Raw genomic sequence first — 55,390 nt, 5'->3', positions numbered from 1 at the left:
CTGGTTCCACCCGCGCCCCTCGGCCGGTGCTTTCGCCACCGTTTCCAGCAGTGCCAGCAACTTGAGTCCCAGCAACCCGGCACTGGCGACACGTATCTTCGACGATGCCAACAAACAATTGGTACCTGGCCAAGGCCCCGTGCCCTTGGCCTCGCTGACTACCTCTGGCAGCGGTCTTGATCCACACTTGCCTCCACAGGCGATTGCCTATCAACTGGCGCGAGTGGCTGCCGCACGGAATGTACCGGTGTCGACCTTGCAACGGTTGCTGGATGAACACACCGAAAGCCCGCTGATCGGGCCTCCGGTGGTGAACGTGCTGGCGCTGAACATGGCCCTGGAAAAGTTGTAAGCAGTGCTGGCGCCATCGCGGGCAAGCCCGGCTCCCACATTTGGAATGCATTCCCCTGTGGGAGCCGGGCTTGCCCGCGATGGCGGCCTGAAGTACACCCGATAAACACCTGAAGGAACCCCCGCGCATGAGCGACTCCGGCCGCGCCGATGCCCTGCTAGCCGAACTGCCACGGGACGGCCGTGGCCGGCTCAAAGTCTTCCTGGGCGCCGCGCCCGGTGTGGGCAAGACCTACGCCATGCTCCAGGCCGCCCACACTCAGTTGCGCCAAGGCGTGCGCCTGATCGCCGGCGTGGTCGAAACCCACGGTCGCGCCGAGACCGAAGCCTTGCTCAGCGGCCTGCCGCAACAACCGTTGCTACGCAGCGAATACCGCGGCGTGATGCTCGAAGAAATGGACCTCGACGGCCTGCTCGCCGCCAAGCCCAAGCTGGTGCTGGTTGACGAACTGGCCCACAGCAACGCCCCCGGCAGCCGCCATGAAAAGCGCTGGCAAGACATCCAGGAGCTGCTCGCCGCCGGCATCAACGTGTTCACCACGGTCAACGTCCAGCACTTGGAAAGCCTCAACGATCAAGTACGCGGCATCACCGGCGTGCAGGTGCGTGAGACCCTGCCGGACTGGGTGCTGCAAGAAGCCGATGAACTGCTGCTGATCGACCTGCCGTCCCGTGAGCTGCTGGAGCGCCTACGCGACGGCAAGGTCTACGTGCCCGAGCAGGCCCGCGCGGCCATCGATGCCTTCTTCACCCAGACCAACCTGATGGCCCTGCGTGAACTGGCCATGCAAACCGCCGCCGCCCATGTCGACGATGACTTGGCCCAGGGCTATCGCCAACTCGGACAGGCGGCGCCGGCTGTGCGCGGGCGGTTGCTGGTGGGCGTGGATGGCGATGCGCAAGCTGAGCGTCTGGTGCGTCACGCCAGCCGCGTGGCCCAGCGCCGGCATCTGCCCTGGAGCCTGGTGCATATCGACAACGGCCGGGCGCGGGATGAGCAATCGCGCCTGCGCCTGCAGAACGCCCAGCAGTTGGCCGAGCGGCTTGGCGGTGAAGTGGTGTTATTGCGGGCGGGGGAGGTGGCCAAGACGCTGATCCAGCACGCCGCCGAACGCCGCGCCAGCCTGTTGTTGGTCGGGCAGTCGCGGATGCGCTGGCGTCGACGCCTGTTTGGCGGCGGTTTGGCCGCTCGCTTGTTGCGTAACGCACGCGGCTTGGAAATCAACGTACTGGACAGCGACGACATCCCCGCGCCGCCACGCTTGCCGGATGTGCGCGGGCTGGTCTGGTTCGACTACGGCCTGGCAGTAGTGGCGACCATCATCGCCGCCGCATTGGCTTGGGCGGTGGCCAGTGTGTTGCCGTTGCCGAACATCTCGTTGGTGTTTTTGGCTGCCGTGTTGCTGGTGGCCGTGCGCAGCAGCCTGGGCCCGTCCCTGGTGTGCGCCGCGCTGTCCTTCCTGGCCTACGACTTTTTGTTTATCCCGCCGAATTTCTCGTTCGCCATCCAGCGCGAAGAGGACGTGCTGACCCTGTTGTTCTTCCTGTTGATGGCCGCCCTGACCGGCAACCTCGCCGCACGCCAGCGCCGGCAATTGCAGGCGCTGCGCGATACCCAGGAGGAAACCAGCGAACTGCTCGACCTGTCGCGCAAACTCACGGCGGCGACCGACCGCCAGGCCGTTATCAGTGCGGCGGCTCATCACCTTGAGGGGTGGAGCGATCTGGACCTGTGCCTGGTCAATCGTGACGGCCAGGGCGGCTGGAAGGTCGAGACCGGCGCCGCACTGAACCTCACCGAAGCCGAGCGCGCCGCTGCCGATTGGGCGTGGCAACACGATCAACCGGCCGGCATGGGCACCGGCACCTTGCCCTTCGGGCGTTGGTGGTGGTGGCCGTTGTCGGGCGAGGAGGGGCCGCTGGGCTTGCTTGGCGTGAGCCCCAAACCGGGGCTGGAACTGAGCGGCCAGCGTCGCCGTTTGCTGACTGCATTGAGCCAACCGCTGGCCCAGGCGCTGGCCCGGGCGCAGTTGGCGCAGGAGTTGGAGTCTGCGCGCCTGCACGGCGAAACCGAGCAACTGCGCAGCGCCTTGCTCGCCTCGGTGTCCCATGATTTGCGCACGCCCCTGACAGCCATGCGCGGCAGCATCGACAGCCTGCTGGCCCTTGGCGAAGCCATACCCCTGGAGGATCGTCGCGAACTGCTGGAAGGCACCCGCGATGAAGCCGAGCGTCTCGATCGCTATATCCAGAACCTGCTGGACATGACGCGCCTGGGCCACGGCGCGCTGAAGCTGGCGCGTGACTGGGTCTCGCCGGGTGACATTGTCGGCAGTGCCCTCGGCCGGTTGCGTGCGGTGCTGGCGCCGTTGCAGGTGAAGACCGATGTGCCCGTCGAGTTGCCGTTGTTGTATGTCCACGCGGCGTTGATCGAGCAGGCCTTGGTCAATGTGTTGGAGAACGCGGCACGCTTTTCACCCGCCCAGGGCCGCCTGGAGGTGAGCGCCGGGGTCGCCGATGATCAGCTGTTTTTCGCGGTAGCCGATGAGGGGCCGGGGATTCCTGAAGACGAGCGCGCGAAGATTTTCGACATGTTCTACACCGCCGCCCGGGGCGACCGTGGCGGGCAGGGCACGGGCCTCGGGTTGGCGATCTGCCAGGGCATGGTCGGTGCCCACGGCGGGCATATCAGCGTGGCCGATGGCATTGAAGGGCGTGGCACCTGCATCACCCTGTTCCTGCCATTGCCGACCCAGCCTGGCTTGGAACGCGAGGCTTGAGCTACCCTCTTTTCTCCACGGATTTTGATTGGACACCATGAGCCAGACCGCGACGATATTAGTCATTGATGACGAACCGCAGATCCGCAAATTCCTGCGCATCAGCCTGGCCTCCCAGGGCTACAAGGTGATCGAGGCCGGCACCGGCAACGAAGGCCTGGCGCAAGCGGCGTTGAGCAAACCGGATTTGCTGGTACTCGACCTGGGCCTGCCGGACATGGACGGGCAACAGGTGTTGCGCGAGTTTCGCGAGTGGTCGACGGTGCCGGTGTTGGTGCTGTCGGTGCGGGCCAGTGAAGTGCAGAAAGTCGAGGCGCTGGACAGCGGTGCCAATGACTACGTGACCAAGCCGTTCGGCATTCAGGAATTTCTCGCACGCGTACGCGCGTTATTGCGCCAGGCACCGGCCGGGGAGGCCCAGGAAGCGGCGTTGAATTTTGGCCCGCTGACGGTGGACCTGGCCTATCGCCGGGTGCTGCTGGACGGCGTCGAAGTCGCCCTGACTCGTAAGGAGTACGCGGTGCTGGCGCAACTGGCGCGGCACCCGGGGCGCGTGATCACCCAGCAGCAATTGCTCAAGGACATCTGGGGCCCGACCCATACCGAGGACAGCCACTACTTGCGGATCGTGGTGGGGCATTTGCGCCAGAAACTGGCGGATGATCCGACGCAGCCACGTTTTATCGTGACCGAGGCGGGGGTGGGGTATCGTCTGTTAAACGCATAGGTTTGTGGTGTCTGGCCCACCGCTATCGCAGGCAAGCCAGCTCCCACAGAGGTTCGCATTTCGCCACGCGGCACGCGATCAACTGTGGGAGCGGGCTTGCCCGCGAAGAGGCCGTCAGCCACACCAACACGCTCAACGCTGCTCACTCTCATACCGATCCAACGTATCACTGGCAATTTCCCGTCCCAACGCAATCAACTCCGGCGCCTTGTAGAACTCGAAAAACCGGCACACTCGTTTCGGCACGTTGATCAACACATCAGGCGGGTAGCCGGCAATCTTGTACTGCGCCAAGGACGTCTGCATCACCTCGAAACTCTGGTTGATCAGGTCCAGCAGTGACGCCGGCCCCACGTTGTCGATGATGAACGAACCGGTCGCCGACTTCGGAGCGCCGGCTTTTTCCGGCGCGGCGGCGGGCTGCTGGGATTCAGGCTCGGCCGATTCCAGCCACGGGTTGATCTCTGCCGCTTCAGCCTGCAAGGCTTCCTGTTCCAGCTTCATCAGCTGCTCGGCCTGCTTGCGTCGAAAGGGCAGGTGCGAGCCCAGTGATTTGGCCAGGCTGTTGAAGCGGCTTTTGAACCCTGGCGGGCGCTGGATCACCGGCAGGTGATAGTGCTTCTGGTTGGTGGCGTTGAGGTTGACCGCGATGATCAAGTCGCAATGGCTCGACACCACCGGCACGATCGGCAGCGGGTTGAGCAGGCCGCCGTCCACCAGCATTCGGTTGCCTTGCATCACCGGCGTAAACAGGCTGGGGATGGCGGCCGAGGCGCGCATGGCCTGGTGCAGGCAGCCTTCCTGGAACCAGATTTCCTGCTGGTTGGTGAGGTCGGTGGCGACGGCGGTGTAGGGGATGCGCAGCTCTTCGATATTGATTTCACCGACGATCTTGCGGATTTGCCCAAAGACCTTCTCGCCACGAATCGCCCCCAGGCGAAAACTCACGTCCACCAGGCGCAGTACATCCAGGTAATCGAGGCTTTCAATCCAGTTTCGATAGTCGTCCAGCTTGCCCGCCGCGTAGATCCCGCCGACTACGGCGCCCATGGAGCATCCGGCGATACAGGCGATGTCGTAGCCGCGTCGTTCAATCTCTTCGATCACCCCAATGTGGGCGTAGCCCCGGGCCCCTCCGGAGCCCAGTACCAAGGCAACACGTTTTTTCATGGTCCATGTCCTCCCCAAGGCAGGTGCCCACAATGCACCCATTGAGGGGGCGTCTTCAATCTTCGCCTGGAGCGGTAATATTTTTGCTGGCGGGGCGCGGTGCTCGGGTATGCTCTGGCGATAGGCGCTTTTGATTTGGGGCTGACAGACAAGGCACTTTTTCTTGTAGGCAACGTCTACAACGTACGACTGTTTTTCTTTATTTGAGGTGTCATCGATGAAAGCCTGGATGTGTGTGCCTGTGATCGTGTTGGCCCTGGCCGGTTGTGCCGGGAAAACCGCGTACCGCGACAGCTGCGGCACGCAACTGGATGCCGCGTGGCATGAGCTGGACCTGGCCAAGGCCGAAGGCTTCGCCGGCACCGTGAGCTACTCTAAGGCCTTGTCCTTGCTGACCGGTGCCAAGACCCAACAGCAATTCGAAGCGTTTGAAGGCTGCTCCAACAAGGCCGAGAAAGCGCGGTTCTATATTCGTGAGTCGCGCGCCGGGCGTTGACCTGTAGCCGTGATCAGGGATTTTCATCGTCAGGGGAGGAAGGGATGTCAGCGCTGGTTGATCAGTTAGTCGCTCAGGTCATTGGCCTGGAAGTAGGGTTACTGAGCTGCCAGGCTCGCCTCGCCGCCGTCACCGACGATGAAGCCTTGCATGACCTGCGCACCACCGTGCGGCGCCTGCGCAGTTTGTTGCGCCCGTTACGGGGGCTACCAGGTGTCGAGCAGCTAGAGTTGGCGGCCAGCACGGTCGGCCAGATCACCACGCCGCTGCGGGACCGAGAGGTCCTGGCGGCGTACCTGCATCAGCATGGTCATCATGCGGCGGCAGACCGGCGCTTGCGCTTGCAACCCGATGCGTATCGACACGTGGCGCAAAGCCCGGGGTTGGCGCACCTGCTGCTCATCCTGGATGCCTTCCCGCGTTTTATCCGCGCCTCTGAACACCAAAAGCTGCTCAAGGGCCTGCGCCCACGCATCGAAAAACGCCTGGCCAAACAATGGCAGAAGCTTGATGAAGCACTCAAGGATCCCGGCCATGATCGCCACCGCTTGCGGTTGCTGATCAAGCGCGTGCGCTACGCTGCCGAGGCTTATCCCGAGTTGGACAAACTCCCTGCCAACGCCATGTCCCGATTGAAAAAAGCCCAGGGTGCCCTCGGTGATTGGCATGACTGTTGGCAATGGTTGGCCCAGGCCGAGCATCAGCCAGACCTGCAGCCGTGTGTTGCGACGTGGCATCGCACCATGGCCAAGGCAGAAGGGCAGGCAGACAGGGTGCTGGAAAAACTCAGCGCCGATTGCTTCTGAAACGGTCCGGTTTTTGGCCGGAATAGGCGCTGTATCGCAAGGGCGCGATGGTTAACATCCCCCCATCTGTTTAGCTGATGTGAGGTCGCCATGCGCTTTAGTGATTTGCTCGACGCCGCCCGTCGCAACCCGCTGGATGTCACCATCCCCGCCGAATGGGCTCAGGGGCGCGCAACCTTTGGTGGCCTGGTCGCCGCACTGCAATACGAAGCCCTGCGTGCCCAGGTACCGGATGGCCGGCCTTTGCGCTCATTGGCCGTCACCTTTGTCGGCCCGGTGACGGCGGATGTTCCCGCCCGCTATCAGGTTGAAGTGCTGCGTGAAGGCAAGGCCGTCAGCCAACTGCTCGGTCGCGTGGTGCAGAACGGTGAAGTGGCGACCCTGGTGCAAGCCAGCTTTGGCGCATCCCGCGAATCAGAGATTGATGTGGCCAGTGAAGCGCCGCCGACGTTCAAGCATTGGGATGAATGCCAGGAACTGCCGTACATCAAGGGCGTGACGCCTGAATTCATGAAACACGTGGCGATGCGTTGGAGCGTCGGCGGGTTGCCGTTTACCGGCAATAAGTCTCGCGATATGGGCGGCTGGGTACGCTTGCGCGGCGACGTGAAGGAAGAACCGTTGACCGAGTCGCATATCCTGGCCCTGGTCGACGCCTGGCCCCCGGCCTTGCTTCCTCACCTGAAAAAGCCCGCGCCCGGCAGCACCCTGACCTGGACCATCGAGTTCATCCAGCCCCTGCAAGAGCTGACGACCCTCGACTGGTGCCAGTACTACGTCAACATCGAGCACGCCCGCGACGGCTACGGCCACGCCGCCGCCGCGCTGTGGAGCCCGACCGGCGAATTGATCGCCATCAGCCGCCAGACCGTGGTGGTCTTCGCCTGACTTTCAGTGCCGATGGCGCTGCCGCCAGGCGCGCCACCAGCCGCCGCTTAATACAAAGCGTGGGAAAGTCACAAACTGCTCGACCACCAGGCGCTGCACCGCATCTTTACGATCACTGAACGGCTCACTGGCCTCGGCTTCCAGGCTGTGACCATGACGCTGCAACGCCAGGCCGGCCAGGATGCCGACCACGCCAACAGCGAAACTCGCCAGGCTCAGGCTGAACACGCCCGACACAATTAACAAGAACCCGATGATGAACAGCGGCACGGCAATCAGGTGCAACGCCAGGTTGGTCGGGTGTTGATGGTTTTGTGGGTAGTTACGCCATTGCCAGGCGGGGAGATTGGGGTGACGTTTGCCCATGATGGTGAATCCTCTGTCCGTTGAAACATCTTGGACAGAGTTTAGGCGGGGTGGGACGGGTGGGCGAATTGGGGATGGCTATGGGGGTTATAGAGAGGCATTTTTCATGCCCAAGTGACGCAGTCATGCTCGTCCATATGGATTAGAAGCGTGAGGTGGGTATCGGTTAGCCAGAATGGGTAGCCGGTTGTTTCACCCAAGAGAGATGTAACATCGTGTGCACCACCGACTTGCCAACCTCTGTATTTTGAGTCGCATACCAACAGAATTAGATTGTTTTCGCTAAAGAGCGCTTTTTAAAAGTCCTCATCATTGCCTCTGATGTAAACATTTGGGTTGATCAATGAAATGTCCTTAGAGTTGAATTCGATTAAAGAGTGTTTGTTGGCGGCTTTAAAGTGAAGTTGGCCGTCTTTTTTTGTTATTTCTACTGCGAAAGTATCTCTGTTTGGTATGTTGAGTATTTTTAGATCGCTAATTTCATAGCAGTCAATGCCGAGCCTGCAGACGTTGTAGCCCTTGTCTTTCCATTTTTCCGGTAGGACATCCGGAAACTCAGGTATGTCAAATCCAATTCCCAGTCTCGGTCGGTCATTGTCTATTTGTAAAGAGAAGACAGAGATATCACCTATCTCGACAGGCCGGCTGAAGATTTTTTCAAAAAAAACATTCTTATTTATTTCGTTCCAGTATTTCATTGTTGTTTCCTAAAGTAATAGTGTGTTTTTGCACCGGTAACCTTTCCGTTTCGAGGATACTCAATAGGTCTTAAGTTAAAATGTGTTGTTTGGTCTCCTACTCCATCAGGTCTATTGAATTTATGCCCGGCAGAGTGATCTTGGATGAGAACTTGTGTGCCGTTTTCTCTTGTAAATTGATAAACCCTTGTCTCAATGGGTTGACCAGCAGCATCCAATATTTTTTTATCACTTTTATCGGTCATGTTTTCTATTTTGTACTGTGTCGTTTGCCCTGAAATTGGATGAGTCATTACATCTGGACTTTGATTCATCGGTATACCGGCGTCCCTTTTAGCTTGTCTGAAAGCTCCCTTACGCGATACGCCAGGGACGCTCGGTTCAGTAGACTTTGAGCAAGCAGGATTTTTCCCTATTGAGCCAGGGCAATTCGCATTAAGGCCTAATGGATCCACCCATCCCGTAGGATTGGGCACGTACTGGTACGTGTTGATCCCACCCGCCAGCTTCACCGGGTCCGGTGTCAGGTAGCGACCCAGATCCGGATTGTAGTAGCGATGCCGGTTGTAGTGCAGCCCGCTTTCCTGATCGAAGTACTGGCCCTGAAAACGCAGCGGGTTGTCGACTTTTCCGACGTCCAGGCGACTGATTTCGCCGTACGCGCGGTAGTGGGCAGACCAGACGATTTCGCCGTTGGGGGCGGTGAGTTCTTGTGGGGTGCCGAGGTGGTCGAGTTGGTAGTGGAAGGGCTTGGTTTGTTTGGGGCCAAAACCTTCCAGTAAAGCCAAGGGCCTGAAGCTACCGGGTTCGTAGAGGTAGCTGCGATGACGGTCTTTGTGGTGCTCGGCAATCAGCTTGTCGCCTTGCCAGAAAAACTCCGTGGTTATGTCATCAACGGTTTTGCTGATCCGCCGTCCAAATGGATCGTATCGGTAGCTGGCGGTCTGCCCATTGGGTTGAGTGATGCCAACCAGCCGATGCTGGCAGTCATAACGGTACTCGGTGACCAGTGCGTGCCCACGCCCACTCCGCTCACGGATCAAGTTTCCAAAAGCGTCATAGTCGTAATGCCGGTCCCCTTGGATCATCAGCCGATTGCCCGCCACGATGTCCGGGCCGGGGCGGTTTTGCATGAGCAGGTTGCCGGCCGGGTCGTGGGAGAAGCGTTCTTGCAGGTCTTGGGAGTGGTCGGCGCGGGTGAGGCGGTTCAGTGGGTCGTAGGTGTAGTCGTGCTGGCCCTTGCGGGTGTCGAGCAGGCGGGTGAGGTTGCCGGATTTGTCGTAGGTGTAGTGGCGTGCGTAGAGGTGGTGTTCCTGCTGGGTGACGGTGTGGGCGTGCAGGCGTTGTTGGTCGTCGTAATGGTAATGGCTGAGCAGTTGGCCTTGTTGGCGTTGGTGTTCCTGGCCGGCTTTGAACAGGTGGGAGGTGAGGACTTCGCCATTGAGTTCTACGGTGGCGAGGTGACCGCCTTTGGCGTGATTAAAAACAAGACGGTTGTTGTCGGGCAGGCGCAGGTGCTGGAGTTGGCCACAGGCGTCGTAGCCATAACGCAAGGTGCCCCACCCTTGGTGTTCGGCGGTGAGGCGGTTTTGGTTGTCGTACTCGTAGGCTAAAGCCCAGTGACCGTCCTCGACACCGAGGAGGTTGCCTTGGCGGTCGTAGGTGTAGTCGACGGTTTTGCCGTTGGGGAGGGTTTTTCGTACAAGGCGGCCGGCGTGGTCGCGCTCGTAGCGGGTAACCAGCTGACTGCCGTCGTCGCCGTGTTCGGTCTTTTCCTGCAGGTTGCCGTTGAGGTCGTAGACGTAGGCCGTGCGTTGGCCATCAAACCCTATCTCCTGCTGGATCAGGCCATTGGGGTGATACTGCAATCCGTAGGTTTCACCGACTTCATTTTCGATCTCAGTCAGCAACAACCGCGCATTGTCGTAGCGATACTTGACCTGGGTGCCGTCCGCGTTGATGCGCCGACTGATCAGATGCAACCCATCCGCATACTCGTAGCGGGTAACGCGGCCTAACTCATCCCGCTCAGCCGTGATTTTTCCATAAGGGTTGTAGCTGTATTCCCGCGCTGCTCCCCCCGGCAACACCAACCGAACCAAGCGCCCAACGCTGTCCCACTCATACTGGGTCAGCGCGCCATGCTCATCCTCCCGCGCCACCTGGCGGCCAAGGTCGTCATAGCGATATCGCCTGATCCCACCTTCCGGCAGATGCTCCTCAAGCAACTGCCCCCGCTCATTCCACACCAATCGCTGACAACTGTTATCCGGAAACCAAACCCCCGTCAGCTGCCCATATTTGTTGTAGCTGTAGTCGGTGCTGTGGCCCTCAGGATCAATCCTGCGGGTGATATCACCCCTGTCATTACGCTCATATTTCCAGACCGCCTGACCGCGCCTTACAACCCGTACGAACCCATTGTCATGCTCGTAGGAGGTCGGCTCGTCGTCCCCCGGAAACAACGCCACCAAACGCCCAGCTTCGTCGTACTGATAGGCCGTGATCGCGCCCAGCGGGTTCTGCTCAACCGTCAGCCGGCCTTTGTCATCGTAGGATTTGAAGTGCTCGGCGCCGTCCGGATCAATGCGCTGCACCAACCGCGCACGCCCGTCATGCACATAGACTTCCTGACTGCCATCGGCGTTAAACACCGTGACTTGCCCGTTGTCATCCCAGGCATACCGGGTGTCTATCTGCGAAAAGCTGGCCCAGTGCCGGACACAGCGCGCCGCCTTGCCGGACCTTTCCCACTCCCAGTAGAAACTCGCCCCACCGGCTAACTGGCGTTCAAGAATGACGTGCTGATCGTCGTAGCGATAAACCTCGCTTTCGCCGACAGCGTTGGTCGCACACACAAGCCGGCCAAGGTCGTCATAGGCGTAGGAAACGACGGTGTACTCGGTAACCCAGACAAACTCACCCGGCCCTTCAGCCCGGTGAATCTGGTAGTCCACGCCAACGATGCGGCCAGACGAGTAGCGCAAAAACAGCGACCGCCCGACGCCGTTATCCACCCGCTCAATACGCCCCCTGAAATCCCGGGAAATACGCAGCCGGTTGTCATACGCATCGCTGATCGCTGTCAGAAAACCATTAACGAAATGGTAGAAACGCGAGCCTTGCGCCAGCACTAATTCATCGGGCAAGGCCCCCAGATAAATCGCCGCTTCGGCCAAGCTGTTGGTGATCGCGGGGCGAGCGGCAGTGGGCAGCGGAAACTCAGTCGAGCGGTTCTCATGATCCGTCCACACCACCGAATCACCGGAAACAACCAGCCGATGCGCCAGCGCATGGCTCCAGCCAAACCCCAACCCGCAATCCACTTCCACGGCGCTGGTGCGATATAGCCGCGTCCACTCAAACGGCAATATCCCATCGAGCGTGCCATCGGTGAGGGTGAGCAATTCCTCGCCCGTAACCATCGACACCGGACAACCGTTAGTACACGTAGTCGCCGAGCAGGTCGCCGCATCGCCGTTCTGGTTTTTCCCCGACGCCGGCACGTCATCGACCTGTTCCTGCCTGACCAACACCGTGCGTTGTGCCTTTTCCCGCACCGCCGGGACGGGGTTTGAAACCAGATTGCCCCCGGCCTTCAACGGCACAGCCGGAATCATCTTGATCGGCGTCGCTGCACTCCCCAGCAGCAAAGGTTTAGCTACCTCGACATGCGTTTCCAAATGAGGTCCAACAAGCTGCTCGGCCAGCCTCTCAAGCCACTTGCGCACCCGTCCGGACTTGATCGCGCCCAGCACCTGAACACCCAGCCGCAGCTTTACGCCCATGCCTTTGGTCGCCCGGATCAGCAGCAGGTTGATCAACACTTCGCCAGTGATTTCGCCCACCACCTCATACATCTCCGGCGGCGGCAGCATGCGTATCCAGGCCGCGATTGCGCACAGATAGATGAACAGCAGCGGCTCATCACTGAGTATCAACAAGCCCAGGGCAATCGCGTCCTTGCCCAGCTTCAGCAGTTCGTTGAGTTCGCCCTGGCTGATGTAGTGCAGCAACTTCTGGCTGTTGGCCCGGATGTCCGACAGCAGGTCGTAAAGTTGCGTGACGTTGTCCCAGAGGTGGTGGAGCGCCCGGGCAATGCCGGTTGAGAACGCCAAGCCTTGCATCGCACTGCGTTCGAAAGGCGTGGCTTTGGCGAAGTCATCCCATTGGGGCTTGAAGGTCTTCTGCCATTCCGCTCGCAGACGGCTTTCCAGCCCCACAATCACCGTCTGATAAGACGCATACAGAGCCTGGATATGCGCCTTGGAAACGTTGGGGTAAAAAGTGATTTGGTAATGCTGATCGCGGGTGCAATCCTTGACCTCAAGAATGCCGCTGGGACCGATGGTTCGATGAAGGGGAGGGCCGATTGGGGTGCCATCCGGGGCGATGGCTTGGAGCGTCACGGGCGTGTTGCCGATCGGCACGAACTGCGTGCTTTCAAACATGTGCACCAGTGTCAGCGAGCCCTGGGCTTTGCACATACCGACAGTGGGACTTGGTGCTTTGGAGGAAACCGGGGCGACAAGTGCGACCTCGTCACCGACCTTGAATATCTGCTCCACTTCCAGCGCCGAGCCACTCCAGAAGCGTTCCGCCCAGCCGTCAAAGGTGTTCAGACATTCCCGGAAATCACGAAAGACGCTTTCTACGTCCGGCGACTTGGCATTCATGGGGTCCAAGACCAGCTTGGCAATCACCGGAATCAAGAGGTCGCCCCTTTAAGTGGGGCATTCATAGAGAAGTGCATTGGCGGTCCCTCGCGCTGATTGATCAGGCGAGAGACTTTGGAGAGGTTGGTGGGGGAAAGAAGTCGGCGTTATTCGCCAGGAATGCTAGGAAGATTCGCCAAAGCCTCGGGTAAACCGAGGCTTTGGCGTAGGGGATGGATTACAGGTTAAAAAGTCTTACAGCTTCAATTGCCCAATCGCTTTACTCAATTCCCCAGCCAACGTTGCCAGCTCATTACTGGTCGTCGCCGAGTCCACGGTCTGCTGCACCGTATTCTCGGTGACATCACGGATGCTCACTACTGCGCGGTTCATCTCTTCGGCGACGTGGCTCTGCTGTTCGGCGGCGACGGCGATCTGGGTGTTGCTTTCACGCATTTGCGCGACCGCACCGGTGATTTCGGCGAGCGCGGCGCCCGCTTCCTGGGCTTGTTGTACGCAATCGTCGGCCTTGAACGAGCTTTCCTGCATGAAGTCCACGGCATCGCGGGTGCCGGCTTGCAGGGCCGAGACCATGCGGGTGATTTCGTCGGTGGAGCTTTGCACGCGCTTGGCCAGGTTGCGCACTTCGTCGGCGACCACGGCAAAACCACGGCCCATTTCCCCGGCGCGGGCGGCTTCGATGGCGGCGTTGAGGGCGAGCAGGTTGGTCTGCTCGGCGATGCTGTGGATCACCCCGACCACGCCGTTGATCTTCTGACTGTCTTCGGCCAGTTTCTGGATCATTTCGGCGGTCTGCTGCACGCCGGTGGAGAGCCCGGCAATCGAGCGCTGTACGCGCGTGACCACTTCCTGGCCGCTGCCGGCGAGGGTGTCGGCAGTCTGGGACAGGTCACGCGTGGCGCCGGCGTGCTGGGCGATGTGATAGACGGTGGCCGTCATCTCATTGATCGCGGTGGCGGCCTGGTCGGTTTCGCTTTGCTGGCCGAGCATGCCGTGTTGCACCTCGTTCATGCTGCTGGCCAGGCGTGCGGCGCCGTCGTCCAGTTGTTGAGCCGTGCGTGCCACGGTGCTGACCACCCGCTGGTAGCCGGCCTGCATGGCGTTAAAGGCGGTGGCCATCTGGCCGACCTCATCCTTGCACGCCAAGGGTACACGGGCCGACAAGTCGCCGGTTTTCTCCACGTGCAGCATCACATCCTTGAGCGTATTGAGCTGGCTGAGCAGAAAACGGATCAGCAGTTGTGAGGCGCCGAGCATTGCCAACATGAGGATCGCAACGGCCACGGCGTAGTTGGCAAAGCGATCACTGAACACCTGACCCAGGCTGGGCGCGTAGGCCAGCACGGCGACATTCTGGCCGTCTGCGCGCTTGATCACTTCAGCGCCCAGCAGCGGGTTTTCACCCAGCAACGGCATGTGGTTGAGCTCGACCCAGCCGCTGGCGCTGCTCAAGGCTGACAGATCTTGATCGGCCAGGTGTGGGATTTGGCCGCGGTTATACGTCAGCCAATGCTCGCCCTTGGGGAGCGCTTTGTCGGTCGGCCAGGCAGCGAGCAATCGCCCTTGAGCCTGCGCCGAGGCCTGGGACGCATCGCTCCGAGCTTGTTGCTCGAGCTGCACGGCGTACAGCACCAACAGCAACGTGGTGATGAAGGCGACCGCGTTCACGGCCCAAAATTTGTATTTCAGCGAGATATTGCTAAGCCAGGCACCCATGGAAGGTTTTCTCTGATAGCGGAAACAGCATTGGCAAGGTGCCATTATTGTGCCGCTACTCAGAAAACCGGTTTTGACATGGGTCAATGCGCCGCATCAATCCACGTTGGGCAACCCAAAAAAGGCGCGGGCACTGGCGGTGCTGTGCTGGGCCAGGTCTTCCACGCTTTCGTTGCGATGCAACGCTACTTCGCGCAGCACTTCGGGCAAATAAGCCGGTTCATTGCGACCGTTTTTCGGCTTGGGACGCAGGGTGCGCGGCAGCAGGTAAGGGGCATCGCTTTCCAGCATCAGGCGGCCCCGGGGAATTTCCCTGACTAATGGGTGCAGATGCGTCCCACGGCGCTCGTCGCAGATCCAGCCCGTGATGCCGATGTGCAAGTCGAGGTCGAGGTAGCTGAACAGCGCCTGTTGTTCGCCCGTGAAGCAATGCACCACGGCGGCGGTGAGGTGGTCGCGATAGTCCTTGAGGATCTCAAGCAGGCGCTGATTGGCATCGCGCTCATGGAGAAACACCGGCAGCTTCAGCTCGACGGCCAGGGCCAGGTGTTCTTCGAGGACTTTTTCCTGTTGCGGGCGTGGGGAAAAATCACGGTTGAAATCCAGCCCGCATTCGCCCACTGCCCGCACGCGAGGCTCGTTGAGCAAACCGCGCAAACGTTGAGCGCTGTCACCGTTCCAATCGCTGGCGGAATGAGGGTGGATACCGGCGGTACTGAAGAGGCGCTGGCCGCTTTCGTCGAGTTTTACGCACAGTTCCAGGGCCTGTTCGCTGCCGTCGACGCTGGTGCCCGTGAGCACCAATTGTTGCACGCCTGCGGCGTAGGCTCGCTCGAGAACAGCCTGGTGCCTCTCGTCGAAACTGGGGTTGGTCAGGTTGACGCCGATATCAATGAGTTGCATGGTGCTACCTCCGCCTGCGGTCGGAAAGCATATCAGAGCTGTAGATTTATAAGAAAATCGAAGAACTACAACGAGTTATAGCTGTCTTTGAACGTCGCAAGTGACATTGCGTTTGGCCAAGTGCCTTACCCTGTGCCACCGTTGCGCGCCTTGCCAGCGCATAAAGCGCTCTGTTTCTGACACCCAGCGTCTCGTTTTTCGCGAGGGCGTTGGCCAGTATTCTTTCCGGAGAGCGGATGATCCGACCCTCGGCGTTGCTTATGTTGTGCCTGACGTTATCGCTGCCCATGGCGGCGGTCGCGCGTCTGGACGGGCCGCTGGAAGTGACCAAGCCCGGCAAGGTGCGGGACCTGGCGCAAATCCGCTCCAGCCGCACTCTACGCGTGCTGGTCAACCAGAGCCGCAATAGCTCCGGTGAAATCCAGGGCCAGGCCATTGGTATCGAATACCACCGACTGCGTGCATTCGAGCAATACCTGAACGGCCACGCCCGTGATGGCGAAGAAATTTCCCTCAAGATCATTCCCAAGGCCAAGGATCAACTGCTCGGTGCGTTGGCCCGTGGTGAAGGCGACTTGGTGGCCCCCGGTGAATTGCTGGATGTGAAGGCGGCCCACAAGATCAGCACCAGTGACCCGATCGCCAGCGATGTGCCCTTGTGGCTGGTGGGCGTCAAGGGTGAGCGCCGCTTCACCAAGCTCGAGCAACTTTCCGGGCGCACGCTGGCGCTGACCACTGGCAGTGCGGCTGCGGATGCCATCAGCCAGGTCAACCAGAAGCTCGCCCTGCACAAGCAGCCGCCGGTGAAGGTGGAATGGGTCGACCCAACGCTGGCCGTCGAAGATGTGCTGGAGATGGTGCAGGCCGGGATCTTCCACCTGACTATCGTTGAAAAACCGATTGCCGAGCGCTGGTCGAAGATCCTGCCCAAGTTGCGCTTTGACCGGCAGGTGGCGATCAGCGAGCCGGGCGATGAGTATTGGTTTGTCCGTCAGGACGCTTCGATGCTGCGGGCCAGCATCGACCGCTTCCTCAAGACGTATCGAACGCCGTCCGACCAGGATGTGGCCTTTCAACGCATCTACCGTCGTCTCTATCAGGTCCGCAACCCACTGGCCCGTGCCGACCGCCAGCGTCTGGAAAAACTGCGCCCGGTGCTGCAGAAGCATGCCCGCGAGCAGGGGATGGACTGGCTGAACCTGGCGGCGCTGGCCTTCAAGGAGTCGGCGTTTGACCCGGGGGCGCGCAACAGTGGCGGGCCGACCGGCCTGATGCAGATCACGCCGTCCGCAGCGCAGCGGGTGGGCGTCAATAATATCGAGAGTCTTGACAGCAATGTGCAGGCCGGTGCGCGCTACCTGGCGATGATCCGGCGCAAGTTCTTTGCCAGCCCCAAGTTGAACGAGCGTGAGCGCATGGCGTTTGTGCTCGCTGCCTACAACATGGGGCCGGAGCGCGTGCAGGGCATGCGCGCGGAGGCCCGGCGTCGGGGGCTGAACCCCAATCAGTGGTTCTTCCAGGTCGAGCGTATTGCCATGGAGCAAGTGGGAATGGGCGGCGTCAGCTATGTTAATAGCGTGAACAAGTACTACTTGGCGTTTGATCGGGAGCGGGAGTCCCTGGAGCCGCCAGCGCCGAAAATTGCCTCACGCAAGTGATCGTATTTGTCGATATGAATTAGGCATTTTTTCGGCTTTTATCATTGCTTAATCTGATTAATATAGCGGCCAACCCACCCCTACTTTGAAAAGGATTATCCCCATGAGCCCACTGATCAAAAGCATCCTGTCCACCCGCGCCGGTTACGGCCTGACGATTCTGCGCATTTTTGTCGGTATCATCTTCGCCGCCCACGGTTCGCAAAAGCTCTTCGGCTGGTTCGGTGGCTACGGCCTCGCAGGGACTGCGCAGTGGATGGAAAGCATCGGCCTGGCGCCAGGTACCCTGATGGCAGTGTTGTCCGGTGGTACGGAGTTCTTTGCTGGCCTGGCGTTGATCATTGGTCTGCTGGTTCGCCCTGCGGCGTTGGGTCTGACCATCCTGTCGCTGGTGGCGATCTTCTCTGTGCATATTCATAACGGTCTGTTCATGGCCAACAACGGTTACGAATTCGCCCTGGCCTTGCTCGGTGGCTCGCTGGCGGTATTGCTGGAAGGGGCAGGCAAGCTGTCTGCCGACCGGGCCATCGCCGGCTGACACCTGCCCAAAAACCTCAAAAGGCCCGCCATGAGCGGGCCTTTTCGTCTCTCGGGATTCTTGACACTGGCCTATTGGCTTCTCTAGGATGCTGCTCATGCGCCGATTTAAACAGCTAATTGCGGGGCGCCAGCGGGACTCGATGCAGTCCTGACAGAAGCATGCACTCACCCAGAGGCAGGCTTCGAAATACCGCTAAAGCGCTGGTTCGGTGTTGCCTCTCACCTGCCCGCAGACTTTTGAGGCAGAGACACGACACGATGAATGCACTACGCCCCCTGATACGCCTGGCCCCGATCACCGCGGACCTGACTCAACGCAATCCTAAAATTCTCCTGGGTGGCAAGCACCAGCCAACGCTATTGCGTTACCTGGACGGCTGGCCGCGTCGTACTGGGCGCCCCTCAGCCTTCCTGATCCAATTTGTCGAGGACGGCGACTCCCTTGCCCGCTTTGCCAATAACAGCTTTGACCTTGCTGTGATCCAGGCACCCAGTGCACGTGAGGCGGATGAGGTGATTGGCCAGCTGGTTCGCATCGCGCGTCAAGGCTTGATCGCCCGTCGCTGAGTGGTCAATCAAAGGCTTCACGCGGTAAGGTTCGACGACGGTTCTGGTACAAAAACAGTACCCAGGCAATCAGGCACAGCACCAGCGGCACGGCCGCGATCAATGTCAGTTTTATGATGAGCACCAGGCGCTGTACCTGGGCGTAGGCTTCGACTTTCAGGCTGTGCAACTCCATGGGCAGGCGCAGTCGCTCCTTGTTGAGTGCCTGCAGCTGGATACCGGTATCGACCGGCTGCGGGTCGAGCAGCATGGCTTGCGGATGCAACAACTGCCATTCTCGCTCCGTCCGCTCAAGACGCCGTTCCAGCTCGCCAGCCTTATCCTGATAGGCTTTTGCTGCGTCTGCGCGCATGGCTTCGAGCACGTGCAGTGAATGATCCGCCATCGTGCGGGGACGAATGTCGGCAAGTGCCGCAGGTGTGGCTAGGTTGTCCAGGATGTTGAGGACAAATTGCGTGTTGTCGTTAGTGCTTGGGTTATTCAGCGCGTCACTGAGCATGTCGACATCAGCAACGACCACCGCATGAATCTGCGAAGCTTTCTGTAGGCCGGCAGGCTGTCTCTCAACGCCGTCCAAAAACGCCGAGTAAGCGGGCCCCTCGATACGCGCTGCGATCACAGCGCGCTGCACTCGGGCAGGTGCTTCCTCAATAGGCGTATTGCCGCCGACTTTCATCACCGTTGAATACGCTGAACTGTGTAGCAGCGGGGTGAAGAGGGTTCGGCTTTTCTCTGCCCGTGATAAAGCGCCGTTGCTCGACACTGTGAGTGTGTTGATATTCTCACTGCTGATGTCGTTTACGTTTGTCATTTTGCGAGACAAGGTCAGGTGGGTTGGACTAGCCAAGGTTTTATCTGGGACTGTCCCTCCGATCTGCATGTGCACACCCCAGCCGGTCAGCATTGAACTGACTCTCGATGCCATGGCATTGGAAGGTGTGTTGCCCATGGGGTCGGTAAACATCAACAGCTTGCCGCCGCCCAATACAAACTGGTCGATTGCATACAGCGCTTTTTCTGGCAGGTTTTCCGGGTGGGCAACCATCAGTGTCTTGAGGGTTTGGGGCACGCGCTCAAGGCGTGGCGCCAACTCCTTCAGGTCGAAATGCCGCGTTAGTTGCGCGAGCAGGCGTCCGGAGGATCTATCGATGGGGGATCCGGACAATAGGCCGACGGACCTGCGCTCAGGGTTTGACAGCTTATGCAGCAAGTCCCCGATTTCGTATTCAAGCAGCGCTTCGTTATCGCTGTTGAAGGCTTCTATGCGTTGTGCGGCGTGGCCCGCACGGGTGCCGATAAGGCCGAAGAATCCGTGTCGCTCGTCTAAGCCAAATAACGCGGCCTTGTAGGCATCTTCGGAATAAGGGGCGGGGTGAATGATGTGCAGGTTGATCCTGCCTGACGACGCTTTCTCGTATTCCTTGAGCAGGTCTTCCACGCGCAGGCGATAGCGTTTCTCATCGTTGTTTGTTTTTTCATGGCGTTGAGCGTTGAAATAGTACAAATCCACCGGGTCTTCGAGCGCCGTCACCAAATGGCGTGCGGCAGGCGATAATGTGTGGACTTTTTGCTGTGTAAAGTCCCAACGGATGTTGGGAATCTTACCGACCCACACCAGGTTGAATGCCAGGAACAGTAACAGGATGACGATCAGTGTGGCGCCTGAGCGAAGAGTGGAATGCATAGCGTACTTGCCTTGTCAGCTGTTTTTAGCGTTGAGCGTGACAGTCGCCGCGGACAGAAAGGCCAGGATCATACTGATGAAATACAGGCCGTCATGCAGAGTAAGCTTGCCGTTGTCGACAGCACCGAAGCGTATTAACACATCAAGGGTGGTCAGGCTGTCTATCAACCAGATGGGGGTTTGATGCTCAAGTGCATCGAGGACACAAGAAAGTCCTGCGGCGGCAAGTAATAGGCTGATGGTTAATATAGGAGTAAGGGTTCGTCGATGTGTCAGTGTGCAAACGAAACACCCGATGGATAAGTAGCTTCCGGCAAGCAGCCAACTGCTTATATATTGTGAAAAGACAACGCTGCTGTCCACGGAGCCCAATAAGTTGGCAGCGACAATGACAGGGAATGTCAGGATTAAAGCAATACCGCTGAGGGTCCAGCCCGCCAGGAACTTCCCAACGATCTGTTCTGCTGCAGTCATCGGCAGCGTTTGTATGAGTTCGGAAAAGCCTCGGTTGTATTCATCAGCCCACAACTGCATCGACAGTGCCGGTATTAGCCATAAGTAGAGCCAGGGGTGGAATTCAAAGAACACTTGCAGGTTACTGCTTTCCTTGTCCAGCCAAAGGTTTGTCAGCAATCCCAGCGCAGCGGAGAGTGCCAGGAAAACCGAGATATGCAGGTAGATGCTTGGCGTGCAGGCGCAACGGGTGAGGTGGTGTTTGAAAATGAGGGTGGTCAGTTTCATAGTGGGCTCCCCTGGCTCAGATGATCAACCACATCACCCACGCGCCCGGGCTCCAGGTTCACGGCTGTTATGTTCCACCCTCTGTTTGCGATAAGGGCATTTATGGGGAGATAGATAGCGTGCCCTGGCAGCGCAAGAACAGTCACGGTGCCGGGAGCGTCATGATTCACTTCGATTCCGGCGACGCCTGGTAAGACGGCCAATGCCAGCAGGTCCAGAGGGATATCGCAGGCCAGCGTGATGGCTTGGGAGTGGCGAGAAGTGCGTTGCAACTGAGTAAACGGAGCATCGGCAACCAGGTGTCCACCTGCAAGGACTAGCGCGCGGGTGCACACGGTGGCCAACTCATCACCTTGGCGGGAGGTGACGATGACGGCCATCTCTTCGGCCAGGGATCGGATAAGCGCGATGAGCTTGTTTTGTTGATCGGGCGCGAGCCCTGCGGTTGGATCGTCAAGCAGTAGCACGTCGGGATCATGAAGGATGGCCTGGGCTATGGCCACCTTGCGTTTCAGTCCCATCGGAAGGGTATCGATGGGGTAATCCAGCACGGGCCAAAGTGCCAGGCGTGAAGCCGCAAGGTCAATGCGACGGCGTTTTTCAGCGCCCCTGAGCCCGTGCAGGGAGGCAATGAAGTTGAGAAAGCTGTTGACTGACATTGTGGGGTGGCAAAGTGCCGTTTCACGTTGATAGCCAATGCGCTTTTTTACTTGAAGTGGATGAAGCCTGGTATTGAATTCCTGAATCTTTATATCGCCCGCTGTCGGTTTCATCACACCAGCTATTAAATTGAGAAGTGTGGTTTTACCCGCACCACTGCCACCCAGCAGACCCACGCATTCCTGATGCTTAACACGAAGTGACAACTCACTGATGATGCGTTTTTTACCCAGGGTTTTTGTCAGGTTGCTTATTTCGATCATTATTTTACCGAACAAGTGTGGTAGAGCATTTGAGTGGTGCCATAAGCGTGCGTGCAGTAGTGCGCGATTTAAAAGAGGGTACGTTCGTTTATTTTGATTGGGAATGCGCGCCTGGATTTATAAGGCAAATCCTACGCTTGGCTTGATTGTTCGCTGAAACAATTGTTTTGTTCTGATGCTTATTACTGGTTGGCTGTTTATCGAATGTTTGTGTGATGTTGTTCTTTTTATAGTGAGGCCTGTCTATCATGATGCTTCTACGTACCCTTGTTCTTGAACGTGGCGGTCAGGATGCGCCCGTCAACGGTGCATTGCTCTGTGGGTTCGCTGTTGCTCAAGCCGCGTCCAATTTTCTTGTCTACAGCCTGGATGAGGAAATGGAGCCAGGGAGTTCCAGGGTCTACATTGCTGCATTGCGCAAAAAACACGATCGGTATTTCTTGAGTGGTGTGGACGCCAAGGAAGACCTGCAGGCGGCCATGCAGGTGTTTAAACAAATCCTGATGGTGGCGGCAGGATCAGGTGCTAAAGCGGGAGGTGTGGAGGCATCGGTCCCGTATCACTTCATTGATTTGAAGGGCTGCAAGTTGCCACCTGCCAGGCCTGAAGACCATCACTCGGTGATCATCAAGAAAGCCCTGGTGATGAAAGTGATTACCTTGGGCATGTCTGCCCCTGTGCTGCCGGCTATCGAAAGTGCTTCATTGATCGTGCCGTCCATTCGTTTCTCGTCGCAAATGACCTCGCCCCCCAAAGATGTCGATCCGCCGCAGCCTGTGGAGCAGCCACTTCCAGATCCGCCTGTTGAAGTCATCCCGCAGTGCGCCGTAGTGGCAACTGCACCGCCCGTGCAGCCGGTCGTTCACGCGCAGATGGACCATGCCTCGTTGGTCGAGGTGGACAGTACGCTGACCAATCTTGCCCGGGTTGCCCAGGAGCTGACACACCAGAAGCTTGCGATAACAGAGCGTGAGTCGATGCTCGAGCAGTGGCACGCGAGGTTGCGACAGGAGCAAGGCACGATGGATGAGCGCAATCGTGAGCTGGAACAACGTGCGGCGACATTGGATACGCGAGCGTTGGAGGTCAGCCAGAAAACCCAGGAACTGGCGCGGATGACGGCCCGCCTGTCGCAGCTGCAATCGAGCCTGCGAGGTGTACTCGCCGAGTTGGATCAGTCCCTGGAAGCTTGAGGGGGGCGGCGAATTGCGCACTGAACTGGCTACTTTGCGTGGTTCATTTATCATCGACTTAACCAGCCGACGCCAGGGCATGAAGCCTTGGCGGATCGGCACCGTTGGACTTTGCCTGGGGATGCAAGCGTTTGAGTACCAAGCTGATTACCAAAGAAGGTCATGAAGCGCTGAAAAAAGAGCTGGATTACCTGTGGCGGGAAAAGCGCCCGGACACTACCCGCAAGGTGACTTGGGCGGCGTCCCTGGGGGATCGCAGTGAAAACGCCGATTACCAGTACAACAAGAAACTGCTGCGCGAGATTGATCGGCGGGTGCGCTACCTGCGCAAGCGCCTGGAAGACATGCGGGTTGTGGAGTACATGCCCGAGCAGGAGGGCAAGGTGTTCTTCGGCGCGTGGGTCGATATTGAAAACGAGGCGGGCGAGACCAAGCGCTTTCGTATCGTCGGGTATGACGAGATTTACGATCGGATGGATTACATCTCCATCGATTCGCCCATGGCCAGGGCCTTGCTGCGCAAGGAGGTGGACGATGAGGCCATTGTGCAGACCCCGGGCGGCGAAGTGTGCTGGTGGATCACCGGTATCGAGTATGTGAAGTAACCATTGATGGCCCGCGCACCGGACAGTGCGCGGGCCATCGTCGTTTCAACCTTCGCGCAGCACCGTCAACGGGCTGGCGTTCAGCGCTCGGCGTGTACCGAATACACCGGCTCCGCCGATCAGCACCGCTCCGATCACAGGCAGTAGCAACAGCCATGGGTGAGGGTGCCAGGCCAGGTCAAAGGCGTAGCGGTACAACACCAGTGTTACCAGCTCCGTGCCCAGTGCTGCCAGCAAGCCACTGACCGCACCCAGCAAACCGAACTCGATGCGCCGCGCCTTGACCAGCAGCTTGCGTTCGGCACCCAGCGCCCGTAACAGCGCGCCCTGGCGAATCCGTTCGTCCAGGGTGGCTTGCAAGCCCGAGAACAGCACGGCCATCCCGGCGGCCAGCACAAACAGCAGCACATACTCTACTGCCAGGGTCACCTGGGCGAGGATGCTGCGCAGCTGTTCGAGCAATGCCTCGACCTGCAGGATAGTCACCGCCGGGAAGGCCCGGGAGAGGTCGACGATCTGTTGGTCATGGCCTGGCGCCAGGTAGAAGCTGGTGAGGTAAGTGGCCGGCAGGTCCTTCAGGGTACCCGGCTGGAAGATCATGAAGAAGTTGGGCTGGAAGTTGTCCCAGTTGATGGTGCGCAGGCTGGTTACCCGCGCTTCGCGGTTTTCCCCGCCAACGGTAAAGACCAGGTGATCGTCGAGCTTGAGCTTCAGGCTCTCGGCAACCTTGGCTTCTACCGACACGCCTGGTATTTCATCGCCCGGCTGCTGCGACCACCAGGATCCGGCCGTCACGACGTTGCCCGGTGGCAGGTCGGCGGCCCACGTCAGGCTCAGGTCACGTTGCACCGCACGATCGCCGCTGGAGTCCTTGCTGACGATCTGCTGTACAGGTTCGCCATTGATGCTGATCAACCGGCCCGGCACCACGGGGTAGAGCGGCGCCGATTGCGCTTGCACTTCGAGCAGGCGGGCGCCAAAGGCGTCCTTGTCGGCGGGCAGGATGTTCAAGGCGAAATAGTTGGGCGCGTCCTTTGGCAACTGGTTCTGCCAGGTGTCGAGCAGTTCGCCGCGCAACAAGGCAATCAAACCCATGGATAACAAGATCAGCCCAAACGCCAGGGATTGACCGGCTGCTGCCAGTGGGTGGCGCAACAACTGGCCAAGGCCCAGGCGCCACGGCAGGGACGCACGCGCCAGCAGCCGCCGCAAGCTTTGCAACAGCAGCAGGAGCAAGCCACCCAGTATCAGCGCAGCGATGACACCGCCGCCCAGAAGCGCGAAGGTCAGCACCAGGTCGAGGCTCAGGCGCCACATGATCAGGCCCAGGGCGAACAATGCCGCACCGTAGACCATCCAGGTGCTGGACGGGATCGGCAGCAGGTCGCGACGCAACACGCGCAACGGTGGCACGCGGCCCAGCGCAGCCAGTGGCGGCAGGGCAAAGCCGGCGAGGGCGACCAGCCCGGTGCCGATGCCCGCGACGGCGGGCAGCAGCCCACCTGGTGGCACATCAGCGGGCAGCAAATCATGCAGGAAGTAGAACAGGCCAAATTGCGCCAGCCAGCCCAGCAGTGCGCCGGCGAGACTCGCCAGCAGGCCCAGTACGGCCAGTTGCAGGCTGAACAGCAGCATAGCTTCGCGTCGTGACAGCCCGAGGCAGCGCAACAAGGCACTGGCATCGAAGCGACGGCTGGCGAAGCGGTTGGCGGACAATGCCACCGCCACACCGGCCAGCAGCACCGCAACCAGGCTGGCCATGTTCAGGTAGCGCTCGGCCTTGCCCAGAGCGCCGCCGATTTGCTGGTTGCCATCGCGCGAATCCTGCAGGCGTTGGTTGGCAGCAAGCCCCGGCTTGACCAGGTCGCGGTAGGTTTGCAGCGCCGTGCTGCCCTGGGGCGCGCGCCACAGTTCGCGGTAGCTCACGCGACTGCCTGGCTGGACCACGCCGGTGGCGTCCAGGTCCGACAGGTTGATCATCACCCGTGGCGTGAGGCTGTAGAAGTTGCCGGCTCGGTCGGGCTCATAGGTGAGGATGCGCGCAAGGCGTAGGGTTTTCATGCCGACATCGATGCTGTCGCCGACCTTCAGGTTCAGCGCAGTCAGCAGCCGTGCTTCCACCCAAGCTTCGCCGGGCTTGGGGCCGCCGCCGGGCGTTTCGGCCCCATAGGGTTCGGCGGCGCTTTTCAGTTCTCCACGCAGCGGGTACTGCTCGTTGACGGCCTTGATGCTCGACAGCTGAATGCCGCTGTCGGCAGCGATGACACTGGAGAACTCGACGATGCGTGCGTGATCCAGGCCCAGCTCGGTCCCGGATTTGATTTGCTCGGGGCGTGCGGGCGAGCTGCCTTCCAGCACCAGGTCGGCACCGAGGAACTCGGTGGCGCGCAACAGCATGGCGCCGTTGAGACGCGCCCCGAAATAACCGATGGCGGTGCTGGCGGCCACAGCCACCAGCAGGGCGAAAAACAGCACGCGCAATTCACCGGCGCGGGCGTCGCGCAGCAATTGGCGCATGGCAAGGCTGAACAGGCGCAACAGCGGCAAACGTGCCATCAAGGCTCCAGGGGCGCGACCATCAGGCCGGCTTCAAGGCGGATCAGGCGTCGGCAACGGTGGGCCAGGCGCTCGTCGTGGGTGACCAGCACCAGGGTCGTGCCGCTCTCTTTATTGAGTTCGAACAGCAGGTCGCTGATGCGCTCGCCGGTGTGGCTGTCGAGGTTGCCGGTGGGTTCATCGGCAAACAGCACGTCCGGTTCGGCGGCAAACGCCCGGGCAATCGCCACCCGTTGTTGCTCGCCACCGGACAGCTGGCGCGGCGAGTGGGTCAGGCGTTGGCCCAGGCCTACACGCTCAAGCAGGTGCCTGGCGCGCTCGCGGGCGTCTTTGCGACCGTCCAGTTCCAGCGGCAGCATGACGTTTTCCAGGGCGTTGAGGCTGTCGAGCAATTGGAAGGATTGAAAGACGAAGCCGACGTGCTCGGCACGGATGCGTGCGCGCTGGTCTTCATCGAGGGTACTCAAGGCTTGGCCGGCGAGGGTGACTTCACCGCTGCTGGGCAGGTCTAGGCCGGCCAGAAGGCCGAGGAGGGTGGATTTGCCGGAACCGGAACTGCCGACGATGGCCAGGCTGTCGCCCTTGTTCAGTTCCAGGCTCAGTTCGTGCAGGATAGTCAGTTCACCTTCCGCGCTGGGAACCACTTTGCTAAGGTTCCGCGCGGTGAGAATGCTTGCGCCCATGGAGAATCCGATGCGAATGTGGTTTTTGAGTGCTGGCCTGGCCTTGATGTGCATGGCCCAGAACGCAGCGGCGGGTACAGTCCTGATCGTTGGCGATAGTATCAGTGCCGGTTTCGGCCTGGATACCCGCAAAGGGTGGGTCGCACTGCTCGAGCAACGGCTCAAGCAGGAAGGTTTCGACGATAAAGTGATCAACGCGTCCATCAGCGGTGACACCAGTGCCGGAGGCCTGGCGCGGCTGCCGGCGGCACTTGCAGAGCATAAACCTGAAGTCGTGATCATCGAGTTGGGCGGCAACGATGGCCTGCGGGGTCAGCCACCGGCGCAATTGCAACAAAATCTTGCTTCGATGATCGACCGCTCCAAAGCCATCGGTGCCAAGGTGCTGTTGCTGGGGATGCAGCTGCCACCCAATTATGGCCCGCGCTACACCAACGCCTTTGCCGAAGTCTATGGCACCCTGGCCAAGGAGAAAGACGTGCCGCTGGTGCCGTTTTTCCTGGACGGCATCGGTGGTCATCCGGAGTTGATGCAGGCCGATGGATTGCACCCAGCCGTCGGCGCCCAGGGCAAGTTGCTGGAAAATGTCTGGCCGACGCTAAAACCGCTGCTATGACGCTTTTCTACCGGCAGGCTTTCGGCTAAGGTGGCGCCCCCCCGATCTGGAGCCCCCGATGTCGCGTCCTGCCTGGTCCCTGTTCAACTACCAACTGATCGAGCCTGACGAGCAGTTGGATCTGTTCGCCTGCCAGGAAGTCCGGGTGCATCTGGTCGCACGTCAATTGGAGCTGGGTGGCTCGATTGACCGCACGCTCTGCGGGACGTTGCTGCCGGCCCAGCCGCGCTGGTCATCGGTGGATCGCTCGATCTTCCAGGACCAACGCCTGTGCCCGCTGTGCAGGGCGATTCTCGAGTCTCAGAAGCGCGGTACGCCGCCGATCTGGCCGGAGCTGCGCTTCGAGCTGTAACGCCGCCCGCGTGGTGCTTGAAGTTCGCTTCGCGTATACAATCAACTTTTCCCTACCCGTCGTTCTGCGAAGGATTTTCCGGATGTTGTCGCGCCTTTCCGTCGTTACCTGCTGCCTGTCTCTTGCTGCCCTTTGCGCCGCAGGTTCGGCAGCAGCCTTGCAGTTGCCTTTGCCGCCGCCAGGTGAAGATATCGTCGGTCAGGTCCAGGTGATCAAGGCCAAGTACGAAGACACCTTTGCCGACCTTGGCACCACCTATGACCTGGGCTATTCGGAGATGGTTGCGGCCAACCCCGGCGTGGATGCCTGGTTGCCCGGCGCCGGTACCGAAATTGTGCTGCCGACCCGCTTCATCCTGCCGCCCGGCCCGCGCGAGGGCATTGTGATCAACTTGGCGGAGTACCGGCTCTACTACTTCCCGAAAGGGCAGAACGTGGTCTACACCTTCCCGTTGGGGATTGGTCGTGAGGGCTGGGGCTCGCCGATCGCCCACACCAGTATCATCGCGAAGACGCCGAACCCGACATGGACACCACCTGCCTCGATCAAGGCCGAGCACGCTGCTAATGGCGACCCGTTGCCTAACGTAGTGCCTGCCGGTCCGGACAACCCGCTGGGGCCGTTCAAGTTCACCCTGGGCACGCCGGGTTACCTGATCCACGGCTCCAACATGAAATTTGGTATCGGCACGCGTACAAGCCACGGCTGCTTCCGCATGTTCAACAACAATGTGCTGGAAATGGCCGGCATGGTGCCGGTCGGTACGTCGGTGCGCATCATCAACGACGCGTACAAGTTCGGCAGCAGTGGTGGCAAGGTGTATCTGGAAGCGCATACGCCGCTGAACGACGATGGCACACCGTCGGTGGTCGACAAGCACACGGCCGTCATCAACGCGCTGCTCAAGCGTGAAGACCTGGCCAATAACCTGCGGGTCAACTGGGACCAGGTGCGTGATGTGGTCGCGGCGGAAGACGGGTTGCCCACGGAAATCGGTGTGCCGGGTACAGCTTCGGTCGCAGCCAGCGCGCCGATCGACCTGCAGCAGTAACGCTGTTCGATTAACAGCCCGCTACGGCGGGCTTTTTATTGCCCGCGGTTCAGGTACAAAACCTTGGGCAATAAAAAAGCCGATCCATAAATGGATCGGCTTGATAACAACCCCGAGGGATTATTACTTGCGGCTAGCTTTTTCAAGCATGCGCAGAGCGCGCTCGTTAGCTTCGTCAGCAGTCTGTTGTGCTTTTTGAGCAGCAGCCAGAGCTTCATCAGCTTTACGGTAGGCTTCGTCTGCACGAGCCTGGGAGCGAGCTGCTGCGTCTTCAGTTGCAGTCAGACGAGCTTCGGTTTCTTTGGAGACGCTGCTGCAACCGGTAGCCAGAACTGCGGCCAGAGCCAGAGCAGAGAATTTCAGAACGTTGTTCATCGTGTTCCCCTTCAAGGACTTTCTATTAAATGGCTACTTTCTCAGAGTGAGCTGATAGCCGGCGTACATACTACTCATTACTTGTAGTAAGTAAACTGACGTAGCGCAAGAAGCAAAAAAAATTCTTGCGCCGAATCTATTTTGGCTAATCTTTTGGAGGTTTGTATAAAAACTGTCCAGTTTTTTTCATTTTTCCGGGAACTGGATACAGCCTGAAAGGTCCGGCCAGCATGTGTTAGGCCGGCTAAACAGGTGAAGAATTATATATCGGCGTTGACACTTAGCTTCGGCTTGGCTTTACCTCAGCTGGCATCTTTTGCGCATGTAGAGGTGACTTTAAGAGCGGCAGTTCGTCTCAAGCTTCAACTGCCGGCAATGTTCAGGCTATCGGTCATCGGTTGATCGAAGCCCTTTCTGTAACCTCCAGCGGCAGGGGATGACAAGCGCGCCTTGAGCTATTGCAGTAATGGTGCCTACTATTCCCTACGTGCTGGTTGTGAGCGCTATAGGTTTTCTCGTTGTCGAAACCGGCACGGGGTGGCGTAGATGTTCCTTCGCCGGAAAAACATCGGTAAGGTAGGGGTCGCAATACAAGACCCGCGAGGAGTAGTGATGAGCGAGGCGTTGTCCATCCACCATGACCAGGCTGGTCATCAGTTCGAGACCAATGTGGACGGTCATCGTGCCTATCTGACCTATATGGACCTCGGTAAACAGACCCTGGATATCTATCGGACCTTCGTGCCCAACGCACTGCGAGGCCGTGGCATTGCAGCGGCATTGACCGAGGAAGCCCTGAAGTTCGCCGAAGAGGCCGGCTACACGGTGATCCCTTCGTGCTCTTATGTCGAACGCTACATGGAGCGCCACCAGCGCCATGCCGCGAAGCTGTAAAGCTTGAGACAGCACCCTGAAAAACGCCGGGCTTAGCCCGGCGTTTTTGTGTGCGCAGTGTGTACTCAGGTGCGTTTGCGCTTGGGCAAAACGTCCTTGAGTTTGGCGTGCATGCTGCGCAGGGTGTTTTCGGTGGCGGACCAGTCGATGCAGGCATCGGTGATCGACACGCCGTATTGCAAGTCGGCCAGGTCTTTTGGAATCGCCTGGCAGCCCCAGTTCAGGTGGCTCTCGACCATCAGGCCGATGATCGACTGGTTGCCTTCCAGAATCTGGTTGGCGACGTTCTCCATCACCAGCGGTTGCAGGGCCGGGTCCTTGTTGGAGTTGGCGTGGCTGCAGTCGACCATGATGTTTGGCTTGATCTTGGCCTTGTTCAACGCCTGCTCGCACAGCGCAACGCTGACCGAGTCATAGTTGGGCTTGCCGTTGCCGCCGCGCAATACAACGTGACCGTAGGCATTGCCCTTGGTGGTGACGATGGACACGCCACCTTCCTGGTTGATCCCCAGGAAACGGTGCGGGCTGGAGACCGATTGCAGGGCGTTGATCGCCACGGTCAGGCCGCCGTCGGTGCCATTCTTGAAGCCCACGGCCGACGACAGGCCGGAGGCCATTTCACGGTGGGTCTGGGACTCGGTGGTGCGTGCGCCAATGGCCGACCAGCTGATCAGGTCCTGCAGGTATTGCGGGGAGATCGGGTCAAGCGCTTCGGTGGCGGTGGGCAGGCCCATTTCAGCCAGGTCCAGCAACAACTGGCGACCGATGTGCAAGCCATCCTGGATCTTGAACGAGTCGTCCAGGTACGGGTCGTTGATCAAGCCTTTCCAGCCGACGGTGGTGCGCGGTTTTTCGAAGTAGACGCGCATCACCAGGTACAAGGTGTCGGACACTTCTGCCGCCAGCACCTTAAGGCGCTCGGCGTATTCGTGGGCGGCCTTGAGGTCGTGGATCGAGCAAGGCCCGATGACGACGAAGAGGCGGTGGTCGGTGCCGTCGAGAATGTCACGGATGACTTCGCGGCCCTTGGTGACGGTCTGCAGGGCAGCGTCGCTCAGGGGGATTTCGCGCTTGAGCTGATCGGGTGTGATCAGGGTCTCGTTGGATTCGACGTTAAGGTCATTGATCGGTAAATCAGCCATCGTGTTACTCGTCAGGGTCACGGGTGCCGGCCGCCAGCCATCCCCGTGCGGCGGAGCACAGCATGATTTGAATGCAGGGGGGAGGAACCTTAGCGCGTAACACGGGCCCGCGACAATGGGCAAAACCCGCTTTAATCCAGTGCTGGCGCCACAAAGGCCTCATGGGAGAACTCGCCGGCATGGCGCGAGACCCACTCGCGGGCCAGGGCTTCGAGTTGCTCGGGTGTCGGCTCGGCGTCTTCATGCTGGCGGCAATAGCGCTCCATCCGGCATGCTTGCTCACCCATTCGCGCGCCGAACAGGGCATGTTCATCGGTAAACGACACTCCGACGCGGTAGCCGTTTTCTACCTTGCGGCACCACGCCACATACCCCGGATAACGCGCGCTGGCGCCCAATGAGGGAATGTGCAGATCAACCGCCGTGCCTTCGCGCCAGGCACGTGGCCAGTGACAGGCGATACCGCCCAGGCCGATAGTGTGCAGGCGTTGGCGGGGGATGGCAGGTGAGGGACGTTGGATTAACTCGACAGCGACATCATCAGGGTGAGGTAAAAAACGACCCATGTACACGGACTCCGAGCACCGTCCAATTGACGGCGGTGGCAGCAGTATAGTGAAGGAACTGGAATTGACCGACCTGGATATTGACCAGCAATTGCTGGGATTGCCAGGTATTTCGCTCGTGGTGTTCACCAGTGTAGGGTGTTCCAGTTGCCGTTGGGCACGCCAGCAATTGCCTGGCTGGCATTTGCCGGTGGACCGGGTGTGCTGGGTGGACGCCGGGCACAACGGTGGTGCGGTCGAACGCTACCAGATCTTTCATTTGCCCGCGTTGTTCCTCGTGTGCGAGGGTCAGTTCCTGGGGCAATTACAGACGCGTCTTACACAGTCCGACCTAACTGAAGCCCTGAACCAGGCACTCACCCGCACACCAGAGGATTTGCCATGACCGCAGTTGCACTCAAATCCCCCCGCATTGGCATCATCGGTACCGGGGCCATCGGTGGGTTTTATGGCTTGATGCTGGCGCGTGCCGGCTTCGACGTGCACTTTCTGTTGCGCAGCGAATATGCGGCGGTCAGCGAGCACGGCCTGCATCTCAACAGCAAGATACACGGCGCCCTGCACCTGCATCCGGTACAGGCTTACGCCCACGCCGCCGACATGCCGCCATGCGACTGGCTGCTGGTGGGCACCAAGTCCACCGGCAATGTCGACCTGGCCCCGACCATCGCCCAGGTCGCGGCACCGGATGCCAAGGTGGTGCTGTTGCAGAACGGCCTGGATGTGGAAGACAGCCTGCGTGAGCACCTGCCGCCCTCGCTGCACCTGCTGGGCGGGCTGTGTTATATCGGCGTGCACCGCTCCGGCCCTGGCGTCGTTGAACATCAGGCACTGGGCCGGGTCAATCTCGGTTATCACAGCGGCACGGCGGCCAACGATGAGTCCCGGCAGAAAGCGATTGTCGAAGAGGGCGCCGCGCTGTTTCACACGGCAGGTATCGAGTCCCAGGCCATGGCCAACGTGCACCAGGCGCGCTGGCACAAGCTGGTGTGGAACGTGCCTTATAACGGTCTCTCTGTCTTACTGGGCACGGGCACGACCGCAATGATGGCGGACGAGTCCAGCCGTGAACTGATCCAGGCGTTGATGGCTGAAGTGGTGCGGGGCGCCCACGCTTGTGGCCATGAAATTCCTGCAAGCTACGCCGAGCAGATGTTCGCCATGACCGAAACCATGGATGACTACCTGCCGAGCATGTACCACGACCACGTGCACAAACGTCCCCTGGAGCTGGCCGCCATCTATGCTCGACCATTGGCCGCCGCCAAGGCTGCCGGTTGCGAGCTGCCGCGCATGCAGGCGCTTTACCAGGCCTTGAGTTTTATTGATCGGCATAACCGCTGAGTCGGAGGGAAGCGCGATGGCGAAGGGATTGGGCGACAAGCTGGTGCTGGCGATTTCGTCACGGGCGCTGTTCGACCTCAGTGACAGCCACAAGGTCTACCTCGCGCAAGGCGTCGAGGCTTACCGCAAGTACCAGATCGATCACGAGGAGGAAACCCTCGAACCCGGTGACGCCTTCCCGCTGGTCAAAAAGCTGCTCAGCCTCAACGCCAGCCTGGGCCGTGCGCGGGTCGAAGTGGTGCTGGTGTCGCGCAACAGCGCCGACACCGGGCTGCGCGTGTTCAATTCGATCCAGCATTACGGCCTGGATATTTCCCGCGCTGCGTTCGTTGGCGGCCGTAGTCCCTATCCTTATCTCGCCGCCTTTGGTTGCCACCTGTTTCTTTCCACCCACGCTGAAGATGTGCGCAGTGCACTGGACGCCGGTTTCGCTGCGGCGACGATCCTGTCAGGCGGCGCACGCCGGGCATCGAGTGAGGAACTGCGGATTGCGTTCGATGGCGATGCGGTGCTGTTTTCCGACGAGTCTGAGCGTGTCTACCAGGAGGGTGGATTAGCCGCATTCCAGGCCAGCGAGCGAGAATCGGCGCGCCAGCCTTTGCACGGTGGTCCGTTCAAGGGATTCCTGGCAGCGCTCAACCTGTTGCAGCGTGAGTTCCCCGACGAGGCCTGCCCGATCCGCACCGCACTGGTGACGGCACGCTCGGCGCCGTCCCATGAGCGGGTGATTCGCACGTTGCGCGAATGGGACATCCGCCTGGACGAATCTCTGTTTCTTGGAGGGCTGGAAAAATCGGCCTTCCTGGAGGCATTCGCCGCCGATGTGTTTTTCGATGACCAGGCCGGTCATTGCGAGAAAGCCAGGGAGGTGGTCGCCACCGGGCATGTGCCCCATGGCATCAGCAACGAGTTGAAGATCCAGTCGTAGCGCTAAGTCAGTCGAGATCGGCGAGGCGCTGCTAAGCTCATTTCATCTCCGCCGTCCTGGCCTTCCAGGGGGTTCTATGATCCGTTCGATGCTGTACGCGACAGACTTGGGTCTGTATGCGCCTTATGTAATGCAACATGCCCTGGCGCTGGCGCGAACGTTCAAGGCGGATCTGTACGTGATTCATGTGGTCGAGCCGATCGGGCTGTTCGCCGAATCGGTGTTGCAGAGCTACCTTGATGAGAAGGCTTTGAGCGAATGGCAGACTCAGGGGCTGACCACCGTCATGGCGACGATCGAGCAGCGGGTGCTGGACAGTTTTCGCGAGGAGTTGGGGGAGGGGGAGCAAGACTTGAAGCTGATCCGTTCGGTGCGGGTGATTCAGGGGGACCCGTGCGAAGTGATTCTCGACCAACTGCGCAAACTTTCCGTCGACCTGCTGATCGTAGGTAGTCATAGCCACGCGACAGCGGCCGCCACACCGCTGGGGCGCACGGCCGCGCGGGTGCTGCAGTTGTCTACGGTGCCGGTGTACCTGGTGCCTTCGCTGCAGCGCCGGCGCAGCGACGATATATGAATGGTAATAAACGATAAAAAGTTCTAGATTTATCCGTCTAACCTTTAATATAGTTATATACCGTCGCTGATACCCGTGGCGTCTATCTGCTTTGAGGGATACATATGAAGCTTCAACAACTGCGCTACATCTGGGAAGTGGCGCACCACGACCTCAACGTTTCCGCTACCGCTCAAAGCCTCTACACCTCGCAACCCGGTATCAGCAAGCAGATCCGCCTGCTCGAAGACGAGCTGGGTGTTGAAGTGTTCGCGCGCAGCGGTAAGCACTTGACCCGCGTCACCCCGGCCGGTGAGCGCATCATCACCACCGCTGGTGAGATCCTGCGCAAAGTCGAAAGCATCAAGCAGATCGCCCAGGAATTCTCCAACGAGAAGAAAGGCACCCTGTCCATCGCCACTACCCACACCCAGGCGCGTTATGCGTTACCGCCGGTGATCCGTGATTTCATCAAGCAGTACCCGGATGTTGCGCTGCACATGCACCAGGGTTCGCCGATGCAGATCGCCGAGATGGCCGCTGACGGCACCGTGGATTTCGCCATCGCCACCGAAGCGCTGGAGCTGTTCGGCGACCTGGTGATGATGCCGTGCTACCGCTGGAACCGTTGCGTGGTCGTGCCGCAAGGCCACCCATTGGCCAAGCTGCCGAAGCTGACCCTGGAAGCCCTGGCTGAATACCCGATCGTGACCTACGTGTTCGGTTTCACCGGCCGCTCCAAGCTCGACGAAGCCTTCAGCCATCGCGGCCTGACGCCCAAAGTGGTGTTCACCGCTGCCGACGCTGACGTGATCAAGACCTATGTACGCCTGGGTCTGGGCGTGGGTATCGTCGCCAAGATGGCGGTCGACACCAACCTCGACAAAGACCTGGTGGTGCTTGATGCCAGCGAACTGTTCGAATCCAGCGTGACCAAGATCGGTTTCCGCCGTGGCACGTTCTTGCGTGGCTTCATGTGCGATTTCATCGAGAAGTTTGCGCCGCACCTGACCCGTGAAGTCATGGCCAAGGCGATCCAGTGCCACAACAAGCAAGAGCTGGAAGAGCTGTTCGACGGCGTTGAACTGCCCGTCCACTGATAACACCTTGCAGGCGCCGGCTTGCTGGCGATGACGATGGCATGGCCGGTAAATGAGTGACCTGTCACGCCGCCATCGCCGGCAAGCCGGCTCCTACAGGGGGATCATTATTTGGCCTCGGTAATCGCAAAAAACTGCCGGGCGCCCGCCACCAGAATCTCGACCTCATCCCCTTCGAACTTGCCCAGCAGGCCTTTGCCCAGGGGCGAGCGTGGGGTGATGACGGTCACCGGTTGCCCCACCACGTCCACCTTCAAGCCCGCTGCATCAGGCGCCAGGAACAGCCATTGCTGGCGGCCATTCTCGTCTTCCAGCCCCACGAGTGCGCCCATTTCGATTCCCCGCTGATCATCGTAGGCCCGCAGTTGCAGGTTCTGGCACAGCGTCAGTGCCTGCTTGATTTCTTCGACGCGCTTGGCCTGCCCGGCGGCGAGATAGGAGGCCTCCAACCCCAGCGTGTCGTACTTGTTTTCCGCGATGTTTTCTTCGTGGGTCGCGGTTTCGTAGGCGGTCTGCGCGGCGCGTTGGGCGATATCGAGGTCGACGCTTAGCTGTTCCAGGATCAACTGGAGGACGGCGTGTTTATTCATGGTCATCAATCGCAGAATTGCAGGACATTGGCTCGGGTCTTTTCGTTGGGGGCGTTCTGGTCCTGTTGCAGCCAGAACTGGCATTTGGGGTTGGGCAGATTACGCGCATTGCTGCGGGCCTGGTCCAGGGCTTGCTGTTGTTCCTGCTTTTGCAGGTTCTGCTGATACTGCTCGAACATCCGGTTCGGCGGCTCGGCTGGCGCAACCGCGGGCTTGCCCAATTGCTGCACCGCCTGGGCCACCGGTGCCAGGCTTTGCGGGAACAGGTAGCGAGACGCCAGCCAGGTGCTCAGCACGATGGCGACAAACCCCAGCCAGACGCCAAACGCGATAGCGACACTGAGCTTGAAAAGCGACAACGGACGATCAGACATGACGGCCTCCTGGCAGGCATTTGCGGCGTGGCGGCGATTGTCGCACAGCCACCGTGCAGAATAATCGCGATCAAGCCTTCTGCATCGGTGCATTTATGCGGACAATCGAGCCTTTGATCGTTGGAGCCCGGAATGAAAGCCCGCTGGGATATTTTTTGCAGCGTCGTCGACAACTACGGCGACATCGGCGTGACCTGGCGCCTGGCCCGGCAATTGGTGATGGAGCACGGTTGTGACGTGCGCTTGTGGGTTGATGACCTGCGGGCCTTCGAGCGCATGTGTCCGGAAATTGATGTGCAGCGGGATGCACAATGGCAGGAGGGCGTTGAAGTGCGGCACTGGCCGGCCGAATGGCCTGGGACCGCGTCCGCCGATGTGGTCATTGCTGCATTCGCCTGCCAACTGCCTGCGGACTATATGGAAGTCATGGCCGCACGCGAACGCACGCCGTTGTGGATGAACCTGGATTACCTCAGCGCCGAAGACTGGGTGGTGGGGTGTCATCGCCTGCCATCGGTGAAGTTCAAGGGCGTGCAGAAGTACTTCTTCTTTCCTGGTTTTCGTGTGGGAACCGGCGGTTTGTTGCGTGAGGCGGGCCTGTTGGAGCAGCGTCAGGCGTTTCAGCAAGATGGCGCCGCTCAGCAGCAATTCCTGCAATCCTTGGGTGTGTTTCGTGCGCCGGGCGCGCGTTTGATGTCGCTGTTCGCCTATGAAAATGCAGGGCTAGCCAGTTGGCTGGACGTGTTGGCGACGGACGGGCGCGCCACTCATCTGTTGGTTCCGGAAGGGCGAATTCTGGGTGATGTGCAGCACTGGTTGGGCATTGAGGGACTGGTAGCGGGCGATATCCACGTGCGCGAGGGACTGACGGTGCAGGTGCTGCCGTTCGTGCGCCAGGAACAATATGACCGTCTGCTGTGGAGTTGCGAGTTCAACGCGGTGCGCGGTGAAGACTCGTTCGTGCGCGCCCAGTGGGCCGGGCGTCCGCTGTTGTGGCACATCTATCGGCAGGACGAAGACATCCACCTGGACAAGCTCGATGCATTCCTGGCGCTCTATACCGAGGCGTTATCCCCGGCCGCCAAGGCTGCACTGATCGCGCTCTGGCAAGCCTGGAACACGGATGGCGATATGGCACAGCCGTGGAAAATGCTGCTGGAACACTGGCCGGAGGTGAGCCAGCACGCGCAATCGTGGTGTCTGGAACAAGGCTTGCAGGCCGATCTTGCGACGGCGCTGGTACAGTTTTATGAAAGTTGGATATGATACGCCACCTTGAATTTTGTAAATCCCATCCAAATTTCGGATATATGCAATGAAAACTGGTAAAGAACTGAAACCCGGTACAGTGATCCGTCTCGAAAACGACCCTTGGCTGGTTCAGAAAGCTGAGTTCACCAAGTCTGGTCGTAACAGCGCAATCATGAAGACCAAGCTGAAGAACCTGCTGACCGGTTACAAGACCGAGATCGTTTACAGCGCCGACGACAAACTGGACGACGTGATCCTCGACCGCAAAGAAGCGACTCTGTCCTTCATCAGCGGCGACACCTACACGTTCATGGACACCACCGACTACACCATGTACGAGCTGAACGCTGAAGATATCGAAGCCGTTCTGCCGTTCATCGAAGAAGGCATGGAAGACGTTTGCGAAGCTATTTTCTTCGAAGAGCGCCTGGTTTCCGTAGAACTGCCGACCACCATCGTGCGTAAAGTGGCCTACACCGAAGGTTCCGCTCGCGGCGACACTTCGGGCAAGGTCATGAAGCCAGCCAAGCTGAGCAACGGTACCGAGCTGCAAGTTGCCGACTTCATCGAAATCGACGACCTGATCGAAATCGACACCCGTGAAGGTGGTTCGTACAAAGGTCGCGCCAAGAAGTAATTCTGGCCCTGCCGATACGAAAAAAAGCCCGACCTTGAGTCGGGCTTTTTTGTGGGCGTCACGTTTACTTCAGGTGCTGCTTGAGTTCATCCGAGGCCTGGAGCAGGGCTGAGCGCACGGCCGGCACCTGGCTGACCACGTTGAGCAAACCGTAGTCGTGGATCATGCCGTTGTAGCGTACGGCGGTTACCGGCACACCGGCTGCGTCCAGCTTGCGGGCATAGGCTTCGCCTTCATCACGCAGTACGTCGGCACCGGCCGTCTGGATCAGCGCGGGCGGCAGGCCCTTGAGCTGGTCCGTGGTGGCCCGCAGCGGCGAGGCGTAGATCTCGGCGCGTTGCTTGGCGTCGGTGGTGTAGTTGTCCCAGAACCACTTCATCATGTTCCGGGTGAGGAAGTGCCCTTCGGCATACTGGTTGTAGGACCCGGTGTCGAAGTTGGCGTCGGTCACCGGCCACAGCAGCAACTGGAACTGGATCGCTGGCGTGCCCTTGTCCTTGGCCATCAGGCTGACCACCGCCGCCATGTTGCCGCCGACACTGTTGCCCGCGACCGCCAGGCGCTTGCCATCGACGTTGATCTCTTTGCCGTGCTCGGCCACCCATTTTGTGGCGCCGTAGGCCTGGTTGATCGCCACCGGGTAATGCGCTTCTGGCGAAGGCGTGTAGTTGACGAATACCGCCACCGCCCCCGAACCCACGACCAGGTCCCGCACCAGGCGCTCATGAGTCGGGTAATCCCCCAGCACCCAGCCGCCGCCATGGAAGAACATGAACACGGGCAACGTGCCCTTGACCCCGGCTGGACGCACGATGGTCAGGCCCAGCGGCTTGCCATCGACCTGAATGGTCTTCTGGCTCACATCCGCCTGTGGCAGCGTCAGCTTCACACCGGCCTGGGCGCCGGCCAGTACGGCACGGGCGTCCTGTGGCGTCAGTTGCTCCATCGGTTTACCGGTACCTGCGTTCAGCACATCCAGGAAGGCCTGAGTGTTGTGCTCGACATCACCGGTTGCAGCAAACGCGCTGGTGATGGACAGGGCGAGCAGGGTGCCGGTGAGCGCTTTACCAATTGTGTTCATTGTTTTCTCCAGGGGCGGCCGAGTTCATTTAGACGGTCACGTGCAGGCGTACATCGACGTTGCCACGGGTGGCGTTGGAGTACGGGCACACCTGGTGGGCAGCATCGACCAGGCTTTGCGCGTCTTCCTGGGCCAGGCCCGGCAGGTTGATGTTCAGGTCGATGTCCAGGCCGAAACCACCGGGGATCTGGCCGATGCCAACGTGGGCAGTGATCGATGCGTCATCAGGAATCTTGCGTTTGGTCTGGCTGGCGACGAACTTCAGTGCGCCGATGAAGCAGGCCGAGTAGCCAGCAGCGAACAGTTGCTCAGGGTTGGTCGCCTGGCCGCCGGCACCGCCCAGTTCCTTGGGAGTGGAGAGTTTTACGTCGAGGATGTTGTCGTTGGAAACAGCACGACCATCACGGCCGCCGGTGGCGGTGGCTACTGCGGTATAGAGAGTTTGCATGGTGTCGTCCTCTTGGTTTTTAGCGCTAAATGTTTGCGCGCTAAGTAGTTGGTGAGGCGAATGTATAGCGCTAATGTTTTGCGCGCAAGATAAATTTACAAATTATTTCGCAATGAGCGATTTTCTGACCCTGTAGGAGCCGGCTTGCCGGCGATTGCGTTGTGTCAGATGTACCGCAATCGCCGGCAAGCCGGCTCCTACACGGGAGAGGGATTAAACGTTGGCTTGCAGGTTGGCGCGCAATGAGATCAGGTCAGCTTGCAGCTTTTGCAACTGTTCGAGCTCCAAACCGCTGGCCCCCAAAATGCACTGCGGAATCCCCATAGCCTTGTCCTGCAAGGCGCGACCGGCGTCGGTCAACTCCACCACGACAACCCGTTCGTCCTCACGACTGCGGGTGCGGCTGAGTACGCCTTCAGCTTCCAGGCGCTTGAGCAGTGGGGTCAGTGAGCCCGGGTCGGTCAGCAGTCGGCTGCTGATTTCGCCGACGGTCAAACCGTCTTCTTCCCACAACACCATCATGGCCAGGTATTGCGGGTAGGTCAGGCCAAGGGCCTGCAGCAGCGGTTTGTAGACCTTGGTCATCAACAGCGACGTGGAGTGAAGGGCAAAGCACAGCTGGTTGTCCAGCATCAGTGATTCGCACGGGTCAGGATTCTTGCTCATGGCGGTGCCTCGAAAAAGCGTGTCTGGGCTGGAATCTAGCGGCCAAATCTTTAATGCGCCAGATAATTCTGTCTGCCCAGTCAGACCAAGCCGCTTTGCAGGGCCAGATCCCAATGCGGCACGGGGCTGAAACGTGACTTGAGGTATTCCAGCAGCAAGCGGCTGCGGGCGTTGGCCTGTTGTTCCAGGCGCAACGCGTAGATCCCGGTGGTTTCCGGGCTGGGCAGGCCGTTTTCGCAGAACAGCGGCAGCAATTCACCGCGCACCAGGTATTCACTCGCCAGCCAGGTGGGAAGGTGCGCGATCCCCAACCCCGCCAATGCGCCCGACAGCAGCGCCTCGGCATTGTTGGCGCTCATGCGGATACGTTTTGGGCGATAGGTGGCGCGGCGCCCATCCAGCTCGAAGCGCCAGGCGAACATTGGCGCCAACCCATCCCAGTCCAGGCCGTCGTGGTCGCTGAGTTCGCGCGGATGAGTGGGTGTACCGCGATTTTTCAGGTAGGCCGGGCTGGCGCAGGCGATGCGCACGATACTGGCCAGGGGCGTGGCAATCAGCCGGGTATCGACGATATGCCCGGCGCGCAGCACCAGATCGACCTTGCCCAGGTGTGCGCCCTGCATGTCCACAAAACTGTCGATCAGGTGCAGGTGTACATCCAGCCCCGGGTACACATTCAGGAAGTCGGCAATCACCGGGGCCAGGTGCCGCCGACCGAACGCCGCCGGCGCATCCACACGAATCAGGCCTTCCGGCGCGTGGCTCAAGGACACCGCCTCGGCCCGCGCCAACTGCAGTTCGCTGACGATCCGCCGCGCGCGCTCGGCAAAGGCCAGGCCTGCCGGCGTGGGCACCACCGCATGGGTGCTGCGCTGGAACAGCTGGCTGCCCACCGAGCTTTCCAGGCTGTCGATACGTCGCGCCACGGCTGAAGGCGTCAGTGGATGGCGGCGTGCAGCGGCAGAAAAACTGCCGGTTTCCAGCACATCGAGGAACAGACCTAGTTGATCGGTCAGGGCATTAGGATTCATTGAATATACGCTTATGCGAGATTGGCACAGCCATTGTGCGTTGCTGTGCGTTTCCCCGCCAGAGCCGACTGCGTAGCATGCAAGGCCTGGGCTTCTGGAGTAATGAGCGGTGTTGGATTTAGCGATGTACCTCCTATTGGGCGCAGCCCTTGGCACGGTCGGCGGGCTGTTTGGCATTGGTGGCGGGCTGATTGCAATCCCCGTGCTGGGCGTGTTGTTTGGCCTGGATCAGCAGCTTGCCCAAGGCACGGCACTGGTCATGGTGGTGCCCAACGTGATGCTGGCCCTGTGGCGTTATCACCAGCGCAACCGCATCGAACTGCGCCACGCGCTGCCATTGGGCGTGATGGGCTTCAGCTTTGCCTGGCTCGGTTCGATCTGGGCCGTGGGCCTGGATGCGGGCGCCATGCGTGTTGGCTTTATTGCGTTTCTGCTGACGCTGGCGGCCTACAACCTGCTGCGCATGTTCACGCGCAATGCACCGCCCACGGCGCAGATGCGTTATTCCTGGCCATGGCTCGGCGTGTTGGGCGCCGCCTCCGGTTCGATGGGTGGCCTGTTCGGCGTGGGCGGTGCGGTGGTTGCCACGCCCGTGCTGACCAGCGTGTTTGGTACTACCCAGGTGGTGGCGCAGGGCCTGTCCCTGGCGCTGGCCTTACCCAGTACCGGTGTGACCCTGGTGACTTACGCCTGGCACCAGGAAGTGGACTGGATGATCGGCGTGCCGTTGGCCATTGGTGGGTTGCTCAGTATCAGTTGGGGCGTAAAAGTTGCCCATGCGTTGCCGGAGCGCGTGCTGCGCGGCTTGTTCTGCGGCTTCCTGGCGATTTGCGCGGTGATGCTGACGTTTAAAGTCTGAAGCCTTCGAGAATGTAATCCGCCAGGCAATCGGTAATGGGGGAGTTCAGGGTCGGGTTACGCAGCAGACGCAAACTCATCGACGGCAGTGGCGGGAAACCTTCGTCGCTGCCCAGCACTCGCAGTTCGTCAGTCACCAGGCTTTCCATACTAATCATCACCGCCAGACCGGCATTCACCACCGCTTGAATCGCCGCCACGTTAGAGCTGTGGTAGGCCAGGCGGTAGTCACGTCCGGCCGCATCCAGGGCCGAGCGTGCCCAATCGGTGTACAAGCAGTCGGCACCGGAAATCGCCAGTGGCAACGCAGCGTGCTCGTCCACACAGAAACATGACGACGCTACCCAAACCATGCGATCCGTGCGCAACAGTTCACCGACCTCACTGCCGGGCTCGCGACTGATCACCGTCAACGCCAAGTCGCGGCGCTGCATCAATACCTGGGACGACTCGCAGTGCATTTCGAGCTGAATCAGCGGATACGCCTTGGAAAACCGCTTGAGGATGCCCGGGAGGAAACGCATCACGTAATCATCAGGCGTGCCGATGCGCACCAGCCCGACCATGTGCGGCTCGCGCAATGTGTTGAACACTTCGCTGTGCAGTTTCAGGATGCGCCGCGCATAACCCAGCAGCACCTGGCCTTCGGGCGTGAGCCGCACCTGGCGCCCGTCGCGCTCGAACAGCTTGCGCTGTAGCACGTCCTCTTCCAAGCGTTTCATCTGCATGCTCACCGCCGATTGGGTGCGGTTGACCATCTCACCGGCCCGGGTAAAGCCGCCCTGATCGGCGATGGCGACGAAGGTGCGCAGCACTTCGGTGTCGATGCTCGGGTAGGCGCTCAATTGATCAATCTCCGAGATGTATTGCATAAGAAACATTCGTTGGATTGATCATAGGGCAAGGCACACACTCGCGTCATCCCCACTGGAGGGCGAGAAGATGAAAGGTCAAACTGGTTTTGTGTTGATGGCGAAACGTCCGTTCGCCGGGCTGTTTCACACGGTTGCGCGCTGGCAGTCGTTGCACCATGAGCGTCAGATGCTGGCACATTTGAGCGACGAAGCGCTCAAGGACATCGGCCTCAATCGCGCCGATGTAGAGCAAGAGCGTCACCTGCATTTCTGGGAAGACCCGCTGCGAAAATGATCGCGGATGCAGTAGGGTAGGCGGCGAGCCCACACGGAGAACCCCATGCCTGCCGACCTGTCATTTTCACTCAAGCAAGCTCGACGCATGGCGCTGGCGGCCCAGGGGTTTTCCGGGCGCCAGGCGCCTGCACTCATCAAGGCCGCGCACCTGAACCGGATGATCGATCGGTTGGGGGTGTTGCAGATCGACTCGGTGAACGCCGTTGTGCGTTCTCATTATTTGCCGTTGTTTTCCCGTTTGGGCAATTACGCCCCGTTGATGCTTGAACAGGCCGCCTGGAGCCAGGGTCGGCGACGTTCGCTGTTCGAATATTGGGGCCATGAGGCCTCATTGCTGCCTATGGCGCTGTACCCGCTGATGCGCTGGCGCATGGAGCGGGCCAAGCAAGGGCAGGGCATCTACTCGCAGATGGCGCGTTTCGGTCGTGAACAACAGGCCACTATCCAACGCGTGCTGCGCAGCGTTGAGCAACAAGGCGCCTTGGGTGCGGGCAGCCTGTCGACCCGTGAGGAGCGGGCGGGCCCGTGGTGGGACTGGAGTGATGAGAAACATGCGTTGGAATGGCTGTTCGCGGCCGGTTTGGTCACCGTTGCAGGGCGGCGCGGTTTTGAGCGGCTCTATGATTTGCCGGAGCGCGTCATCCCGGGCGACATCCTTCAACACGCCGCCTTGAGTGAAGCCGAGGCCCAGCGCGGCTTGCTGCTGCACAGTGCCACTGCGCTGGGCGTGGGCACCGAAAAAGACCTGCGCGATTATTTCCGCCTGGATCCGGCCGACAGCCGCAGCGCTTTGGCGGAACTGGTCGAGGATGGCCAATTGGTGACGTGCCAGGTGCAGGGTTGGAAGCAGCCCGCGTACTGTCTTCCGGACCCCAGAGTACCCCGCAAGGTACCGGCCAGCGCGTTGTTGTCGCCCTTTGATTCGCTGATCTGGGAGCGTAGCCGCACCGAGCGCCTGTTTGATTTCCGTTACCGGCTGGAGATCTACACGCCGCAAGACAAGCGGGTGTTCGGCTATTACGTATTGCCGTTTTTGCACAATGAGCGGATTGCCGCACGCGTCGACCTGCGCGCCGAACGCGTCAATGGACGCTTGGCCGTTCATGCGGTGCACGAAGAAGAACAGGGTTTGGACGAAGAGGGCATGCAGGCGCTGGCTGCGAACCTGTTGCAAATGGCCAGCTGGTTGGGGCTGGAGCAGGTGCAGCTCAATTGCCAGCGGCCGAGTGCTGATAGGTTGCGGGTGGCAATGATCAATAGGGGCAGTGTTCTTTAGGGCGCCATCGCGGGCAAGCCCGGCTCCCACAGTTGAATGCATTCCACAGTTGAAATGCACTCTTCTGTGGGAGCCGGGCTTGCCCGCGATGGCGTCAGAGCAGTCGACGCAAGGTCAGCGCTTAACTTGCTTTAACGTCTCCGCAATCAAAAACGCCAACTCCAACGACTGATCGGCATTCATCCGTGGGTCGCAATGCGTGTGGTAGCGGTCCGACAAACCATCCTCAGTGATCGGCCGCGCGCCCCCGATGCATTCGGTGACGTTCTGCCCGGTCATTTCGATATGGATGCCGCCGGCATACGTGCCCTCGGCCTGGTGCACCTGGAAGAACGCCTTCACTTCGCTGAGGATCTGCGCAAAGTCACGGGTCTTGTAGCCGCTGCTGGCCTTGATGGTGTTGCCGTGCATCGGGTCGGAGCTCCACAGCACCTGCTTGCCCTCGCGCTGGACGGCGCGGATCAGGTTGGGCAGGTGGTCGCCGACCTTGCCGGCGCCCATGCGCGCGATCAGGTTGAGACGGCCGGGATCGTTGTCCGGGTTGAGGATGTCGATCAGGCGGATCAAGTCGTCGGGGTTCATGCTTGGGCCGACCTTGACCCCGATCGGGTTGTTCACGCCACGCAGGAACTCGACGTGGGCACCGTCCAGCTGGCGAGTGCGATCACCGATCCAGAGCATGTGGGCCGAGCAGTCGTAGTAATCGTTGGTCAGGCTGTCGCGGCGCACGAACGCTTGTTCGTAGTTGAGCAGCAAGGCTTCGTGGGCGGTGAAAAAGCTGGTTTCGCGCAATTGCGGCGAATCGTCCATGCCGCAGGCACGCATGAACGCCAGGGTTTCATCGATGCGGTCGGCCAGCTGGCTGTACTTTTCGGCCAGGGCGGAATTGGCGATGAAGTCCAGGTTCCACTTGTGCACCTGGTGCAGGTCGGCAAAGCCGCCCTGTGCAAAGGCGCGCAGCAGGTTCAGGGTGGCGGTGGACTGGTGGTACGACTGCAGCAGGCGGTCCGGGTCCGGCACGCGGCTTTTTTCGTCGAAACCGATGCCGTTGACGATGTCGCCACGGTAGGCGGGCAGGGTGATGCCGTCGATGGTTTCATCGTTGGCCGAACGCGGCTTGGCGAACTGGCCGGCCATGCGCCCGACTTTCACCACCGGGCAACCGGCGGCGAAGGTCATCACGATGGCCATCTGCAGCAGCACCTTGAACGTGTCGCGGATTTTTGCGGCAGAGAACTCGGCAAAGCTCTCGGCGCAGTCACCGCCCTGCAACAGGAATGCGCGACCCTGGGTGACTTCGGCAAACTGACGGCGCAACTCGCGGGCTTCCCCGGCAAACACCAGCGGCGGGTAGCTGGCCAGGCTCTGCTCCACGTGCAGCAAATGTGCAGCGTCCGGGTACTGGGGTTGTTGCTGGATCGGCAGGGCGCGCCAGCTGTCGGGGCTCCAGGGTTGGCTCATCATGAACTCGATTGGGTGGTTGACGGTCGGGCGCCAATGTTATCAGCAATTAGTGCGTGACCTGTTGCCGCCGGTTGGCCGACAATCGCGCCTTTGCAGTGCCCAACCCGTTAGGAGTAGTGATGACCGAGGAGCGTGTCGAGCGCCTGCTGGCCGAAGTCCATGATGATTTCGGCATGATCCGTGTGCTCGAAGTGGCCGATTACCGTTTTCTCGAGTTTGGCGATGCCATCGAGCAAAGCTGCGTGTTTACCGCTGATCCGAGCTGGCTGGAATACGACTACACCCGCGCGATGCTGATAGGTGCGCTGTGCCATGAATTGCCGGAGAGTGCGCTGTTCCTGGGGCTCGGCGCCGGGACGCTGACCCAGGCGTGCCTCAAGTTCCTGCCGCTGGAAGATGTCGAGGCCATCGAGCTGCGCCCCGATGTGCCGCGCCTGGCCATCGAGTACCTGGGGCTGGATGACGATCCGCGGTTGTACATTCGCATCGGCGACGCCCTGCAATTGCTGGAGACGGCCGAATCGGCCGACCTGATTTTTGTCGACCTGTACACCGATGTAGGCCCCGGCGTCGGGCACCTGGCCTGGACCTTCCTGGAAAACTGCCAGAAAAAACTCAACCCGGGTGGCTGGCTGGTGATTAACCAATGGGCCACGGATGATGGCAAACCGTTGGGGGCCGCCTTGCTGCGTGGGTTGTACCACCGGCATTACTGGGAACTGCCGGTGAAGGAGGGCAACGTGATTCTGCTGGTGCCGTCAGACCTGGATCAGCCGTTGGATATGCAGGCGCTGTCGGCCCGCGCCGAAGCCTTGGCGCCGCGGTTGGGGTATTCGTTGCAGTCGTTGATCAAGGCGATTCGGCCGGCGACCTAGTTGTCTGTCCCGACGCCTTCGCGAGCAAGCCCGCTCCCACATTCGACCGCGTTTCCCTGTTGAAATGCATTCCCCTGTGGGAGCGGCGGTGCGACGATTCGACTTGCCCGCGAAGAGGCCATCACTGCCGACAACTAAATTCCCTTGAACACCCCCGGCCGCTTCTCAATCATCGCCCGCACACCCTCCTTGGCGTCCTCACTGTTAAGCAGCTTATCCACCATCGGCGGCAACGCCGCAGCCGCCAACGCCTCACCCTCCATGCGCGCCAATCGCGCCGACATCAACGTGGCCTGCACCCCCAGCGGCGCCTGGCGTGCAATGCGGTTGGCCAGCTCAAGGGCGCGTGGCAGCAGGTCTTCGCTGGCCATCACTTCCTGTACCAACCCCAGGCGCAAGGCCTCGTGGGCGTCAAACTCGTCGCCGGTGAGCAGCCAGCGCATCGCGTTGCCCCAGCCAGCGATCTGATGAAAGCGTAATGTCGCACCGCCAAACGGAAAGATCCCACGCTGTACTTCCATTTGCGCAAAGCGGGTGTTACTGGCGCACAGGTTGATATCGGCCGCCAGCATCAACTCGATACCGATAGTCAGGCAGTAGCCCTGGGCCGCGACAATCACCGGTTTACTCACCCGTGGACCGGCGAACACGCCCCAAGGGTCACATCCGCCCAGCGGCGGCTGCCAGCCTCCGGCCATCACGCCGCTGACATTGGCCAGGTCCAACCCGGCGGTGAAGTGATCGCCGTGGGCAAACACCACGGCCACCCGGGCCTCTTCGTTTCGATCAAATTCGCCATACGCCAAACTCAATTCATTGAGCAGGTCCAGATCGAAGGCATTGCGCTTGGCCACTCGGTCCAGGCCCAACAGCAGGACATGGCCCTGTAATTCACGGCTGACGCGACTGCTGGTGGCTTGATTCATCGGGTGTGCCCTCGGGCGCGGGGAAGGTTTCAGACCAAAGGGTCCAAAAGGTTAGGTGAACCGTTTAAGCGTTGTGACCAACAGGGCCGGGCCTTTGAAAAATAGACCCTGGCGCGCTTATCTGCAAAGACTGTGACACAGCGCGGTTTATCGGTGCTTTCCGATAAAAAAAGCTCCCTTTTTCAGGTATTTCCGGTATAGTGCGCGCCGGCCTTTAACCGGGCCGCGTTTAGGTAGCGCAATTCCCCGAAGTCAGCTTCGGCTGCACGTCCGCACAGCGGACTCTTCCTTGACGAATCTTTTTCATTCATTCGTTTTCGCAAATCCCCGCCGACAAAGCAGCCAGGGCGACTCTTGAGTCTCAACACGGCATGCGCAGCTTTGGAGCATGGGTCTTTGCGGATGCACTTAGAGGCAGACCCATGACCCAGGAAACCGGCGGCTTCGCCGCTTTTAATCTGAACCCGAATATTCTTGCAGCCGTCGCAGCGACTGGCTACGAAGAGCCTTCGGCGATTCAGCAGCAATCGATCCCGATCATCATGGCCGGCAAGGACATGATTGGCCAGGCGCAAACCGGTACCGGCAAAACTGCCGCGTTCGCTTTGCCTATCCTGCAGTGCATCGACCCTGCCAAGCGCGAACCGCAAGCCCTGATCCTGGCGCCAACCCGTGAGTTGGCGCTGCAAGTAGCAACCGCTTTTGAAACCTACGCCAAGCAAATGCCAGGCGTAACCGTTGTGGCCGTTTACGGCGGCGCGCCGATGGGCCCACAACTCAAAGCAATCCGTAATGGCGCACAGATCGTTGTCGCCACCCCGGGCCGTCTGTGCGACCACCTGCGTCGTGACGAGAAAGTGCTGTCGACCGTGAACCACCTGGTTCTGGACGAAGCTGACGAAATGTTGAAGCTGGGCTTCATGGATGACCTGGAAGTCATCTTCAAGGCACTGCCTCCGACCCGCCAGACCGTACTGTTCTCGGCCACTCTGCCACAGTCGATCCGTGCCATTGCCGAGCGTCACCTGCGTGACCCAGAGCACGTCAAGATCCAGACCAAGACCCAGACCGTTACCGCGATCGAACAGGCTCACCTGTTGGTTCACGCTGACCAGAAGACCTCGGCTGTATTGAGCCTGCTGGAAGTCGAAGACTTCGACGCCCTGATCATGTTCGTACGCACCAAGCAAGCGACCCTGGACCTGGCCAGTGCCCTGGAAGCCAAAGGCTACAAAGCCGCTGCGCTGAACGGTGACATCGCCCAGAACCAGCGTGAGCGCGTGATCGACTCCCTCAAGGATGGCCGCCTGGACATCGTTGTAGCGACCGACGTTGCTGCCCGTGGTCTCGACGTTCCACGTATCACCCACGTGTTCAACGTTGACATGCCGTACGATCCAGAGTCCTACGTTCACCGTATCGGCCGTACTGGCCGTGCCGGTCGCGAAGGTCGCGCACTGCTGCTGGTGACTCCACGTGAGCGCCGCATGCTGCAAGTGATCGAGCGTGTGACTGGCCAGAAAGTTGCCGAAGTCCGCCTGCCGGACGCCCAGGCTGTCCTGGATGCGCGCATCAAGAAACTGACCAACAGCCTGTCGCCGCTGGTGGCTGACGCTGAATCGACCCACGGCGACCTGCTGGACCGCCTGACTGCCGATATCGGTTGCACCCCGCGTGCCCTGGCTGCAGCCCTGCTGCGCAAAGCAACTAACGGTCAAGCCCTGACCCTGGCTGCCATCGAGAAAGAACGCCCACTGGTTCCGAACAGCGCGCCACGCGGTGATCGTCCAGAGCGTTCCGGCGACCGTCCAGACCGTGGTGATCGTGAGCGTCGTGCTCCGGTTCCATTGGCTGAAGGCCGTGCTCGTTGCCGTACCGCGCTGGGCGCGCGTGATGGTATCGCTGCCAAGAACCTGCTGGGCGCTATCCTCAACGAGGGTGGCCTGGCCCGTGAAGCCATCGGTCGTATCCAGGTCCGTGACAGCTTCTCCCTGGTGGAGCTGCCGGAAGACGGTCTGGAAAAACTGCTGGCCAAGCTGAAAGACACTCGCGTTGCCGGTAAGCAGCTGAAGCTGCGTCGCTACCGCGAAGATTGATCCGCCCTTGGGCTGATTGATCGCACATAAAAAATCCCCGACTGGTTCGGGGATTTTTTTTGCCTGGTATTTTCGGATCAGCACTCGGTCAACTGTGGGAGCTGGTTTATGTGGGAGCTGGCTTGCCTGCGATAGGATCACCCAGGTCAGCCTGACAGACCGAGGTGTTTGCATCGCAGGCAAGCCAGCTCCCACAAGCCCGTTTCCACCATTGGATCTGCGTTAGCCGAAGCGATAGATGTCCATGCCCAGTGCGCCCAGGGTGAAGCCTTGATGAGCGACACTGAAATCACCGCCGGCACCCCGCGCAAAGTACAGCGGCAACAGGTGTTCGTCGCTGGGATGGCTGCGCACGGCATGGGGCGCCTGGCGACGGTAGTCGTGCAGCGCGGTTTCATCGTTGGCGGCCAGCTTGTCCACTACCCAGTCACGGAAATCCCGCGCCCAGGGTTCGATGGTTTCCGGCCCGGCACGCCAGTTCAGTTCGCCCAGGTTGTGGGTGATGCTGCCGGAGCCAATCAGCAATACGCCTTGCTCGCGCAGGCTGGCGAGGGCATGCCCCACGCGCGTCTGCAGGGCAGGGCCCATGCGACTTGGCAGCGACACTTGGACCACTGGAATATCGGCTGCCGGGTACATCAGCGACAGCGGTACCCAGGTGCCGTGGTCAAAGGGGCGGCGCTCATCGATGCGTGCATTCAAACCGTCGGCGTGCAGCAATTCCACAATCTCTGCGGCCAACTGCGGATCGCCGGGTGCGGGATATTGCACGGCAAACAATTCGCGGGGGAACCCCCCGAAATCATGCCAGGTTTCCGGGGCCTGGCTGCCGCTGACGAGTAATTCCTGGCTTTCCCAGTGTGCCGATACCACCACGATCGCTTTAGGACGGGGCAATTCGGCGGCCAGGCGCTGCAGGGCCGGGCCACTGGCGCCGGGTTGCAGGGCCAGCATGGGCGAGCCGTGGGAGATAAACAGGCTGGGGAACATAAGTAGGGTCCTGAGCGTTAACATGGGACCATCTTCAATCAGATCATTGATCTAAATCTAATATAAGTTTTAGCGCCTTTTTATCGAATTTTCAGGGTGATTTATGGAGCCTAAGTTTTGGCAAGAGCGCTGGGCGCGCAATCAGATTGGCTTTCACTTGCCTGAGGTTAACCCTTACTTGCAGCGGTACTGGCCGCGGCTTGCGCTGGCTGAAGGTGCCAAGGTGCTGGTGCCGCTGTGTGGCAAAAGCCTGGATTTGATGTGGCTGGCCAGTCACGGGCACCAAGTGATGGGCGTGGAGCTGTCAGAGCAGGCGGTGGAGGCGTTCTTCATAGAGCAAGGGCTCACGCCCCGGATCAGCCGGCAAGGCGCCTTCACGGTGTACCAGGCTGATCAGGTGGAGCTGTGGTGCGGTGATTTCTTTGCGCTGGACGCTGAAGCAGTGGCCGATTGCACTGCGCTCTACGACCGTGCTGCGCTGATTGCCTTGCCGCCCCTGATGCGGGCGCGTTACTGCGAGCATCTCAACGACCTGCTAGCGCCTGGGTGCCAAGGCGTTTTGATCACGCTCGATTATGACCAGGCCCAGAAAGCCGGCCCACCGTTTGCGGTCACCGATGACGAAGTGAAGGTGCTGCTGGGTGCACACTGGGCGTTGGCGGTGCTGGAAGAACAGGACATTTTGGCTGAGAGCTGGAAGTTCGTGCAGGACGGTGTTGATCGCCTTGAGGAGCGTGTCTACCAGTTGGCGAAGCGTTGATCGTGCTGCCGCCATCGCTGGCAAGCCAGCTCCTACAGGGGAGTGCATTCCACATGTAGGAGCTGGCTTGCCAGCGATGACGGCAGCAGCCTCGGCACAGAACCCAGGGGCAATAAAAAAGGGGCGATCAAATCGCCCCTTTCTTGTGTGTCACCTACTGCCTGTCAGCCGCGACGACGCAACGCGTCGATACGCTCTTCCAGCGGCGGGTGGCTCATGAACAGGCGAGCCATGCCCTGCTTGATACCGCCGTTGATACCAAACGCCGTCAGGCTGTCCGGCATATGCACCGGCAAGCCCTGTTCGGAGCGCAGGTGTTGCAGCGCTGCGATCATCGCCCCGGTACCGGCCAGGCGGGCACCGGCTTCGTCTGCACGGAATTCCCGTTTGCGCGAGAACCACATAGTGATCGCGCTGGCCAGGAAGCCCAGTACCAACTCAGCGAAGATGGTCGCCACGTAGTAGGCAATACCGCGACCTTCCTCGTTCTTGAAGATCACCTTGTCGACAAAGTTGCCGATGATCCGCGCAAAGAACATCACGAAGGTGTTCACCACACCCTGCACCAGCGCCAGGGTGACCATGTCACCGTTGGCTACGTGGCCAATCTCGTGGGCCAGTACTGCCTTCACTTCATCGTAGGAGAAGCGTTCCAGCATGCCCTGGCTGACGGCAACGAGTGCGTCGTTCTTGTTCCAGCCGGTGGCAAAGGCGTTCGCCTCGTAGGCCGGGAAGATCCCGACTTCGGGCATCTTGATCCCGGCTTCGCGGGACAGTTGCTCGACGGTCTGCAGCAACCATTGCTCATGCCGGGTACGGGGTTGGGTGATCACCTGGGTGCTGGTGCTCATCTTCGCCATCCACTTGGAGATGAACAGCGAGAACAGCGAACCGGCAAAACCAAAGACCGCACAGAAGACCAGCAGCTGATTGAGGTTCAGATCGACCCCGTTGGCCGCCATGAACCCGTTGAAGCCGAAAAGGCTCAGGGTGATGCTGGCAATCAGCACGACCGCCAGGTTAGTGGCCAAGAACAGCAGGATGCGCATCATGGTTGTAGAGTTCTCCTCATGCTTAATATGTCGCGTACTGCGGGGTATATAAGGTGCGGCCTGAGGCTATTCAACCGGGCGACTATTTCAAACTGTGTCCTACAGCCTGAACGTAGAGCCTTGAAGGGTTTTTCCGATCTGGAAAGCAGGCCATGATCACCGTATTCGTGCCTTGTCGTCCCGTAATTATAGGGGGCTGACCGATCCGTGGTGTGCCGCGATAAGGAGGAGGCTAGGCAGGGCAGAGAAGTGTTGCCAGATAATCGCTGTGCGACCGACTGACGATCGCACAGCGCCATAGTCGTTACTGGCGATAGGACTTGAGGAAGTTGCCGATGCGACCAATGGCCATGTCCAGGTCATCCACGCGCGGCAAGGTCACCACACGGAAGTGATCCGGCCACGGCCAGTTGAACGCAGTCCCTTGCACCACCAGCAGTTTTTCCGACAGCAGCAGGTCGAGCACGAACTTCTCGTCGTTGAGGATCGGGCAAACCTTCGGGTCGATACGTGGGAAGGCATACAGCGCGCCCATGGGTTTTACACAGCTCACGCCCGGGATGGCGTTGAGCAGTTCCCAGGTGCGGTTGCGCTGCTCCAGCAAACGGCCTTGAGGCAATACCAGGTCATTGATGCTCTGGTAGCCGCCGAGGGCGGTCTGGATGGCGTGCTGGCTCGGCACGTTGGCGCACAGGCGCATGTTGGCCAGCATGTCGATGCCTTCGATATAGCTCTGGGCGTTGTGCTTGGGGCCGGAGATGGCGATCCAGCCGGAGCGGAAGCCCGCCACGCGGTACGACTTGGACAGGCCGTTGAAGGTCAGGCACAGCAGGTCAGGCGCCAGGGAGGCGGTGCACACGTGCACGGCGTCATCGTAGAGGATTTTGTCGTAGATCTCGTCGGAGAACACCACCAGGTTGTGCTGGCGCGCCAGTTCGAGCATGCCCAGCAACACTTCCTTGGAATACACCGCGCCAGTCGGGTTGTTCGGGTTGATGATCACCAGGGCCTTGGTGTTCGGAGTGATCTTGGCCTTGATGTCGGCCAGGTCCGGGAACCAGTCGGCGCCTTCGTCACACAGGTAGTGCACCGGGTGGCCACCGGCCAGGGTCACGGCAGCGGTCCACAGCGGGTAGTCGGGGGCCGGCACCAGCACTTCGTCGCCGTTGTTGAGCAGTGCCTGCATGGACATCACGATCAGCTCGGACACGCCGTTGCCCAGGTAGATGTCCTCGATGCCAACGCCTTCCACCTGCTTTTGCTGGTAGTACTGCATCACCGCCTTGCGCGCGCTGAACAGGCCCTTGGAGTCACTGTAGCCCTGGGCGGTCGGCAGGTTGCGGATCACGTCCTGGAGTATTTCGTCCGGCGCTTCGAAACCAAAAGGCGCCGGGTTGCCAATGTTCAGCTTGAGGATGCGATGGCCTTCCTCTTCCAGGCGTTTGGCGTGCTTGAGCACTGGGCCGCGAATGTCGTAGCAGACGTTGGCGAGCTTGTTCGATTTGCTGACCTGCATGGCGATGTGATCCTGAAAATGAACGATCCAGACGGTGTGGACACGACCGTACTGCGAATCCTGCGAGGCCCGCACCCATAAATACGTTTGAATGCCGGTAGCGCGGGTGCCAGACTGGCGTTTTGAAGAGGCGCAATCATACGTGCCGCCTGATCCATGGAAAAGACACAGATCAGGGTTTTTCAGTTGCCGAGGTGTACCGATGGAAAAGTTGGATAAAACGCTGGAGGAATGGCGGGAAATGCTCGACCCCGCTCAATATCAGGTCTGCCGGCTCAAAGGCACCGAGCGCCCGTTTTCCGGCAAGTACAACGCCACCACCACAGACGGCGTGTACCACTGCATTTGCTGCAACGAGCCGTTGTTCGACTCCAAGACCAAATTCGATGCCGGTTGCGGCTGGCCGAGCTTCTACGAGCCGATTGCCCAGAGTGCGATGATCGAGATCCGTGACGTCAGCCACGGCATGATCCGCACCGAAGTCACCTGCGCCAAGTGCGATGCGCACCTGGGGCATGTGTTCCCGGACGGCCCGCCGCCGACCGGTCTGCGTTACTGCATCAACTCGGTGTGCCTGGACCTGGTCCCGCGCTGATTCAATACCGCACCCGTAGGAGCCCGGGGGGGGGGGGGGGGGGGGGGGGGGGGGGGGGGGGGGGGGGGGGGGGGAGGGGGGGGGGGGGGGGGGGGGGGGGGG

General features: G+C 60.1%; 55 protein-coding genes (1 of these 55 cut by a window edge). 29 read left to right on the top strand and 26 right to left on the bottom strand.

Annotated elements, in window-relative coordinates:
* The 3 genes from kdpC to AC07SU_RS18605 all read left to right on the top strand — a co-directional run.
* Nucleotides 1-352: the 3' portion of a potassium-transporting ATPase subunit KdpC gene (kdpC, locus tag AC07SU_RS18615; RefSeq protein ID WP_494997834.1), read on the top strand. It extends 194 nt beyond the left edge of the window; the window shows 352 of its 546 coding nt (coding positions 195-546); its start codon lies off the left edge, out of view; the stop codon is at nt 350-352.
* Nucleotides 353-479: 127 nt separating this feature from the next.
* Complete coding sequence (locus AC07SU_RS18610; RefSeq protein WP_494997833.1) at nt 480-3,131, top strand: DUF4118 domain-containing protein; 2,652 nt, start codon at nt 480-482, stop codon at nt 3,129-3,131.
* A gap of 37 nt (nt 3,132-3,168) precedes the next feature.
* Complete coding sequence (locus AC07SU_RS18605) at nt 3,169-3,858, top strand: response regulator (protein ID WP_176998586.1); 690 nt, start codon at nt 3,169-3,171, stop codon at nt 3,856-3,858.
* Nucleotides 3,859-3,990: 132 nt separating this feature from the next.
* On the opposite strand, the gene AC07SU_RS18600 is transcribed toward AC07SU_RS18605, so the two are convergent.
* Entirely contained in the window at nt 3,991-5,028 is a 1,038-nt protein-coding gene (locus AC07SU_RS18600; RefSeq protein ID WP_494997832.1) for a patatin-like phospholipase family protein, read from the bottom strand.
* 217 nt (nt 5,029-5,245) lie between these two features.
* Here AC07SU_RS18600 and AC07SU_RS18595 point away from each other — a divergent pair, with 217 nt between their 5' ends.
* From AC07SU_RS18595 to AC07SU_RS18585, 3 genes are all read left to right on the top strand, one after another.
* Nucleotides 5,246-5,524, top strand: coding sequence for a hypothetical protein (locus AC07SU_RS18595; protein ID WP_010176194.1), 279 nt, complete (start codon nt 5,246-5,248; stop codon nt 5,522-5,524).
* A gap of 44 nt (nt 5,525-5,568) precedes the next feature.
* A complete protein-coding gene (locus AC07SU_RS18590; RefSeq protein ID WP_494997831.1) occupies nt 5,569-6,330 on the top strand; it encodes a CHAD domain-containing protein in 762 nt (253 codons plus the stop codon).
* Between the two features lie 90 nt (nt 6,331-6,420).
* A complete protein-coding gene (locus AC07SU_RS18585; protein WP_176998589.1) occupies nt 6,421-7,218 on the top strand; it encodes an acyl-CoA thioesterase in 798 nt (265 codons plus the stop codon).
* A gap of 3 nt (nt 7,219-7,221) precedes the next feature.
* Here AC07SU_RS18585 and AC07SU_RS18580 read toward each other — a convergent pair whose 3' ends face one another.
* The 5 genes from AC07SU_RS18580 to AC07SU_RS18560 form a co-directional block, all read right to left on the bottom strand.
* A complete protein-coding gene (locus AC07SU_RS18580) occupies nt 7,222-7,584 on the bottom strand; it encodes an Mpo1-like protein (RefSeq protein WP_010211905.1) in 363 nt (120 codons plus the stop codon).
* 296 nt (nt 7,585-7,880) lie between these two features.
* Entirely contained in the window at nt 7,881-8,282 is a 402-nt protein-coding gene (locus tag AC07SU_RS18575) for an Imm50 family immunity protein (RefSeq protein WP_176998590.1), read from the bottom strand.
* Nucleotides 8,279-12,994: an RHS repeat-associated core domain-containing protein gene (locus AC07SU_RS18570; protein ID WP_494997830.1), complete on the bottom strand. Its 4,716-nt coding sequence runs from the start codon at nt 12,992-12,994 to the stop codon at nt 8,279-8,281. The genes AC07SU_RS18575 and AC07SU_RS18570 overlap by 4 nt, the downstream gene beginning before the upstream one ends.
* A 198-nt stretch (nt 12,995-13,192) precedes the next feature.
* Complete coding sequence (locus AC07SU_RS18565; RefSeq protein ID WP_494997829.1) at nt 13,193-14,674, bottom strand: methyl-accepting chemotaxis protein; 1,482 nt, start codon at nt 14,672-14,674, stop codon at nt 13,193-13,195.
* 96 nt (nt 14,675-14,770) lie between these two features.
* A complete protein-coding gene (locus AC07SU_RS18560; RefSeq protein WP_494997828.1) occupies nt 14,771-15,577 on the bottom strand; it encodes a TatD family hydrolase in 807 nt (268 codons plus the stop codon).
* Between the two features lie 236 nt (nt 15,578-15,813).
* Here AC07SU_RS18560 and AC07SU_RS18555 point away from each other — a divergent pair, with 236 nt between their 5' ends.
* From AC07SU_RS18555 to AC07SU_RS18545, 3 genes are all read left to right on the top strand, one after another.
* Complete coding sequence (locus AC07SU_RS18555; protein ID WP_176998272.1) at nt 15,814-17,235, top strand: MltF family protein; 1,422 nt, start codon at nt 15,814-15,816, stop codon at nt 17,233-17,235.
* Nucleotides 17,236-17,338: 103 nt separating this feature from the next.
* Nucleotides 17,339-17,773, top strand: coding sequence for a DoxX family protein (locus AC07SU_RS18550; protein ID WP_494997827.1), 435 nt, complete (start codon nt 17,339-17,341; stop codon nt 17,771-17,773).
* A 260-nt stretch (nt 17,774-18,033) separates the two neighbouring features.
* Nucleotides 18,034-18,342: a class I SAM-dependent methyltransferase gene (locus AC07SU_RS18545; RefSeq protein WP_176998270.1), complete on the top strand. Its 309-nt coding sequence runs from the start codon at nt 18,034-18,036 to the stop codon at nt 18,340-18,342.
* 4 nt (nt 18,343-18,346) lie between these two features.
* On the opposite strand, the gene AC07SU_RS18540 is transcribed toward AC07SU_RS18545, so the two are convergent.
* Genes AC07SU_RS18540 through AC07SU_RS18530 form a run of 3 tightly spaced genes read right to left on the bottom strand, consistent with a single transcriptional unit; the run spans nt 18,347 to nt 21,690 of the window.
* Nucleotides 18,347-20,026: a Gldg family protein gene (locus AC07SU_RS18540; protein ID WP_494997826.1), complete on the bottom strand. Its 1,680-nt coding sequence runs from the start codon at nt 20,024-20,026 to the stop codon at nt 18,347-18,349.
* Nucleotides 20,027-20,041: 15 nt separating this feature from the next.
* Nucleotides 20,042-20,767, bottom strand: a complete 726-nt coding sequence (locus tag AC07SU_RS18535) for an ABC-2 transporter permease (protein ID WP_494997825.1) — start codon at nt 20,765-20,767, stop codon at nt 20,042-20,044.
* Nucleotides 20,764-21,690, bottom strand: a complete 927-nt coding sequence (locus tag AC07SU_RS18530) for an ABC transporter ATP-binding protein (protein ID WP_176998267.1) — start codon at nt 21,688-21,690, stop codon at nt 20,764-20,766. Before AC07SU_RS18530 ends, AC07SU_RS18535 begins: the two co-directional genes overlap by 4 nt.
* A gap of 248 nt (nt 21,691-21,938) precedes the next feature.
* Here AC07SU_RS18530 and AC07SU_RS18525 point away from each other — a divergent pair, with 248 nt between their 5' ends.
* Both AC07SU_RS18525 and greB read left to right on the top strand, forming a co-directional pair.
* The gene (locus AC07SU_RS18525; RefSeq protein ID WP_494997824.1) at nt 21,939-22,883 is read left to right on the top strand and encodes a hypothetical protein; all 945 of its coding nucleotides are present in this window, start codon (nt 21,939-21,941) and stop codon (nt 22,881-22,883) included.
* Nucleotides 22,884-23,014: 131 nt separating this feature from the next.
* The gene (gene greB, locus AC07SU_RS18520) at nt 23,015-23,488 is read left to right on the top strand and encodes a transcription elongation factor GreB (RefSeq protein WP_176998265.1); all 474 of its coding nucleotides are present in this window, start codon (nt 23,015-23,017) and stop codon (nt 23,486-23,488) included.
* Between the two features lie 45 nt (nt 23,489-23,533).
* Here greB and AC07SU_RS18515 read toward each other — a convergent pair whose 3' ends face one another.
* A complete protein-coding gene (locus AC07SU_RS18515; protein ID WP_494997823.1) occupies nt 23,534-26,044 on the bottom strand; it encodes an ABC transporter permease in 2,511 nt (836 codons plus the stop codon).
* Nucleotides 26,044-26,727, bottom strand: coding sequence for an ABC transporter ATP-binding protein (locus AC07SU_RS18510; protein WP_005786391.1), 684 nt, complete (start codon nt 26,725-26,727; stop codon nt 26,044-26,046). Before AC07SU_RS18510 ends, AC07SU_RS18515 begins: the two co-directional genes overlap by 1 nt.
* Before the next feature lie 10 nt (nt 26,728-26,737).
* Here AC07SU_RS18510 and AC07SU_RS18505 point away from each other — a divergent pair, with 10 nt between their 5' ends.
* From AC07SU_RS18505 to AC07SU_RS18495, 3 genes are all read left to right on the top strand, one after another.
* Nucleotides 26,738-27,343 (top strand): arylesterase, encoded by a 606-nt coding sequence (locus AC07SU_RS18505; RefSeq protein WP_494997822.1) that lies wholly within the window; start codon nt 26,738-26,740, stop codon nt 27,341-27,343.
* A gap of 58 nt (nt 27,344-27,401) precedes the next feature.
* Nucleotides 27,402-27,695: a hypothetical protein gene (locus AC07SU_RS18500; RefSeq protein WP_016972348.1), complete on the top strand. Its 294-nt coding sequence runs from the start codon at nt 27,402-27,404 to the stop codon at nt 27,693-27,695.
* Between the two features lie 82 nt (nt 27,696-27,777).
* Entirely contained in the window at nt 27,778-28,746 is a 969-nt protein-coding gene (locus tag AC07SU_RS18495; RefSeq protein ID WP_494997821.1) for a L,D-transpeptidase family protein, read from the top strand.
* A 123-nt stretch (nt 28,747-28,869) separates the two neighbouring features.
* Here the strand turns inward: AC07SU_RS18495 and oprI are convergent, their stop codons facing one another.
* Nucleotides 28,870-29,121, bottom strand: coding sequence for an outer membrane lipoprotei OprI (gene oprI, locus AC07SU_RS18490; RefSeq protein WP_003172710.1), 252 nt, complete (start codon nt 29,119-29,121; stop codon nt 28,870-28,872).
* Nucleotides 29,122-29,733: 612 nt separating this feature from the next.
* Between oprI and AC07SU_RS18485 the strand changes: the two genes are divergently transcribed.
* Nucleotides 29,734-30,015, top strand: coding sequence for a GNAT family N-acetyltransferase (locus tag AC07SU_RS18485; RefSeq protein ID WP_003189869.1), 282 nt, complete (start codon nt 29,734-29,736; stop codon nt 30,013-30,015).
* A 65-nt stretch (nt 30,016-30,080) separates the two neighbouring features.
* Here the strand turns inward: AC07SU_RS18485 and AC07SU_RS18480 are convergent, their stop codons facing one another.
* Both AC07SU_RS18480 and AC07SU_RS18475 read right to left on the bottom strand, forming a co-directional pair.
* Nucleotides 30,081-31,157 (bottom strand): 3-deoxy-7-phosphoheptulonate synthase, encoded by a 1,077-nt coding sequence (locus AC07SU_RS18480; protein ID WP_010211874.1) that lies wholly within the window; start codon nt 31,155-31,157, stop codon nt 30,081-30,083.
* 131 nt (nt 31,158-31,288) lie between these two features.
* Nucleotides 31,289-31,723 carry a PilZ domain-containing protein gene (locus AC07SU_RS18475; RefSeq protein WP_494997820.1) on the bottom strand — a complete coding sequence of 145 codons (435 nt, stop codon included), beginning with the start codon at nt 31,721-31,723 and terminating at the stop codon, nt 31,289-31,291.
* Here AC07SU_RS18475 and AC07SU_RS18470 point away from each other — a divergent pair.
* The 5 genes from AC07SU_RS18470 to cysB all read left to right on the top strand — a co-directional run bounded on the left by AC07SU_RS18470 (nt 31,722) and on the right by cysB (nt 35,651).
* The gene (locus tag AC07SU_RS18470) at nt 31,722-32,108 is read left to right on the top strand and encodes a thioredoxin family protein (RefSeq protein ID WP_494997819.1); all 387 of its coding nucleotides are present in this window, start codon (nt 31,722-31,724) and stop codon (nt 32,106-32,108) included. The two genes, AC07SU_RS18475 and AC07SU_RS18470, sit on opposite strands and share 2 nt — an antisense overlap.
* The gene (locus AC07SU_RS18465) at nt 32,105-33,067 is read left to right on the top strand and encodes a putative 2-dehydropantoate 2-reductase (RefSeq protein WP_494997818.1); all 963 of its coding nucleotides are present in this window, start codon (nt 32,105-32,107) and stop codon (nt 33,065-33,067) included. Before AC07SU_RS18470 ends, AC07SU_RS18465 begins: the two co-directional genes overlap by 4 nt.
* Nucleotides 33,068-33,083: 16 nt before the next feature.
* On the top strand, nt 33,084-33,995 hold the full coding sequence (locus AC07SU_RS18460; RefSeq protein ID WP_176998258.1) for a 5'-nucleotidase: 912 nt from the start codon (nt 33,084-33,086) through the stop codon (nt 33,993-33,995).
* Between the two features lie 76 nt (nt 33,996-34,071).
* A complete protein-coding gene (locus AC07SU_RS18455) occupies nt 34,072-34,572 on the top strand; it encodes a universal stress protein (RefSeq protein ID WP_176998257.1) in 501 nt (166 codons plus the stop codon).
* 104 nt (nt 34,573-34,676) lie between these two features.
* Entirely contained in the window at nt 34,677-35,651 is a 975-nt protein-coding gene (gene cysB / locus AC07SU_RS18450) for an HTH-type transcriptional regulator CysB (protein ID WP_003189876.1), read from the top strand.
* 107 nt (nt 35,652-35,758) lie between these two features.
* On the opposite strand, the gene AC07SU_RS18445 is transcribed toward cysB, so the two are convergent.
* The gene (locus tag AC07SU_RS18445; protein WP_176998256.1) at nt 35,759-36,241 is read right to left on the bottom strand and encodes a GreA/GreB family elongation factor; all 483 of its coding nucleotides are present in this window, start codon (nt 36,239-36,241) and stop codon (nt 35,759-35,761) included.
* Between the two features lie 5 nt (nt 36,242-36,246).
* Nucleotides 36,247-36,615 (bottom strand): hypothetical protein, encoded by a 369-nt coding sequence (locus tag AC07SU_RS18440; RefSeq protein WP_494997817.1) that lies wholly within the window; start codon nt 36,613-36,615, stop codon nt 36,247-36,249.
* Nucleotides 36,616-36,747: 132 nt separating this feature from the next.
* Between AC07SU_RS18440 and earP the strand changes: the two genes are divergently transcribed.
* Both earP and AC07SU_RS18430 read left to right on the top strand, forming a co-directional pair.
* Nucleotides 36,748-37,881 (top strand): elongation factor P maturation arginine rhamnosyltransferase EarP, encoded by a 1,134-nt coding sequence (gene earP / locus AC07SU_RS18435; protein WP_494997816.1) that lies wholly within the window; start codon nt 36,748-36,750, stop codon nt 37,879-37,881.
* 49 nt (nt 37,882-37,930) lie between these two features.
* Nucleotides 37,931-38,503, top strand: a complete 573-nt coding sequence (locus tag AC07SU_RS18430; RefSeq protein ID WP_003172723.1) for an elongation factor P — start codon at nt 37,931-37,933, stop codon at nt 38,501-38,503.
* Between the two features lie 64 nt (nt 38,504-38,567).
* On the opposite strand, the gene AC07SU_RS18425 is transcribed toward AC07SU_RS18430, so the two are convergent.
* The 4 genes from AC07SU_RS18425 to AC07SU_RS18410 all read right to left on the bottom strand — a co-directional run bounded on the left by AC07SU_RS18425 (nt 38,568) and on the right by AC07SU_RS18410 (nt 41,729).
* The gene (locus AC07SU_RS18425) at nt 38,568-39,584 is read right to left on the bottom strand and encodes an alpha/beta hydrolase (RefSeq protein ID WP_494997815.1); all 1,017 of its coding nucleotides are present in this window, start codon (nt 39,582-39,584) and stop codon (nt 38,568-38,570) included.
* Nucleotides 39,585-39,612: 28 nt separating this feature from the next.
* On the bottom strand, nt 39,613-40,032 hold the full coding sequence (locus tag AC07SU_RS18420) for an organic hydroperoxide resistance protein (protein ID WP_176998253.1): 420 nt from the start codon (nt 40,030-40,032) through the stop codon (nt 39,613-39,615).
* Between the two features lie 213 nt (nt 40,033-40,245).
* Nucleotides 40,246-40,698, bottom strand: coding sequence for a MarR family winged helix-turn-helix transcriptional regulator (locus tag AC07SU_RS18415; RefSeq protein ID WP_494997814.1), 453 nt, complete (start codon nt 40,696-40,698; stop codon nt 40,246-40,248).
* A gap of 80 nt (nt 40,699-40,778) precedes the next feature.
* Nucleotides 40,779-41,729, bottom strand: coding sequence for a LysR family transcriptional regulator (locus AC07SU_RS18410; RefSeq protein WP_494997813.1), 951 nt, complete (start codon nt 41,727-41,729; stop codon nt 40,779-40,781).
* A 109-nt stretch (nt 41,730-41,838) separates the two neighbouring features.
* On the opposite strand from AC07SU_RS18410, the gene AC07SU_RS18405 reads away from it, so the two are divergent.
* The gene (locus AC07SU_RS18405; protein WP_494997812.1) at nt 41,839-42,588 is read left to right on the top strand and encodes a sulfite exporter TauE/SafE family protein; all 750 of its coding nucleotides are present in this window, start codon (nt 41,839-41,841) and stop codon (nt 42,586-42,588) included.
* On the opposite strand, the gene AC07SU_RS18400 is transcribed toward AC07SU_RS18405, so the two are convergent.
* On the bottom strand, nt 42,578-43,459 hold the full coding sequence (locus AC07SU_RS18400; RefSeq protein ID WP_176998249.1) for a LysR family transcriptional regulator: 882 nt from the start codon (nt 43,457-43,459) through the stop codon (nt 42,578-42,580). The genes AC07SU_RS18405 and AC07SU_RS18400 overlap by 11 nt on opposite strands.
* Before the next feature lie 70 nt (nt 43,460-43,529).
* On the opposite strand from AC07SU_RS18400, the gene AC07SU_RS18395 reads away from it, so the two are divergent.
* Nucleotides 43,530-43,736, top strand: coding sequence for a DUF1127 domain-containing protein (locus tag AC07SU_RS18395; protein WP_256349883.1), 207 nt, complete (start codon nt 43,530-43,532; stop codon nt 43,734-43,736).
* 45 nt (nt 43,737-43,781) lie between these two features.
* A complete protein-coding gene (locus tag AC07SU_RS18390; protein WP_494997811.1) occupies nt 43,782-45,014 on the top strand; it encodes a winged helix-turn-helix domain-containing protein in 1,233 nt (410 codons plus the stop codon).
* A 114-nt stretch (nt 45,015-45,128) separates the two neighbouring features.
* Here the strand turns inward: AC07SU_RS18390 and AC07SU_RS18385 are convergent, their stop codons facing one another.
* Nucleotides 45,129-46,475: a class II 3-deoxy-7-phosphoheptulonate synthase gene (locus AC07SU_RS18385; protein ID WP_176998246.1), complete on the bottom strand. Its 1,347-nt coding sequence runs from the start codon at nt 46,473-46,475 to the stop codon at nt 45,129-45,131.
* A gap of 122 nt (nt 46,476-46,597) precedes the next feature.
* Between AC07SU_RS18385 and AC07SU_RS18380 the strand changes: the two genes are divergently transcribed.
* Nucleotides 46,598-47,353 (top strand): spermidine synthase, encoded by a 756-nt coding sequence (locus AC07SU_RS18380; protein WP_178925008.1) that lies wholly within the window; start codon nt 46,598-46,600, stop codon nt 47,351-47,353.
* 134 nt (nt 47,354-47,487) lie between these two features.
* Here the strand turns inward: AC07SU_RS18380 and AC07SU_RS18375 are convergent, their stop codons facing one another.
* Nucleotides 47,488-48,279, bottom strand: a complete 792-nt coding sequence (locus AC07SU_RS18375; protein WP_494997810.1) for a crotonase/enoyl-CoA hydratase family protein — start codon at nt 48,277-48,279, stop codon at nt 47,488-47,490.
* Nucleotides 48,280-48,701: 422 nt separating this feature from the next.
* Here AC07SU_RS18375 and AC07SU_RS18370 point away from each other — a divergent pair, with 422 nt between their 5' ends.
* Nucleotides 48,702-50,375, top strand: coding sequence for a DEAD/DEAH box helicase (locus tag AC07SU_RS18370; protein ID WP_016972326.1), 1,674 nt, complete (start codon nt 48,702-48,704; stop codon nt 50,373-50,375).
* 222 nt (nt 50,376-50,597) lie between these two features.
* Here the strand turns inward: AC07SU_RS18370 and AC07SU_RS18365 are convergent, their stop codons facing one another.
* On the bottom strand, nt 50,598-51,365 hold the full coding sequence (locus AC07SU_RS18365) for a DODA-type extradiol aromatic ring-opening family dioxygenase (protein ID WP_176998243.1): 768 nt from the start codon (nt 51,363-51,365) through the stop codon (nt 50,598-50,600).
* Between the two features lie 103 nt (nt 51,366-51,468).
* On the opposite strand from AC07SU_RS18365, the gene AC07SU_RS18360 reads away from it, so the two are divergent.
* On the top strand, nt 51,469-52,125 hold the full coding sequence (locus AC07SU_RS18360; protein WP_494997809.1) for a thiopurine S-methyltransferase: 657 nt from the start codon (nt 51,469-51,471) through the stop codon (nt 52,123-52,125).
* A 164-nt stretch (nt 52,126-52,289) separates the two neighbouring features.
* Here the strand turns inward: AC07SU_RS18360 and htpX are convergent, their stop codons facing one another.
* Both htpX and AC07SU_RS18350 read right to left on the bottom strand, forming a co-directional pair.
* Entirely contained in the window at nt 52,290-53,177 is an 888-nt protein-coding gene (htpX, locus tag AC07SU_RS18355) for a protease HtpX (protein WP_176998241.1), read from the bottom strand.
* Between the two features lie 304 nt (nt 53,178-53,481).
* On the bottom strand, nt 53,482-54,693 hold the full coding sequence (locus tag AC07SU_RS18350; RefSeq protein WP_016978462.1) for a pyridoxal phosphate-dependent aminotransferase: 1,212 nt from the start codon (nt 54,691-54,693) through the stop codon (nt 53,482-53,484).
* Nucleotides 54,694-54,895: 202 nt separating this feature from the next.
* On the opposite strand from AC07SU_RS18350, the gene msrB reads away from it, so the two are divergent.
* A complete protein-coding gene (gene msrB / locus AC07SU_RS18345) occupies nt 54,896-55,288 on the top strand; it encodes a peptide-methionine (R)-S-oxide reductase MsrB (protein WP_176998240.1) in 393 nt (130 codons plus the stop codon).
* The last annotated feature ends 102 nt before the right edge of the window (nt 55,289-55,390 follow it).

This window comes from Pseudomonas sp. GW821-FHT05H12 (assembly GCF_059419385.1).
Note: the sequence above shows the minus strand (reverse complement) of the source record. Positions and strands in the feature narration are given on the sequence as shown.

Coding starts and splice junctions, on each gene's coding strand:
- AC07SU_RS18610 (WP_494997833.1), top strand. CDS start 480: ATGAGCGACTCCGGCCGCGCCGATGCCCTGCTAGCCGAACTGCCACGG.
- AC07SU_RS18605 (WP_176998586.1), top strand. CDS start 3,169: ATGAGCCAGACCGCGACGATATTAGTCATTGATGACGAACCGCAGATC.
- AC07SU_RS18600 (WP_494997832.1), bottom strand. CDS start 5,028: ATGAAAAAACGTGTTGCCTTGGTACTGGGCTCCGGAGGGGCCCGGGGC.
- AC07SU_RS18595 (WP_010176194.1), top strand. CDS start 5,246: ATGAAAGCCTGGATGTGTGTGCCTGTGATCGTGTTGGCCCTGGCCGGT.
- AC07SU_RS18590 (WP_494997831.1), top strand. CDS start 5,569: ATGTCAGCGCTGGTTGATCAGTTAGTCGCTCAGGTCATTGGCCTGGAA.
- AC07SU_RS18585 (WP_176998589.1), top strand. CDS start 6,421: ATGCGCTTTAGTGATTTGCTCGACGCCGCCCGTCGCAACCCGCTGGAT.
- AC07SU_RS18580 (WP_010211905.1), bottom strand. CDS start 7,584: ATGGGCAAACGTCACCCCAATCTCCCCGCCTGGCAATGGCGTAACTAC.
- AC07SU_RS18575 (WP_176998590.1), bottom strand. CDS start 8,282: ATGAAATACTGGAACGAAATAAATAAGAATGTTTTTTTTGAAAAAATC.
- AC07SU_RS18565 (WP_494997829.1), bottom strand. CDS start 14,674: ATGGGTGCCTGGCTTAGCAATATCTCGCTGAAATACAAATTTTGGGCC.
- AC07SU_RS18560 (WP_494997828.1), bottom strand. CDS start 15,577: ATGCAACTCATTGATATCGGCGTCAACCTGACCAACCCCAGTTTCGAC.
- AC07SU_RS18555 (WP_176998272.1), top strand. CDS start 15,814: ATGATCCGACCCTCGGCGTTGCTTATGTTGTGCCTGACGTTATCGCTG.
- AC07SU_RS18550 (WP_494997827.1), top strand. CDS start 17,339: ATGAGCCCACTGATCAAAAGCATCCTGTCCACCCGCGCCGGTTACGGC.
- AC07SU_RS18545 (WP_176998270.1), top strand. CDS start 18,034: ATGAATGCACTACGCCCCCTGATACGCCTGGCCCCGATCACCGCGGAC.
- AC07SU_RS18540 (WP_494997826.1), bottom strand. CDS start 20,026: ATGCATTCCACTCTTCGCTCAGGCGCCACACTGATCGTCATCCTGTTA.
- AC07SU_RS18535 (WP_494997825.1), bottom strand. CDS start 20,767: ATGAAACTGACCACCCTCATTTTCAAACACCACCTCACCCGTTGCGCC.
- AC07SU_RS18530 (WP_176998267.1), bottom strand. CDS start 21,690: ATGATCGAAATAAGCAACCTGACAAAAACCCTGGGTAAAAAACGCATC.
- AC07SU_RS18525 (WP_494997824.1), top strand. CDS start 21,939: ATGATGCTTCTACGTACCCTTGTTCTTGAACGTGGCGGTCAGGATGCG.
- AC07SU_RS18515 (WP_494997823.1), bottom strand. CDS start 26,044: ATGGCACGTTTGCCGCTGTTGCGCCTGTTCAGCCTTGCCATGCGCCAA.
- AC07SU_RS18510 (WP_005786391.1), bottom strand. CDS start 26,727: ATGGGCGCAAGCATTCTCACCGCGCGGAACCTTAGCAAAGTGGTTCCC.
- AC07SU_RS18505 (WP_494997822.1), top strand. CDS start 26,738: ATGCGAATGTGGTTTTTGAGTGCTGGCCTGGCCTTGATGTGCATGGCC.
- AC07SU_RS18500 (WP_016972348.1), top strand. CDS start 27,402: ATGTCGCGTCCTGCCTGGTCCCTGTTCAACTACCAACTGATCGAGCCT.
- AC07SU_RS18495 (WP_494997821.1), top strand. CDS start 27,778: ATGTTGTCGCGCCTTTCCGTCGTTACCTGCTGCCTGTCTCTTGCTGCC.
- oprI (WP_003172710.1), bottom strand. CDS start 29,121: ATGAACAACGTTCTGAAATTCTCTGCTCTGGCTCTGGCCGCAGTTCTG.
- AC07SU_RS18485 (WP_003189869.1), top strand. CDS start 29,734: ATGAGCGAGGCGTTGTCCATCCACCATGACCAGGCTGGTCATCAGTTC.
- AC07SU_RS18480 (WP_010211874.1), bottom strand. CDS start 31,157: ATGGCTGATTTACCGATCAATGACCTTAACGTCGAATCCAACGAGACC.
- AC07SU_RS18470 (WP_494997819.1), top strand. CDS start 31,722: ATGTACACGGACTCCGAGCACCGTCCAATTGACGGCGGTGGCAGCAGT.
- AC07SU_RS18475 (WP_494997820.1), bottom strand. CDS start 31,723: ATGGGTCGTTTTTTACCTCACCCTGATGATGTCGCTGTCGAGTTAATC.
- AC07SU_RS18465 (WP_494997818.1), top strand. CDS start 32,105: ATGACCGCAGTTGCACTCAAATCCCCCCGCATTGGCATCATCGGTACC.
- AC07SU_RS18460 (WP_176998258.1), top strand. CDS start 33,084: ATGGCGAAGGGATTGGGCGACAAGCTGGTGCTGGCGATTTCGTCACGG.
- AC07SU_RS18455 (WP_176998257.1), top strand. CDS start 34,072: ATGATCCGTTCGATGCTGTACGCGACAGACTTGGGTCTGTATGCGCCT.
- cysB (WP_003189876.1), top strand. CDS start 34,677: ATGAAGCTTCAACAACTGCGCTACATCTGGGAAGTGGCGCACCACGAC.
- AC07SU_RS18445 (WP_176998256.1), bottom strand. CDS start 36,241: ATGAATAAACACGCCGTCCTCCAGTTGATCCTGGAACAGCTAAGCGTC.
- AC07SU_RS18440 (WP_494997817.1), bottom strand. CDS start 36,615: ATGTCTGATCGTCCGTTGTCGCTTTTCAAGCTCAGTGTCGCTATCGCG.
- earP (WP_494997816.1), top strand. CDS start 36,748: ATGAAAGCCCGCTGGGATATTTTTTGCAGCGTCGTCGACAACTACGGC.
- AC07SU_RS18430 (WP_003172723.1), top strand. CDS start 37,931: ATGAAAACTGGTAAAGAACTGAAACCCGGTACAGTGATCCGTCTCGAA.
- AC07SU_RS18425 (WP_494997815.1), bottom strand. CDS start 39,584: ATGAACACAATTGGTAAAGCGCTCACCGGCACCCTGCTCGCCCTGTCC.
- AC07SU_RS18420 (WP_176998253.1), bottom strand. CDS start 40,032: ATGCAAACTCTCTATACCGCAGTAGCCACCGCCACCGGCGGCCGTGAT.
- AC07SU_RS18415 (WP_494997814.1), bottom strand. CDS start 40,698: ATGAGCAAGAATCCTGACCCGTGCGAATCACTGATGCTGGACAACCAG.
- AC07SU_RS18410 (WP_494997813.1), bottom strand. CDS start 41,729: ATGAATCCTAATGCCCTGACCGATCAACTAGGTCTGTTCCTCGATGTG.
- AC07SU_RS18400 (WP_176998249.1), bottom strand. CDS start 43,459: ATGCAATACATCTCGGAGATTGATCAATTGAGCGCCTACCCGAGCATC.
- AC07SU_RS18395 (WP_256349883.1), top strand. CDS start 43,530: ATGAAAGGTCAAACTGGTTTTGTGTTGATGGCGAAACGTCCGTTCGCC.
- AC07SU_RS18390 (WP_494997811.1), top strand. CDS start 43,782: ATGCCTGCCGACCTGTCATTTTCACTCAAGCAAGCTCGACGCATGGCG.
- AC07SU_RS18385 (WP_176998246.1), bottom strand. CDS start 46,475: ATGAGCCAACCCTGGAGCCCCGACAGCTGGCGCGCCCTGCCGATCCAG.
- AC07SU_RS18380 (WP_178925008.1), top strand. CDS start 46,598: ATGACCGAGGAGCGTGTCGAGCGCCTGCTGGCCGAAGTCCATGATGAT.
- AC07SU_RS18375 (WP_494997810.1), bottom strand. CDS start 48,279: ATGAATCAAGCCACCAGCAGTCGCGTCAGCCGTGAATTACAGGGCCAT.
- AC07SU_RS18370 (WP_016972326.1), top strand. CDS start 48,702: ATGACCCAGGAAACCGGCGGCTTCGCCGCTTTTAATCTGAACCCGAAT.
- AC07SU_RS18365 (WP_176998243.1), bottom strand. CDS start 51,365: ATGTTCCCCAGCCTGTTTATCTCCCACGGCTCGCCCATGCTGGCCCTG.
- AC07SU_RS18360 (WP_494997809.1), top strand. CDS start 51,469: ATGGAGCCTAAGTTTTGGCAAGAGCGCTGGGCGCGCAATCAGATTGGC.
- htpX (WP_176998241.1), bottom strand. CDS start 53,177: ATGATGCGCATCCTGCTGTTCTTGGCCACTAACCTGGCGGTCGTGCTG.
- AC07SU_RS18350 (WP_016978462.1), bottom strand. CDS start 54,693: ATGCAGGTCAGCAAATCGAACAAGCTCGCCAACGTCTGCTACGACATT.
- msrB (WP_176998240.1), top strand. CDS start 54,896: ATGGAAAAGTTGGATAAAACGCTGGAGGAATGGCGGGAAATGCTCGAC.